At 45.7% G+C, this 51698-nt stretch carries 51 protein-coding genes and 1 pseudogene; 22 read left to right on the top strand and 30 right to left on the bottom strand.

All coding sequences use genetic code 11. The features are described from left to right. Positions 1-116: 116 nt before the first annotated feature. The 4 genes and pseudogenes from cobA (at position 117) to cysC (ending at position 4044) form a co-directional block, all read left to right on the top strand. Positions 117-998: a uroporphyrinogen-III C-methyltransferase gene (cobA, locus tag CAG60_RS08665; protein ID WP_161425536.1), complete on the top strand. Its 882-nt coding sequence runs from the start codon at positions 117-119 to the stop codon at positions 996-998. Between the two features lie 66 nt (positions 999-1064). Next, a pseudogene (cysD, locus tag CAG60_RS08670) lies at positions 1065-1976 on the top strand (sulfate adenylyltransferase subunit CysD); the annotation flags it as partial. Between the two features lie 17 nt (positions 1977-1993). After that, on the top strand, positions 1994-3424 hold the full coding sequence (gene cysN, locus CAG60_RS08675; RefSeq protein ID WP_161438748.1) for a sulfate adenylyltransferase subunit CysN: 1431 nt from the start codon (positions 1994-1996) through the stop codon (positions 3422-3424). Positions 3425-3426: 2 nt separating this feature from the next. Beyond that, entirely contained in the window at positions 3427-4044 is a 618-nt protein-coding gene (cysC, locus tag CAG60_RS08680) for an adenylyl-sulfate kinase (protein ID WP_161438749.1), read from the top strand. Between the two features lie 69 nt (positions 4045-4113). Here cysC and CAG60_RS08685 read toward each other — a convergent pair whose 3' ends face one another. The 9 genes from CAG60_RS08685 to msrA form a co-directional block, all read right to left on the bottom strand. Beyond that, positions 4114-5010 (bottom strand): TIGR03899 family protein, encoded by an 897-nt coding sequence (locus CAG60_RS08685; protein ID WP_154170030.1) that lies wholly within the window; start codon positions 5008-5010, stop codon positions 4114-4116. Between the two features lie 307 nt (positions 5011-5317). Further along, the gene (locus CAG60_RS08690; protein ID WP_158144649.1) at positions 5318-5818 is read right to left on the bottom strand and encodes a DUF3299 domain-containing protein; all 501 of its coding nucleotides are present in this window, start codon (positions 5816-5818) and stop codon (positions 5318-5320) included. Positions 5819-5831: 13 nt separating this feature from the next. After that, the gene (locus CAG60_RS08695; protein WP_161438750.1) at positions 5832-7091 is read right to left on the bottom strand and encodes an ABC transporter permease; all 1260 of its coding nucleotides are present in this window, start codon (positions 7089-7091) and stop codon (positions 5832-5834) included. Next, on the bottom strand, positions 7088-7804 hold the full coding sequence (locus CAG60_RS08700; RefSeq protein ID WP_158144650.1) for an ABC transporter ATP-binding protein: 717 nt from the start codon (positions 7802-7804) through the stop codon (positions 7088-7090). The genes CAG60_RS08695 and CAG60_RS08700 overlap by 4 nt, the downstream gene beginning before the upstream one ends. An 80-nt stretch (positions 7805-7884) precedes the next feature. After that, a complete protein-coding gene (zrgA, locus tag CAG60_RS08705) occupies positions 7885-8508 on the bottom strand; it encodes a zinc uptake protein ZrgA (protein ID WP_161438751.1) in 624 nt (207 codons plus the stop codon). Positions 8509-8567: 59 nt separating this feature from the next. After that, positions 8568-8861, bottom strand: coding sequence for a DUF2607 family protein (locus tag CAG60_RS08710; RefSeq protein ID WP_233268182.1), 294 nt, complete (start codon positions 8859-8861; stop codon positions 8568-8570). A gap of 66 nt (positions 8862-8927) precedes the next feature. Continuing rightward, a complete protein-coding gene (locus tag CAG60_RS08715) occupies positions 8928-9485 on the bottom strand; it encodes a YtfJ family protein (protein ID WP_161438752.1) in 558 nt (185 codons plus the stop codon). Continuing rightward, on the bottom strand, positions 9482-10159 hold the full coding sequence (locus CAG60_RS08720) for a hypothetical protein (protein ID WP_154170043.1): 678 nt from the start codon (positions 10157-10159) through the stop codon (positions 9482-9484). Before CAG60_RS08720 ends, CAG60_RS08715 begins: the two co-directional genes overlap by 4 nt. A gap of 95 nt (positions 10160-10254) precedes the next feature. Further along, on the bottom strand, positions 10255-10878 hold the full coding sequence (gene msrA, locus CAG60_RS08725; protein WP_161438753.1) for a peptide-methionine (S)-S-oxide reductase MsrA: 624 nt from the start codon (positions 10876-10878) through the stop codon (positions 10255-10257). Positions 10879-11173: 295 nt separating this feature from the next. Here msrA and tamA point away from each other — a divergent pair, with 295 nt between their 5' ends. Genes tamA through CAG60_RS08740 form a run of 3 tightly spaced genes read left to right on the top strand, consistent with a single transcriptional unit; the run spans position 11174 to position 17009 of the window. Continuing rightward, a complete protein-coding gene (tamA, locus tag CAG60_RS08730) occupies positions 11174-12892 on the top strand; it encodes an autotransporter assembly complex protein TamA (RefSeq protein WP_161438754.1) in 1719 nt (572 codons plus the stop codon). Continuing rightward, a complete protein-coding gene (tamB, locus tag CAG60_RS08735) occupies positions 12889-16650 on the top strand; it encodes an autotransporter assembly complex protein TamB (RefSeq protein ID WP_161438755.1) in 3762 nt (1253 codons plus the stop codon). The genes tamA and tamB overlap by 4 nt, the downstream gene beginning before the upstream one ends. An 11-nt stretch (positions 16651-16661) precedes the next feature. Beyond that, entirely contained in the window at positions 16662-17009 is a 348-nt protein-coding gene (locus tag CAG60_RS08740; protein WP_161438756.1) for a gamma-glutamylcyclotransferase family protein, read from the top strand. A gap of 80 nt (positions 17010-17089) precedes the next feature. On the opposite strand, the gene ppa is transcribed toward CAG60_RS08740, so the two are convergent. Together ppa and fbp are read right to left on the bottom strand one after the other, a co-directional pair. Then, positions 17090-17620, bottom strand: a complete 531-nt coding sequence (gene ppa, locus CAG60_RS08745) for an inorganic diphosphatase (RefSeq protein WP_004394570.1) — start codon at positions 17618-17620, stop codon at positions 17090-17092. Between the two features lie 254 nt (positions 17621-17874). Then, complete coding sequence (gene fbp / locus CAG60_RS08750) at positions 17875-18888, bottom strand: class 1 fructose-bisphosphatase (protein ID WP_004394571.1); 1014 nt, start codon at positions 18886-18888, stop codon at positions 17875-17877. A gap of 301 nt (positions 18889-19189) precedes the next feature. Between fbp and mpl the strand changes: the two genes are divergently transcribed. The 5 genes from mpl to thiQ all read left to right on the top strand — a co-directional run bounded on the left by mpl (position 19190) and on the right by thiQ (position 24783). Further along, complete coding sequence (gene mpl, locus CAG60_RS08755) at positions 19190-20551, top strand: UDP-N-acetylmuramate:L-alanyl-gamma-D-glutamyl-meso-diaminopimelate ligase (RefSeq protein WP_161438757.1); 1362 nt, start codon at positions 19190-19192, stop codon at positions 20549-20551. Between the two features lie 31 nt (positions 20552-20582). Then, complete coding sequence (locus CAG60_RS08760; RefSeq protein ID WP_161426703.1) at positions 20583-21203, top strand: flavin prenyltransferase UbiX; 621 nt, start codon at positions 20583-20585, stop codon at positions 21201-21203. A gap of 253 nt (positions 21204-21456) precedes the next feature. After that, positions 21457-22470 carry a thiamine ABC transporter substrate binding subunit gene (gene thiB / locus CAG60_RS08765; RefSeq protein ID WP_161438758.1) on the top strand — a complete coding sequence of 338 codons (1014 nt, stop codon included), beginning with the start codon at positions 21457-21459 and terminating at the stop codon, positions 22468-22470. 3 nt (positions 22471-22473) lie between these two features. Further along, positions 22474-24066, top strand: a complete 1593-nt coding sequence (gene thiP / locus CAG60_RS08770; protein ID WP_161438759.1) for a thiamine/thiamine pyrophosphate ABC transporter permease ThiP — start codon at positions 22474-22476, stop codon at positions 24064-24066. 3 nt (positions 24067-24069) lie between these two features. Further along, positions 24070-24783: a thiamine ABC transporter ATP-binding protein gene (thiQ, locus tag CAG60_RS08775; RefSeq protein ID WP_158144656.1), complete on the top strand. Its 714-nt coding sequence runs from the start codon at positions 24070-24072 to the stop codon at positions 24781-24783. Between the two features lie 113 nt (positions 24784-24896). Here thiQ and yjgA read toward each other — a convergent pair whose 3' ends face one another. Beyond that, entirely contained in the window at positions 24897-25424 is a 528-nt protein-coding gene (yjgA, locus tag CAG60_RS08780; RefSeq protein ID WP_161438760.1) for a ribosome biogenesis factor YjgA, read from the bottom strand. Between the two features lie 111 nt (positions 25425-25535). On the opposite strand from yjgA, the gene pmbA reads away from it, so the two are divergent. Beyond that, a complete protein-coding gene (gene pmbA, locus CAG60_RS08785) occupies positions 25536-26879 on the top strand; it encodes a metalloprotease PmbA (protein WP_161438761.1) in 1344 nt (447 codons plus the stop codon). A gap of 71 nt (positions 26880-26950) precedes the next feature. Here the strand turns inward: pmbA and mgtE are convergent, their stop codons facing one another. The 12 genes from mgtE to CAG60_RS08845 all read right to left on the bottom strand — a co-directional run bounded on the left by mgtE (position 26951) and on the right by CAG60_RS08845 (position 36215). Beyond that, on the bottom strand, positions 26951-28306 hold the full coding sequence (mgtE, locus tag CAG60_RS08790; RefSeq protein WP_004394579.1) for a magnesium transporter: 1356 nt from the start codon (positions 28304-28306) through the stop codon (positions 26951-26953). A gap of 158 nt (positions 28307-28464) precedes the next feature. Beyond that, positions 28465-28743: an HPr family phosphocarrier protein gene (locus tag CAG60_RS08795; RefSeq protein WP_154170059.1), complete on the bottom strand. Its 279-nt coding sequence runs from the start codon at positions 28741-28743 to the stop codon at positions 28465-28467. A gap of 6 nt (positions 28744-28749) precedes the next feature. Further along, positions 28750-29610, bottom strand: a complete 861-nt coding sequence (gene rapZ / locus CAG60_RS08800) for an RNase adapter RapZ (protein WP_161438762.1) — start codon at positions 29608-29610, stop codon at positions 28750-28752. An 8-nt stretch (positions 29611-29618) separates the two neighbouring features. Continuing rightward, complete coding sequence (ptsN, locus tag CAG60_RS08805; protein WP_004394582.1) at positions 29619-30071, bottom strand: PTS IIA-like nitrogen regulatory protein PtsN; 453 nt, start codon at positions 30069-30071, stop codon at positions 29619-29621. 1 nt (position 30072) lies between these two features. Continuing rightward, positions 30073-30360: a ribosome hibernation promoting factor gene (gene hpf, locus CAG60_RS08810; RefSeq protein WP_004394583.1), complete on the bottom strand. Its 288-nt coding sequence runs from the start codon at positions 30358-30360 to the stop codon at positions 30073-30075. Positions 30361-30383: 23 nt separating this feature from the next. After that, positions 30384-31838 carry an RNA polymerase factor sigma-54 gene (locus CAG60_RS08815; RefSeq protein ID WP_161438763.1) on the bottom strand — a complete coding sequence of 485 codons (1455 nt, stop codon included), beginning with the start codon at positions 31836-31838 and terminating at the stop codon, positions 30384-30386. Positions 31839-31937: 99 nt separating this feature from the next. Beyond that, on the bottom strand, positions 31938-32663 hold the full coding sequence (gene lptB / locus CAG60_RS08820; RefSeq protein ID WP_004394585.1) for an LPS export ABC transporter ATP-binding protein: 726 nt from the start codon (positions 32661-32663) through the stop codon (positions 31938-31940). Between the two features lie 2 nt (positions 32664-32665). After that, entirely contained in the window at positions 32666-33163 is a 498-nt protein-coding gene (lptA, locus tag CAG60_RS08825) for a lipopolysaccharide transport periplasmic protein LptA (RefSeq protein ID WP_040904005.1), read from the bottom strand. Next, positions 33144-33707 carry an LPS export ABC transporter periplasmic protein LptC gene (gene lptC / locus CAG60_RS08830; RefSeq protein ID WP_040904008.1) on the bottom strand — a complete coding sequence of 188 codons (564 nt, stop codon included), beginning with the start codon at positions 33705-33707 and terminating at the stop codon, positions 33144-33146. Before lptC ends, lptA begins: the two co-directional genes overlap by 20 nt. Further along, positions 33704-34261, bottom strand: coding sequence for a 3-deoxy-manno-octulosonate-8-phosphatase KdsC (kdsC, locus tag CAG60_RS08835; protein ID WP_161426696.1), 558 nt, complete (start codon positions 34259-34261; stop codon positions 33704-33706). Before kdsC ends, lptC begins: the two co-directional genes overlap by 4 nt. After that, the gene (locus CAG60_RS08840) at positions 34261-35235 is read right to left on the bottom strand and encodes a KpsF/GutQ family sugar-phosphate isomerase (protein ID WP_004394588.1); all 975 of its coding nucleotides are present in this window, start codon (positions 35233-35235) and stop codon (positions 34261-34263) included. The genes kdsC and CAG60_RS08840 overlap by 1 nt, the downstream gene beginning before the upstream one ends. Before the next feature lie 14 nt (positions 35236-35249). Continuing rightward, entirely contained in the window at positions 35250-36215 is a 966-nt protein-coding gene (locus CAG60_RS08845; RefSeq protein WP_154170067.1) for a calcium/sodium antiporter, read from the bottom strand. Between the two features lie 371 nt (positions 36216-36586). Here CAG60_RS08845 and mlaF point away from each other — a divergent pair, with 371 nt between their 5' ends. From mlaF to CAG60_RS08885, 8 genes are all read left to right on the top strand, one after another. Next, positions 36587-37390 (top strand): phospholipid ABC transporter ATP-binding protein MlaF, encoded by an 804-nt coding sequence (mlaF, locus tag CAG60_RS08850; RefSeq protein ID WP_161438764.1) that lies wholly within the window; start codon positions 36587-36589, stop codon positions 37388-37390. Beyond that, the gene (gene mlaE / locus CAG60_RS08855) at positions 37380-38171 is read left to right on the top strand and encodes a lipid asymmetry maintenance ABC transporter permease subunit MlaE (protein ID WP_154170069.1); all 792 of its coding nucleotides are present in this window, start codon (positions 37380-37382) and stop codon (positions 38169-38171) included. The genes mlaF and mlaE overlap by 11 nt, the downstream gene beginning before the upstream one ends. A 2-nt stretch (positions 38172-38173) precedes the next feature. After that, on the top strand, positions 38174-38662 hold the full coding sequence (gene mlaD / locus CAG60_RS08860; RefSeq protein WP_154170071.1) for an outer membrane lipid asymmetry maintenance protein MlaD: 489 nt from the start codon (positions 38174-38176) through the stop codon (positions 38660-38662). A 3-nt stretch (positions 38663-38665) separates the two neighbouring features. Next, positions 38666-39304: an MlaC/ttg2D family ABC transporter substrate-binding protein gene (locus tag CAG60_RS08865; protein WP_154170073.1), complete on the top strand. Its 639-nt coding sequence runs from the start codon at positions 38666-38668 to the stop codon at positions 39302-39304. Then, a complete protein-coding gene (locus tag CAG60_RS08870) occupies positions 39301-39627 on the top strand; it encodes an STAS domain-containing protein (protein ID WP_040904013.1) in 327 nt (108 codons plus the stop codon). The genes CAG60_RS08865 and CAG60_RS08870 overlap by 4 nt, the downstream gene beginning before the upstream one ends. Further along, positions 39620-39874: a BolA family iron metabolism protein IbaG gene (gene ibaG, locus CAG60_RS08875; RefSeq protein ID WP_004394594.1), complete on the top strand. Its 255-nt coding sequence runs from the start codon at positions 39620-39622 to the stop codon at positions 39872-39874. The genes CAG60_RS08870 and ibaG overlap by 8 nt, the downstream gene beginning before the upstream one ends. A 9-nt stretch (positions 39875-39883) precedes the next feature. Beyond that, entirely contained in the window at positions 39884-41149 is a 1266-nt protein-coding gene (murA, locus tag CAG60_RS08880) for a UDP-N-acetylglucosamine 1-carboxyvinyltransferase (RefSeq protein ID WP_154170075.1), read from the top strand. Between the two features lie 72 nt (positions 41150-41221). After that, the gene (locus tag CAG60_RS08885) at positions 41222-41959 is read left to right on the top strand and encodes a 1-acylglycerol-3-phosphate O-acyltransferase (RefSeq protein WP_161438765.1); all 738 of its coding nucleotides are present in this window, start codon (positions 41222-41224) and stop codon (positions 41957-41959) included. Between the two features lie 100 nt (positions 41960-42059). Here CAG60_RS08885 and CAG60_RS08890 read toward each other — a convergent pair whose 3' ends face one another. The 5 genes from CAG60_RS08890 to CAG60_RS08910 all read right to left on the bottom strand — a co-directional run bounded on the left by CAG60_RS08890 (position 42060) and on the right by CAG60_RS08910 (position 46756). After that, positions 42060-42449 carry a RidA family protein gene (locus CAG60_RS08890; RefSeq protein WP_004394597.1) on the bottom strand — a complete coding sequence of 130 codons (390 nt, stop codon included), beginning with the start codon at positions 42447-42449 and terminating at the stop codon, positions 42060-42062. A 141-nt stretch (positions 42450-42590) separates the two neighbouring features. Continuing rightward, positions 42591-43058 (bottom strand): aspartate carbamoyltransferase regulatory subunit, encoded by a 468-nt coding sequence (pyrI, locus tag CAG60_RS08895; protein ID WP_158138937.1) that lies wholly within the window; start codon positions 43056-43058, stop codon positions 42591-42593. 11 nt (positions 43059-43069) lie between these two features. Beyond that, positions 43070-43999, bottom strand: coding sequence for an aspartate carbamoyltransferase (gene pyrB, locus CAG60_RS08900; protein WP_161438766.1), 930 nt, complete (start codon positions 43997-43999; stop codon positions 43070-43072). A gap of 260 nt (positions 44000-44259) precedes the next feature. Next, the gene (gene argF / locus CAG60_RS08905) at positions 44260-45264 is read right to left on the bottom strand and encodes an ornithine carbamoyltransferase (RefSeq protein ID WP_158144662.1); all 1005 of its coding nucleotides are present in this window, start codon (positions 45262-45264) and stop codon (positions 44260-44262) included. Between the two features lie 115 nt (positions 45265-45379). Beyond that, the gene (locus CAG60_RS08910; protein ID WP_004394601.1) at positions 45380-46756 is read right to left on the bottom strand and encodes a PhoH family protein; all 1377 of its coding nucleotides are present in this window, start codon (positions 46754-46756) and stop codon (positions 45380-45382) included. 445 nt (positions 46757-47201) lie between these two features. Here CAG60_RS08910 and rapA point away from each other — a divergent pair, with 445 nt between their 5' ends. After that, on the top strand, positions 47202-50111 hold the full coding sequence (gene rapA / locus CAG60_RS08915; RefSeq protein WP_161438767.1) for an RNA polymerase-associated protein RapA: 2910 nt from the start codon (positions 47202-47204) through the stop codon (positions 50109-50111). Between the two features lie 102 nt (positions 50112-50213). Here rapA and CAG60_RS08920 read toward each other — a convergent pair whose 3' ends face one another. Next, positions 50214-51485 carry an NRAMP family divalent metal transporter gene (locus tag CAG60_RS08920; RefSeq protein ID WP_161438768.1) on the bottom strand — a complete coding sequence of 424 codons (1272 nt, stop codon included), beginning with the start codon at positions 51483-51485 and terminating at the stop codon, positions 50214-50216. Positions 51486-51698: the final 213 nt, after the last annotated feature.

Consider the following 51698-nt stretch of genomic DNA (forward strand, 5'->3'; position numbering starts at 1 on the left):
AGTCAGGTGAGTGACTGCTTATCAGCTTTTAGTATAAAAAATGAAATTTTAGAATTTCGAGTAATAACATCCACCGCTCATAATGACGTCATCAATTTGAGTTAAGGATGACAACGATGGCGGGTTTTCAACACGTTAAGACCACAAAGGTCAAACAGGCAACGCTGGTGGCATTGGATGGAGGGGCAACATCGAGCCCTTATACTCGCCTGTCTCGTAGTCAGTTGCGCGCCGGCGAAGTGGCGTTGGTTGGTGCCGGTCCTGGCGATCCTGAATTGCTGACAGTCAAAGCACTCAACTATCTACAACAAGCGGATGTTGTGCTCTATGACTATTTGGTCTCAGAAGACATTATGGCGCTGATCCCCAGCACAACCATTTTAGTTTGTGTGGGGAAACGGGCAGGTCATCATAGTGTTCCACAAGAAAAAACCAATCAACTGCTGGTCGATTTTGCCCAATTGGGTCATCGCGTGGTGAGGATCAAAGGCGGTGATCCTTTTATGTTTGGTCGTGGTGGTGAAGAGTTGGAAGTGTTGGCGGATGCTGGCATCGCATTTCAAGTGATCCCTGGCATTACTGCAGCAGCAGGAGCGACCGCGTACGCTGGTATTCCATTAACCCACCGTGATTATGCACAATCGGCTTTATTTATTACCGGACACTTAAAAAATGACACCATTGATGAGATGGAGTGGCCGACCTTAGCACGCGGTCATCAAACCTTAGTCATCTATATGGGATTGATGAATGCTACGATGATCACGCAACAACTCCTCCTACATGGACGTCAAGCCTCGACGCCGATTGCGATCATCGAGCGCGGTACTCAACAAGCCCAAAAAGTCTTTCGAGGCGTTTTGCAAGATTTACCCCAATTAGCGACTCAAGCGCAATCACCGGCCTTAATTGTGATTGGTGAGGTGGTCGCGTTAGCCGATAAATTGGCTTGGTTTGGCGAGCAAACTGAGCGTCCCACTCACTACCATTATGCCTAATTGATTATTTTACTCTTGCCATTTTCTTGTTCGAGACAATGACGAGGCAGCGAAAAGGAAACCGACAGAATGGATCCACAACGTTTAACCCATTTACAGCAGCTTGAGGCGGAGAGTATTCATATTCTTCGCGAGGTGGCGGCAGAATTTGCGAACCCAGTGATGATGTACTCGATAGGTAAAGACTCCTCCGTGATGTTGCATTTGGCTCGCAAAGCGTTTTATCCGGGAAAAATTCCTTTTCCTTTACTGCATGTGGATACGGATTGGAAATTTCGCGAGATGATCGAGTTTCGTGATGCGGCAGCTGAAAAGTATGGCTTTGAACTTTTGGTACATAAAAACCCAGAAGGATTGGCGATGGGGATTAATCCCTTTGTGCATGGTTCCTCAAAACACACCGATATCATGAAAACCCAAGGGTTGAAACAAGCTCTCAATCACTATGGGTTTGATGCCGCTTTTGGTGGTGCGCGTCGTGATGAAGAAAAATCTCGAGCCAAAGAGCGGGTCTATTCGTTTCGTGATCAAAACCATACGTGGGATCCGAAAAACCAACGTCCAGAGCTATGGAAAACCTATAACGGGCAAATTAATAAAGGGGAAAGTATTCGCGTATTCCCTTTATCGAATTGGACGGAATTGGATATTTGGCAATACATCTATCTAGAAAACATCGATATTGTGCCGCTGTATCTTGCTGATGTCCGCCCGGTCGTTGAGCGAAATGGCATGTTAATTATGGTCGATGATCAGCGGATGCCATTGCAACCGGGTGAAGAGGTTCAATACAAGCGAGTTCGGTTCAGAACCCTCGGCTGCTATCCCCTAACCGGAGCCGTAGAATCTGAAGCCGATACGTTGACCGGGATTATTGAAGAGATGTTGGTGGCAACGTCCAGTGAGCGACAGGGGCGGGCGATCGATCACGATCAGTCTGGATCGATGGAACTGAAAAAACGCCAGGGTTACTTCTAAGGATTTGAGGAAAGAAAATGAACAGTGCAGTGCATGCTCAACTTGCTGAGCTGGGTATTGAAGGATACCTCAGCCAACATCAACATAAATCATTATTACGCTTTCTAACCTGCGGCTCGGTTGATGATGGAAAAAGTACGTTAATTGGTCGTCTGTTGCATGATTCTAAGCAGATCTATGAAGATCAGCTCGCCGCGGTTCATTCGGACAGTCAGCGCGTGGGAACCACCGGAGAGCGGCCCGATCTTGCGCTATTGGTCGATGGTTTACAAGCCGAGCGTGAGCAAGGAATCACTATCGACGTTGCTTATCGCTATTTTTCCACTCAAAAACGCAAATTTATCATTGCCGATACCCCAGGGCATGAACAGTATACGCGTAATATGGCTACCGGGGCGTCGACCTGCGACTTAGCGATTATCTTGATTGATGCTCGTAAAGGGGTATTAGATCAAACCCGCCGACATTCGTTTATTGCCCATTTATTGGGGATCAAACACTTTATCGTCGCGATCAATAAGATGGATTTAGTGGATTATTCCCAAGCGCGATTTGAAGAAATTGCTCAGCAATACGCTGATTTTTCAAAGCATCTTGCCCAAGATATTGCTATTCAGTTGATTCCTATCTCTGCGCTAGAAGGTGACAATGTCGTCGAGAAAAGCCAATTTATGTCTTGGTATCAAGGTGAATCACTGCTCGAGCGACTAGAAAACGTGCAGATTAAGCCACCGAGTCTCAACGCAGATTTTCGTTTTCCCGTTCAGTATGTCAATCGTCCCCATTTAGATTTTCGTGGTTTTGCTGGTACGGTTGCCGCGGGCACAATTCATGTTGGTGATAAGGTCAAAGTGTTACCGTCTGGAAAAACCTCTGCGATTACGCGGATTGTTACTTTTGACGGAGACTTAAGCCATGCCAATGCTGGACAAGCGGTCACCTTGACGTTACAAGATGAGATCGATATCAGTCGTGGTGATCTGTTAGTGTTGGCCGATGCTGATGTTTCGTTAACCTCGCAACTCGTCGCGGATGTGGTATGGATGACAGAGCAGCCACTACAACTTGATCGTGAATACGACATTAAAATCGCAGGTAAGAAAACTCTGGGTCGAGTGACCAACATTGAGCATCAATACGATATTAATCAGCTAAGCACCTTCAATACTGAACAGCTACCACTGAATGGTATTGCCCGTTGTCAATGGCGCTTTACCCATCAACTGGCGGTGGATAACTATCAAGATTGTGCGGATACTGGCGGTTTTATTATTATTGATCGTTTGACTAACGTCACGGTCGGAGCGGGTTTGATTCGCGAGTCGCTGCAAGCCGTAGATTTACCAACCGCAACGGGATTGTCGGCTTTTGAGTTAGAATTTAATGCGTTGGTCCGAAAACATTTCCCTCATTGGGACGCGAAAGATCTCAGCCAGTTCAAGGGGTAATAATGCACACTATCGATAATGTCACTGAACCGACGATCGTTTGGCATGAGCATCATGTTGATAAAGCCCATCGAGCACGATTGAAACAACAGCGTCCAGCGGTATTGTGGTTCACTGGGCTATCTGGAGCTGGAAAGTCAACCATTGCGGGAGCTCTAGAACAACGCCTTGCTGAGCTTGGTTACCATACCTATTTATTGGATGGCGATAATGTGCGTCACGGATTGTGCGCAGATTTAGGTTTTTCAGAGCAAGATCGCCGGGAGAACATTCGCCGCATCGGTGAGCTTGCCAAGTTAATGGCCGATGCAGGATTGATTGTGTTAACGGCTTTTATCTCGCCGCATCGTGCTGAAAGGCAACGAGTTCGAGCATTAATGCCTGAAGGTGAATTTTTGGAAGTGTTTGTGAATACTCACTTAGCGGTGTGTGAGCAGCGTGATCCAAAAGGGTTGTATAAGAAAGCACGAGCGGGTGAACTGACTCAGTTTACTGGGATTGATTCGGTGTATGAAGCGCCGCTGGAGGCAGAGATTGATTTGCCCGCTGGTGAAGAGCCGGTCGAGGCATTGGTTGAGCGCTGCATTGTGGCGTTACAGCAACGAGGGATTATTCGTTAAAGCGATACCACTCACCCTTTGATCGTGAAAGCCATTCATCCCGATGAGTGGCTTTTTTATGTGTGCGATTTATACCGTGTGATGAATGGTACTGCTGGCGTCACTATGGACAATAAATTTTTGTCCTAATAGAGCGATCAGTTGATCATAGTAACCACTATTGGGTTTATTGCCTAATAGTCGGCAGAGTTCATTGCCGGTAGGAGTGAAGCGATAGTACAGCAAGTGCACCCCTTTGGCAGTGACGTTTAATGTGAGCTGTTTACCTTGGTAGCTTAGCGTTAGCGGCGGATCAAATTCAATTGCACCCGATTCTAATTCTGTGGCATGCAGTAAGCCAAGTTCGATTAATACCAGTAAGCTGGAGTAAGGTAATTGGTGACTACCAATATTTAATGTTGAGGTGATATTGCGTTTGCCTAAACTAAAAATACTGTTTTGTACTTTAAGACCAAACAGTAATTTTAAACTCGGATCGCTGCCGAAACTGCAACTCAAACCGGCGGCACGTTGTAAAATTTGCGCTTCTTTGGGAGTCATGTTTTGCAAAATACTCAGTGCTTTCATTGAAGTAAACCCTGGGTTGGTCACTTCACGTTTCAGAACTTGCGCCCACAGACGCTGCATTGATGAGTTATGAATATCTTGCGCCATATCGAAGAAACGGTATAGCCAGTCTTGGTCAGGGTCTCCCGCCGTTTCGTTATGACACGAGAGATGTGCAAGACGTACGATTTGCTCCAGATTTTTTTGTCGCTGCTCTTTTCTCTCTCGCTCACGTTTTAACGCTCTATCTAACGGCGTTTTTTGCGGCTTCTCATCCAGTAATAAGGCATCTAACCCATGTTGCTGAGCAATCGATGAGATACGACTCGCGCTATCTTTTAGATAACTGGATTTTTTCTCTGTATTGGAATGGGTTGTGGTTGGATGCTCAATCACAACCGAGGATTTCAGCTCAGCCATGGGTTACCAAATTTTACCATTGAATCATACTCTAAAATGTACCGTGGATTGGCTAAGGTAACCAGTGAAACTCTTGGTGATAGCGCACAAATTTGCGCTATCATAAATGATAATAACTTGTTAAAATTGTTATCAACAACTGTGAGGGCACACTGACGCAATGAAGTACGATAAAGAAAATCGCTGGTTTAAGCATCTATCGACCACTTTACTGTTTTTGATCTATTTGGGGTTATTAAGTTATTTAGCCAAATACATGATGTAACGAGTAAGGTGGTCTTTGAGTTAGCAATTATTTAACAAATGGTTACATGTCATCGTAATCTTCGATCGCGGTTCCTTCAATCAGATAGGCGGTTTCCGCCAGCTCAGCACTAACCACTTCGGTTTTCAATGTTCCTATCACATACACCACATCCCATAACTGTTGAATCGGAGCCCCTTGAGGGTACTTGACGTAAATGATCTGATTCGGTGGCGGTGGTGGGACATGAATACAGGCCCCAAAATAGGGAACCAGTAAAAACTCGGTGATGGAGTTTTCGTCTCCCTCAAGAGGAATGACAAACCCTGGGATTTTTACCTGACTGCCATTGAGCTCACTGCGTACACTGCCCACTTTGATTTGTTGGGCGGGTAGATCGAGGTTGTGATCGATCATTGGCATGCCCATCGCGTTAAATTGGTTGCGCTCATTTTCTGGAATGAGATCAATCCAGTCTAATTGCAGCGGTTCACCATTGGCGTAGACGTTAAAGCTTATCGCCGTAAGTAGTGGCACCAATAAGCTCAGTAACCATTTATACATCTTATTGTTTCTCCTAGAGTCGTATCGTCATACCATCACTGAGTGATTGACGGTAAGCACGCAGTGCAGGAATAAAGCCTATCATGGTGCCAGCCACTTGCACATAGCCCAGCAGTTGCCACTCATAATGAGTCAGGGCTTGGAGTTGCAGTTGAATACCATATTGACTCGCGACGATAGGGGAAGCGACAGCAAGAACAAGATATAAGCCGATTAAACCGGTGACAATGCCTAATAAGGTTAAAACACTCGCTTCGCTGATCAGTAAGGCAAAAATGTGTTTTGGTTGTGCCCCCATCGCACGTAAAATCGACATTTCACGACGACGTTCTTGCAGGCTAGTCAGTAAGCTACTTAGCATGCCGAGTAACCCGGCAATAACGACAAAAACCGACACCGTCATTAACGCTTGCTCTGCAACGGACATCATTCCCCACAGTTCATGCAGTGCTACACCGGGTAGAATGGCACTTAATGGTTCCGCTCGGTATTGGTTAATTTGTCTTTGTAGCGCAAAGGTCTGAATTTTTGAATGCAAACCGAGTAGCATCGCCGTGATTTGCTGCGGTTCAAATTCGCGCTGCTTTAACTCTTCTTTGCTCGGGGTATTGCCTAAATTAGCCCCAGACTCCCAGCCAACATGGATAGCTTCAATGGCTTCAAGAGAGACGTGGACGGTTTTATCTACCGGCGTGCCGGTTGGCGCTAAAATACCGACGACAGTAAAAGGCAGATTATCGTGCCGACTGAAGCCGACATCGCTGATGCCATGAGCGATAATGATCTCACTGCCTAAGTGATAACCGAGTTGTTTGGCGACGTCGGCACCGAGTACAGTCTCAAATAAGCCGGAAAACTCTCTGCCTTGAGAAAAAGTAAGTGGTTGCTTACTTCCATAGCGAAAGTGTTCAAAGTAGTTATGGTTGGTGCCCATGACACGAAAACCACGGTGCGAATCGCCCAGTGAAATCGGGATAGCCCATTTTACGGCGCGATGCTGGCTAAATTCTTGATAGCTTTTCCAATCAATATTATTGGTCGCATTGCCAATCCGAAATACCGAATAAAGCAGAAGATTCACTTGTCCTGAACGGCCTCCGACAATCAGATCGGTACCTGAAATGGTATTGGCAAAGCTGCTCTTAGCTTGAGTGCGTATGCGCTCAACCCCCATTAATAGAATGACGGAAATCGCCACAGTAAGAATAGTTAATACAGCGGTGCTTTTACGATTCAGTAAGCTTTTCCACGCTAACTTGGTGACTACGCTCATGCAACACCTCGTGCTTGATTAATAGTAGGTAAGTACACACTTCGTTCAAACAGTTTCTCTAAAGTTGGATCGTGGCTAACAAAAACCAGGGTTGTGCCGACACGATTGGCTTCATCTAATAACAGTTCGATAAAGGCACTGCGGTTATCGTAATCGAGTGCGGAGGTGGGCTCATCGGCAATCAGTAGTGGCGGATCGCCAATCAATGCCCTTGCCGCGGCGACGCGTTGTTGTTGACCGATACTTAATTCCGTCACCGGCTTATTAAGCAGTGTGTCACTGAGCTTCAGCTGAGCGAGTAACTGTTTGGCTCGCTCGCGAATATCTCCAGAGACGTTCGCGCGGCGATGAGCTGAAAATTGACAGGGTAGAATGACGTTATCAATCACTGACAAGTAAGGTAATAAGTTAAATTGTTGGAAAATATAACCAATATTGTCAGCGCGAAATTTATCTCGTTGGCGAGATTTGAGTTTAGCTAAGTCATGACCGAGTAAGTGGACATGGCCTTGAGTGGCGGTATTAATTCCGGTCAGTAAGCTTAGTAAGGTCGATTTACCACAACCACTTGGCCCCTTTACAAACAGATGTTGCTTGGCAAGCACGCTCAAAGCATCAATATGGAGGGTCGGTTGAGGATTATTTGGCCACTGAAATTGTACATCGATAAGGTCAATTACGGGAGTGGCGCTTGGCAGCGGTTGGCTGTTCATCACTTATCCTTATTTGATGGAAAATCGGGTAAGCCAGGCTTACCCGATTGGGGCGTGAACGCTTATATCGGTTGATGCATTTACAGTGACAGACGAGTTTGTTGCTTGGTCAGCTCAACGGCAGTTTGTGTACGCTCGGTGAGTAAATTGACCAGCATTTTTTCCGTGCTTGGGAACAAGGCGAACCATTCCGTGTTGATCTGAGTGAGCGCGCCAACATTTTCACATTGATAGTGATATTGCGCAGTAAATTCACCGTGTTGATGCTTGTGATCGTGATGCTTATGATGGTCATGGTCATGGTCATGGTCATGGTCATGCTCATCATGTCCGTGATCATGATGAGCATGATCGCTATGATCATGGTTATCTTTGTCGCCACTTAGGGTGTGGCTAACATGGGTTTCTTCCAATTGACATTTCGCTGCCGAGCTTAAGGTAAACAGTGATTCTGCTTGTCCTAAGATATCTAATGCGCGATTAAGTGCTTGAACTTGGGTTTCGTTGTGTGGTGCGTGCTCAAAACCCACCACATCTGCGCCCGGAGCAGTGATTTCAATCAGCAAATCCGTGCCATCTTGAGCGATGTTAAGCTCAACTTGTCCATGAACATGAGCATCGTGTTGACGAAATTCTTGATGGGCAAACGCGGCGGTTGATAATACGGCAGAAATACTTAAGGCAAGCAAAGGTTTAGTTAGCATAGTGTTGATTCCATAACATAGGGATAGTAAATATTGTGTTGGTTAATGTATTGAACGGTTCAACGTTTTGGTGGTGAACGTGCTACATAAGTAATGTAGTCGAGTACCAAACAAAATGGGCTAACGATGGCTGGTATAAAACCCTGTGCTGGCCAGATAGGGATGATCAGAGTGGCATGCTCAAGGCCATGTTTCATTACGGAAAACAGTTGGCAATGATGATCGGTATGTTGAGTTGGATGAATGTCTAATTGATGATTTATCACGGCGATATTGAGCCACAGCACCAACAATACGGCCAGTATACTGACAGTGTTGGTCGATAGACGTAAAGGCTGTGGTTTGACCATCATCTTATACCCAATACAACAAGAAGATTGTTATAGTATAACAATCTTCTTGTCTGGCAAGCCTTAAGGTTATTTTTCTAGCTGTTGTTGAATGAGCGACAGTAGGTTTTGAATAGCATCGTCATTTAAAGCCCCTTCTTGGACAAATTGCACGATACCCTGTTTATCGAGCACGATGATCGCTGATGAGCGGTTTTGTAACTGCCAACTTTGTGCCACGATACCCGCTTGGTCAAGGACAATCGACGACCAAGGGAAATCGGTTTTGCTGCTTTGAGCCGATGATTTTACAAACGAGCCCGTTCCCCATACCGCATCATTTTGATTAATGATCGTTGTAGTTTGGTATGCATCACGAGGAAACTCTGCTGCGGTGATTGCGGCCATGAGAGGGGCGTTCATTTCCTTGGCGGCGCTTCGACCAGCAATAGCTTGAATCACTCGAACCTTACCTGGGAGTTGAGTGCTACTCCATGGTACAAACTGAGTGTCTTTACCCTCCAATATCACTTCGCCATATTTTGCGACGTCGACGGCTGGCAGTGGCTGACCGAGTACTAGATTGTGTGCTGACGCAACGAGACTATGAGTGGTGATCAATAGAGTGAGTAGTATTTTTTTTATCATGGTAAGTCCGTTTTAGTAAATAAGTGGTTTAAGTTGATGGTGTATCGGTATGCAAGGACCGCATTGTGTTCTTGAAATTGGTAATTACTGTTATTGACGTAGGGACTAAAATTATAGAGCAAGAACGCATGTTTGCCTTTTTTGATCTCTAAATAAACCCCGACCGCCTGACCAAACTCACTAAGTTTGATGTTTTTTGTCTCGCCAAACTCGGGATGTAGGGGCTGAGTAATTTGATAATTACCACTCAGATTAAGATAACCTAGCCCAATACCAATCCCCGTTTTTACTTGCCATTTCTCTGGCTGGTGGCGATTAAAATGGTAAAAAAATAATGGCATCGCATACAGCGCATAGCCAGATATTTTGGTATCAAGATTGGTTAGCTGATTGTTTTGATGAAGCGTTTGTCGATTAACTTTGACGAGATTGCCATCCAGTTGAAATTGTACGCCCAACGAGCTTTGCTCTGAAAGATAATAGCCTTTTGATAAGAGAGAGACCGTTGGAGAAAGAGCGAGCTTATTATTCATTTGTGCAATGTTTTGATCGGACTCGTCGCGCACATCAATGTTGTTGGTGGTTAATTGTAGACCCAGATTGAGCTCAATAGCGCAAATTGGGAGGCTATAGCAAAGAGTAAAAATAACGCTCGTTCTTAAATAATTGATCATAACAGAATGCTCTTTCATCATTTAATGAGCCATTAATCAGCTCGCTTCGTTGATATTGCTGAAGCGAGCGTTATATTAGTGAGCTCGATTATTACTCACAAAAAGCACACCCCTGTGCCACCAAGGCCACAATATCCTTGCGGGTTTTTAGCGAGGTATTGCTGGTGAGAACTTTCCGCAAAATAATAAGCGCCAGCAGGAGTAATTTCGGTGGTGATCTCCGCTTTATGGTGTTCGCTTAGCAAAGCTTGATATTCTGCGCGGCTTTGCTCTGCTAGCGTTTGCTGTTCATCGGTGTAAGTGTAGATCACAGAACGATATTGAGTTCCTAAATCATTGCCTTGGCGCATACCTTGGGTTGGATCGTGATTTTCCCAGAAGGCTTGCAACAGTGTTCTCAAGGGTAACACCTTAGGATCGTAGATCACTCGGACGACTTCCGCATGGCCAGTTTTACCCGTACAAACTTCTTGATAGGTTGGGTTTGGAGTAAAGCCGCCAGCATAGCCGACAGAAGTAGAAACGACACCGTCTAAATGCCAAAATAAACGTTCCGCTCCCCAAAAACAGCCCATTCCAATCAGTAATTGCTCTTGTCCCGCGCTAGGTTTGCTGCTTAGGGGGGTATGATGGATAAAATGTTTGTCTTCAAACTCGATGGGAGTAGCACGGCCTGGTAAGGCTTGATCCGCTGAAATAAGCGAAGATTTGTTGAGCATAGCAATTCCTTATTAGTCATAGTCAATGGAACGTTGAGTGAAATTCTGTGTCTCACTGGTACAATTTTTATTCAACATCGGATGCGATTGATCCAGAGTATTGTTCTGGAATATCAGCATTGATGATGTGATGACGTTCGTTGTTCGTCTTACGTGCCGAGATCGCTTTATCGCCACATCTGCGTGTAATCTATTGGCGCGTGAGCGATTATCCTACAGACTTCTTATCCTATAGTCGGTATGATTTAAAGTCTATTAACCTGAATTGCGGTAAGGCGCTTAACCACTATTTAACATGAGATCACTCCCATTCTATGTACTATTCGCGACGTTATTCTTCTCCTGCACTGTGTTGGCGAAAGTCGATTTAACCATTCGAGGATTAAGCGGCGATCTAAAAGATAACGTCGATGCCTATCTGTCCTCAATATCGACCAGCGATTACTCGACCCAGTTACGTTTTCAGTCGCGCCTAGAACAAAGGATAACCGCTGCATTAAATGCGCTAGGTTATTATCACCCGACGTTTGTTTTTGAAGTCACGGAACTGGATCGAGCGATGACGGTGCATGTTTCTCCCGGAGAAGTGGTACGTTTGGCGGTGGTTGAGATCGTGATTGAGGGAGAAGCGCAGCAAGATGCGGATTTTGCTCGCGTGATTGAACGTAGTGGCTTAAAGGTTGGTGAGACACTGAATCATAGCCAATACGATAGCCTTAAATCCTCCTTGCGTAACTTAGCGCTCCAAAAGGGGTATTTCGATGGCGATTTTCAGTTAAGTCGTTTGGAAGTGGTTCCCGATCGGCATCAAGCATTTGTTCGTTTACACTTTGACAGTGGCATTCGTTATCATTTTGGCGCCACGTCGATCTCTGGGAGTCAAATTGAAGAGGTTCGTGTTCGTTCACTGCAACCGTTTAAACAAGGCGATCCTTATTTAGTCTCACAAGTTGGTCAATTTAACCTTAACCTAGCCAATACGGATTGGTTTTCATCGGTATTCGTCAAACCCGATTTGGAACAGTTAAATCCTGATCAGCGTGAATTACCTATGGTGGTTGCTTTAGCGCCAAAAGCGCGTAATCAACTAGAAACGGGTATTGGTTATTCAACCGATGTTGGCGTAAGAGGCTCATTAAAATGGAAGAAGCCGTGGTTAAATGAGTATGGCCACAGTTTTGATAGCAGTCTATCGATATCGGGTCCTGAACAGAGTATTACCGCCGGGTATAAAATTCCTCTCGAAAATGTGCTTCATGAGTATTACCGTATTCAATATGGGATGAAGCATGTCGATAATCGAGATACTGAAAGTCTAGAATCTAATCTCGTGCTAGAGCGTCATTGGTTGCTTGATAGTGGCTGGCATCGAACGGTGTTTTTGCGCTATCTGATTGAAAGTTATGAGCAGGGTTTACAAGATGATGGGGCGCAATTTTTAATGCCAGGCATTACTTATACCCGTACTCGTACACGGCTGAATCGCTCGTTATTAACTTGGGGCGATAAGCAAACCATCACCTTAGAATACGCCGATCCCTCAGTGATTTCGGAAACGCGAGCCACTCGAGTCCAAGCTGGTAGCTCTTGGGTCAGAAGCTTAGGTGAGCGTCATCGTGGTCTATTCAGAATTGACGGTAGTGCCAACTTTGCCGACGAGTTCGATAAGCTCCCCCCTTCGCTGCGTTTTTTTGCAGGTGGAGACAACAACCTACGTGGTTATAGTTATCAATCTATTTCGCCGCGGGATGCCAGTGGCTCGTTAACGGGGGCTAAATACATGGCCACCAGCTCATTAGAATATCAATATCGAATTGGTGGTAATTGGTGGGCTGCGCTGTTTGTCGATTATGGTGACGCCTTTAATGACACCCCTGATTGGAAAACGGGGACCGGATTTGGTTTGCGTTGGCTTTCACCCGTGGGGCCGCTGCGACTTGATTTTGCATGGGGATTAGATTCTGAACCCGGCGATCGATTCAAACTGCATTTTACGTTAGGGCCTGAATTATGATTAAGCGAGCGATGAAATGGACCGGTTGGTTATCCGCAAGCTTGGCTGGCATTGTCACGCTTTTGTTGCTGTTGTTTGCTGGGTTATTTTTTACCAACAGTGGCTTAAATGTCTTAGTCTGGGGTGCTCAAAAAGCGTTACCCGATTTCTCGGTTCAATCGACCCAAGGGGCTATTTTCCCCCGTTTCACTCTTTATGGTATTGAATATCAAGAGCCATCATCCGCTATTGATCTGCAGCTTGAGCAGTTAACGCTCGCGGTAAATGCGAACTGCTTACTCGAACCGATGATCTGTATTAATGAGGTGATTGTCTCGGGATTGCAGTTTAATTTGGAATCTATTGCCGATTCAACACATCAATCGGCAGAGACGGCATCAGCGCCAGTGACCGCGATTTCTACACCCGTGCCAATCAAATTGGGCAGATTAACCTTGAATAATATTCAGCTTAATCTGCTTGGTAATCAGATTGACTGGCAGCACTTTACGACCAGTGGCTCACTACAAGGCGATCGATTAACGATTGATCGCACGTTATGGCGAGGCGTACGCATTGCGTTGGCTGAAGAACAGACGGAGCCGTCGGCTGCGACGAGCGCTTCTTCATCCGATGCGCTGCCGATAAGCTTACCTGAGGTTATTATTCCATTACGAATCGAGCTGAGTCGCTTTGAATTGCGCGATTTTCTCCTCGAGCAAGCATCACCGATCGCCATTAATCACTTGGTGCTGCAAGCTCAAGCCTTTCAGTCTCAAATTGACGTAAAAAACATAACCCTTGATATGCCAGAGCTGGACGCCTCTCTAACGGGGCGGGCGACTTTGCGAGGTGATTATCCTCTGAATCTCACTTTTCAGTCATTGCTGAAGTTACCAGAAGCGAAGGGACAAACTTTACAATTAAAGGCCTCAGGCAGTATGGCCGATCTCGCTTTGGAGGCGCAACTTGCCGGACTGGCACAGGCCCAGTTGCAGGCGAAATTAAAACCGCTACAACCCGATATGCCTTTTGATATCAAGGTGCAGCAGCTAAAAGCACAGTGGCCGCTGGTCGGTGAAGGCGATTATGTTGTGCAAGCCCCTTTGCTTAACGCAAAGGGGAAGCTCAATGATTATCAGCTAGACATCGAAGCAACACTAGCAGGACTGGATCTCCCTGAGATGAGCTTGGCAGTTCAAGGACAGGGTTCATTGACCCAGATAGCCTTGCATTCACTGCTTTTGAAGACCCTAAATGGTGAGATTGAGGGCGAACTGCAAGCCAACTGGCAACCAAACATTGATTGGCAAGCCAAGCTCAACGTTAAGCAGATTAATCCCGGTTTGCAATGGCCTGAAGCACCAGGGATGATCAGCGGCCAGTTAATCACTTCTGGGAAATTGACTGAGCAAGGTGGTTTTGAGATTGCCTTGCCATTACTGGCTATTAATGGTGATTTTCGTGGCTATCCGTTGGATATTAAAGGGCAACTCAACGCCGCCGATCCGCAAGGTCAAGGGGAGTATCGCATCTCTACCTCTGGGTTAACGTTCGCGCACGGACCAAATCGATTGACCGCCAAAGGGCAATTAGACCAACAGTGGCAAATGGATATTGCTTTATCGTTAAAGGATTTAGCGAAAACAGTGCCGGATCTATCGGGGCAAGTAGCAGGTCACGTAACGTTACGTGGGCAACTGACAGAGCCAGATATTCAGCTGGATTTGCGCGCAGATCAGCTGGCTTGGTTAAACGAGGCAACGATTCGTGAATTATCGTTAGTCGGCCAGTTAACGCCGCTGCCTTTACCTCAAGCGGATTTACACCTCTCTGTTGCTGATATTCATTATCAAGATCAGACCATTGAGTCACTTTTGTTATCCTTGAGTGGTCAGCAAGAGCAGCACCATTTAACACTAGAGGTTAATTCGCCGATAGTTTCTAGCCAACTGGCAATCACAGGACGGCTTACTGAGTCGACCAATTGGCGTTGGGATGGTCAGCTTGAGCGCATGAACATCGAATCCATGCAAGGGCCATGGCAGTTAAATCATGCCACCGAGATCAGTGTTGATCTTGAGCAGTCACGAGTGAAGGTTGCTCCTCACTGCTGGTTACAAGCGGACGCATCACTGTGTCTTGAAGAAAGTGCCAGTTTGGGGGATAGCGGCGCGGTTCAAGTGGCATTAAAGGATTTCCAGTTTAGTCAAATTCAAGGATTACTGCCTCCGGAAACCCAGATAAAGGGAGGATTTTCTGGTCAATTGTCGGCTCAGTGGTCAGCACAGGCGGCACCACAAGTAAAACTTTCCGTTACCTTACCAGCCGGCGAAGTCGAGCAAAATTTGTCACAACCGATTATTTTTGGATGGGATGTGATGCAGTTTAATGCTGAATTAGCCAATAATTCCTTACAAGCGGAGTGGTCGCTGCAAGTGACAAATAATGGTCAGTTTTCAGGTCATGTACAGATCCCCGATGTCACTGCAGAAGAAAAACAGTGGCAGGCCGGACTAAAACTGACCCCCTTTCATCTTGATTTTCTACAGCCATTAGTCGGTGAGTTTAGTCAAGCGGATGCGACGATAACGGCTGATTTAAGTTTGCAAGGGGCCATGCTTCATCCTCAAGTGCTGGGTAATATTGAGTTGACGGGGCTACAGCTCAAAGGTGATATCTCTCCGGTTGATATGGATTCGGGCCAAGTTACGCTAGACTTTTCTGGTTACCAAGCGGCGCTGCATGCACAAATTGGTACGCCCGAGGGCTTACTGAATGTCACTGGTGACGCTGATTGGCACAACATGGCTGAGTGGCGAGTTAACAGTCGAGTGTTTGCCGATTCTCTGTTGGTGGATATGCCACCGATTGTAAAAATGAAGGTGATCCCTGATTTAACCTTAACCATGCAACCGGATGTGGCACAAGTCACCGGTTCTATCCATCTTCCTTGGGGACGGATTACGGTCGAAGAGCTACCTCCGAGCGCCATCGAAGTGTCTAAAGATCAAGTCATACTGAGTAAAGATTTACAGCCTTTAAGTGAGCAAAGCCGTTTACCACTGCGCATTGAAACGGATGTTGAGATCGTAATTGGTGACGATGTTCGTCTGAGTGCTTTTGGCTTAGAAGGCGGGCTACGAGGCCGATTGAATTTTACTCAGCGTGATCGTGGGCCATTGGTGATCGGTGAGATAAATATTTTGCAGGGTCAGTATCGCTCATTTGGTCAGGATTTACAGATCCAAGAAGGTAAAATTTTAATGAACGGTCCAATCGATCAGCCTTTTGTGTCGATTAAAGCGATTCGTAATCCCAATAATACCCAAGATGGTGTGATTGCCGGTATTCAAGTAACAGGACCCGCTGATGAGCCGATGATCACCATTTTCTCTGAGCCAGCGAAACCACAAGCCAATGCTTTATCTTATTTATTACGTGGACAAGATATTGATGGTGAAGCTGGCGGTAGTGCGATGACCATGACCCTAATTGGGCTAAGCCTAGCGCAAAGCGGTAAAGTGGTGGGTCGAATTGGCGAGGAGTTTGGCGTACAAGATCTGCAATTGGATACAGCAGGTTCGGGGGAGGATGCACAGGTTACCGTGAGTGGCTATATTTTACCTGGATTACAAGTAAAATATGCAGTAGGTGTCTTTAATGCACTAGAGCAATTTACTATTCGCTATCGTTTGATGAGGGATCTCTACTTAGAGGTTGTTAATTCAAAAGAGAGCAATACGTTTGATTTGCTCTATCGCTTCGAATTTAACTAAGGAGGGTTATATTGCTGTCTCTAGTGTTTGTCTATGGCACCTTACGACAAGGGCAAAGCCATCACGATTATTTAAGCGCAAGTAAGCTTTTGGGCTATTTTGAAACACCGCCAAGCTATGCGTTGCATGATATTGGTCCGTATCCGGGATTGATTGCTGGTCAGCAATCAATCAAAGGGGAAGTGTATCAAGTTGATGAGCGCACATTGGCAAAACTTGATGTATTAGAAGATGTCCCCGTTGAATATCGACGTGAAACGATTGATACTCCTTACGGTCTGGCTTGGATATACATTTATCAAGAGGCGTCGCGGCTTGATTCTGAAATTGAATCTGGCGATTGGTGCCAACGTATTTAAGCCGTGTTTTCTCAATGAAAAAAGCCAGCAATGCTGGCTTTTTGAGCTTATTCACCCTGACTTAATCAGGGGAAAGAGCCTTATTTTTGCTGTGCACGCTCGTAAGAAGAGAGGATTTCAGCACGCGCAGAAGCGGCATCTTCCCAACCTTCTACTTTTACCCATTTACCGCTTTCTAGCTCTTTATAACGCTCGAAGAAATGCGTGATCTGAGCTTTCAGTAGTGCTGGAATATCATTCACATCTTGAATGTGGTCGTACTCTTTAGACAGCTTAGAGTGTGGAACGGCGATGACTTTGGCATCTTCACCGGACTCATCACTCATCTTCAGAACACCCACTGGACGACAACGAATCACAGAACCCGGGATCAATGGGTAGGGTGTTGGAACCAATACATCAACTGGGTCACCATCAAGAGATAGTGTGTGGTTCACATAACCGTAGTTACATGGGTAGAACATAGGCGCAGACATAAAACGGTCAACGAATACAGCACCAGAATCTTTATCTACTTCGTATTTGATTGGATCTGCGTTCGCTGGGATCTCAATCACTACATAGATATCATCTGGCAGAGATTTTCCTGCTGGCACATTATTTAAGCTCATTACGGTTTCCTTTTGGTTAGCCGGATTTTAAAAAGTGTCGCTCATTATTATGCAAACTGCACGTCGGTGCAAAACCGACGTGCAGAAAAAGGCGAAGTTTACCTGTAAAAAGCCGGATACCCAAGTAGCAGTGCTCAACTCGATGGGCTTTTAGCTCCTGCTAACTTTAAGGATCAGCGCCATTGATTAGATTTGTTCTATGGTTATTCGATATTTATCGACAACGCTCAGTCAGTTGAGTCCCGTTCAGATGACTATTCATCTGGGTAGGTTTCAAGGAACTGAGAGACTTTTTCAACCATCTGTTTTGAACCGACAAAAAACGGCACACGCTGGTGTAACTCGGTAGGTTTGATATCAAGGATACGTTGTCTGCCATCTGTCGCTAAGCCCCCCGCTTGCTCAATCAATAGTGCCATCGGGTTGCATTCATACAGCAAACGCAGCTTACCGTTGGGGTGACTTTGAGTGCTTGGATAAAGATAGATGCCGCCTTTGAGTAAGTTGCGGTGAAAATCGGCGACTAATGAACCAATATAACGTGAGGTGTAAGGGCGGTTATCTTCCGGTACGCTCTCTTGACAGTATTTAATGTATTTTTTAACGCCGGTTGGAAAACGAATGTAGTTACCTTCGTTGATGGAGTAAATTTTGCCCTGCTCTGGGATGCGCATATTTTCATGAGAGAGACAAAATGAACCAATCGACGGGTCGTAAGTAAAGCCATTGACGCCATTGCCGGTGGTGTACACCAACATAGTCGAGGAGCCATAAATCACATAGCCAGCGGCTACTTGTTTATGGCCGGGCTGAAGGAAATCTTCTGCGGTTGGTGGTCCGCCAACGGGAGAGATGCGGCGATAAATCGAGAAAATGGTCCCCACTGAAACGTTGACATCAATATTCGATGAGCCATCGAGCGGATCCATTAACACGACATATTTCGCATTTTGGTTGAGTTCTTTATTGAAGGCGACCGCCTCATCTTCTTCTTCACTAGCCACACCGCAGACTTGATCGCGCGCTTCTAAAGCCGCTTTAAACTTATCGTTAGCGTAGACATCCAGTTTTTGTTGTTCTTCACCTTGAATATTATCGTTACCCGATGCGCCAGTAATATCGGCTAATCCAGCTTTGTTGATTTCTCGGTTAACGATTTTGGCGGCAAGACGAATGGACGCAAGTAGAGAGGAGAGTTCACCGCTTGCATGGGGGAAGTCGTGTTGTTTTTCAACAATAAACTCACCAAGGGTGCGCATCTTCGACATGTTATTTCCTTAACACTTATTGGTTCTGGGGGAGAAAGGTAACGCGAGAGAGTAGGATCATCGGCGTTGGTGTTCTTACTCCTTGAGAAGAAAGCAAATTTAGCTACCTTTTCAAGGTGTTTCGTTATAGCGGTGATTTTAAATCCTAGAACTTTTTACGAGTAATAAACTAACTGCCGAAGATCTCAATTTAGATGTCGACTTTCGAGAAATTACATTGTGGCGATTTGCGGTACTCGCTTTTATGGTATGAATCAGGATAATGGTCAGGCAGACAAACAGCACAAGTGAGATCAGGTTGATGCATATTCATATTTTAGGGATTTGTGGCACTTTTATGGGCGGATTGGCGATCCTCGCTCGTCAGTTAGGTCATCAAGTGACGGGGAGTGATGCCAATGTCTACCCACCAATGAGTACGATGCTATCATCACAAGGGATTGAAATTATTGAGGGTTTCAATCCTGATCAGCTAAACCCACGTCCTGATCTGGTGGTGATTGGTAACGCGATGAGTCGTGGCAATCCTTGTGTTGAGTATGTCTTAAACCATAATTTACGCTATACCTCTGGGCCGCAATGGTTACATGATTTCTTATTGCAAGATCGTTGGGTTCTGGCTGTGGCGGGAACGCATGGTAAAACGACCACCGCGAGCATGTTGACGTGGATTTTAGAACAGTGTGGCTATCAGCCCGGTTTTCTTGTCGGTGGCGTATTAGGCAACTTTGATCTCTCAGCTCGCTTGGGAGAAAGCATGTTTTTTGTGGTTGAAGCCGATGAATATGACAGTGCTTTTTTCGATAAGCGTTCTAAGTTTGTTCATTATCACCCAAGAACGTTGATCCTGAATAACTTAGAGTTTGATCATGCGGATATTTTTGATGATCTTGAAGCGATCAAGCGTCAGTTCCATCACTTAATCCGCACCTTACCGGGTAATGGACGAGTGTTTGCTCCCCAGCAAGACTCTGCTTTGGCGGATGTGTTGAGTCGAGGATGCTGGAGTGAACGAGAATTAATGGGTCAGCAGGGGCAATGGCAGGCTAAAAAGCACAACCCGCAAGGCTCACAATTTGCGGTCTATTTTCAAGATCAACGAGTGGGCGACGTCGAGTGGTCATTGATTGGTGATCACAATGTAAATAATGCCTTAATGGCGATTGCCGCCGCGCGACATGTGGGCGTTACGCCAGATTTGGCCTGTCAGGCATTAGCAAGCTTTATCAATACTAAGCGCCGTTTAGAGCAAAAAGGACAGGAAAATGGCGTTACTGTTTATGATGATTTTGCTCATCATCCGACGGCGATTGAACTAACTTTGTCTGGCTTACGTAACAAGGTCGGCAATGAGAAGATCATTGCCGTCGTCGAACCTCGCTCTGCAACCATGAAATTAGGTGTGCACAAAGGCACGCTGGCGGCATCACTCGCGCAAGCTGATTCAGTCTATTTTTTTCAGCCTAACGAATTAGCGTGGTCGGTTGATGAGGTGGCTCAGCAATGCTCCTCACCCGCTTATGTGAGCAATAATATCGACGACTTAGTTGAGAAAATTTGCGCAGCAGCCAAACCGGGCACGCACATTTTAGTGATGAGTAATGGTGGTTTTGGCGGCATACATAACAAGTTACTTGCCACGCTTAAAAAGCGCGCTCAGTAACACTTTAGGCATTAAATAAAAAGTGACCGACATGACAACACATAGCCAAGCCATTACCTTAGCCTGGACCGGAGCCTCTGGCGCACCCTATGGACTGCGTCTTTTAGAATGTTTACTCGCCAGTAATCATACCGTGTATTTGCTTATCTCATCGGCCGCCAGAGTGGTATTAGCGACGGAACATGGTTTGCAATTGTCTAGTCAACCCCAAGCGGCGCAGCAGCAGTTGGTTAAGCAGTTTAATTGCGATCCGAGTAAACTGATCGTCTGTGGCAAAGAAGAGTGGTTTTCCCCCGTGGCTTCAGGCTCTGCGGCACCGAAAAAAATGGTGGTTTGTCCTTGTTCAGCAGGCAGCGTTGCTGCTATCGCTCATGGCATGTCGGACAACTTGATTGAGCGCGCTGCAGATGTGGTGCTCAAAGAGCGAGGACAGTTACTGCTGGTGGTTCGCGAAACCCCGTTCTCTACCCTGCATTTAGAGAATATGCATAAATTATCGCAAATGGGCGTTACCATTATGCCGGCAGCGCCCGGTTTTTATCATCAGCCTAAATCGATCGATGATTTGGTTGATTTTATGGTAGCTCGAATTCTCGACCATCTAGGGATTGAACAGGGACTTGTGCCGCGCTGGGGTTATGATCAGCGTTAAGTAGCTTCTTTCATGTTTTAGCATTACAATCTTATTCACTCATCGGGGAGCCAACCATTCATCATCGAATGGCGCTGAGATCAAGCCATGCTTGGGACCCGCATTAGTCATCGTCTTGACCGTCAAGCGATACTGACTAAACACCTGAACCAGATAATACTGGCGTAGGAATTGAGCAGGAGATTCGACACAGACTCATGGACGCTGTCTCACTCTTTCTCAAGCCTGTGCCGCTCACCATGGAGCGCAAGCCTTGAAAAATCAATACTCTATCATCGCATTAACTAGCCTATTCTGTTCTTCCCTCGCGCTTGCCGCGCCACCCACGACAACCGATAAACCAACCTTGACGGTGTATACCTATAGTTCATTTATCGCGGATTGGGGGCCGGGTCCGGTGATTAAAAAAGCGTTTGAAGCCGAGTGCAACTGTCAACTGAACTTGGTTGGTTTGGATGACGGCGTATCGATTTTAAATCGCTTACGTCTTGAAGGTCGCCATACTAAAGCGGATGTTTTGTTGGGTTTGGATAACAACTTGATGACCGAAGCAGAACAAACAGGACTGTTAGCCCCTCATTCTGTCGATTTATCAGCACTGACTCTGCCGAATGGTTGGAGTAATGAGACCTTTATCCCTTACGATTATGGCTATTTTGCGTTTGTGTATAACCAGCAAACCTTAACTCATCCACCGCAGAGCCTGAGAGAACTGGTCGAACAGCGCGATGACTTGACGATTATTTATCAAGATCCGCGGACCTCAACTCCAGGTCAAGGGTTGCTACTATGGATGAAGTCGGTCTACGGTGATCAAGTCGCCACAGCATGGCAGCAACTGGCGAAAAAAACCGTCACGGTGACCAAAGGGTGGTCGGAAGCTTATTCAATGTTTTTAAAAGGGGAGGCCGATATGGTGCTCTCTTATACGACTTCTCCTGCTTACCATAAGATGGCTGAAAATGACCATCGTTATACCACGGCTAACTTTGCTGAAGGTCACTACATGCAGGTTGAAGTTGCGGCTAAGGTGAAAAGTAGTCCGAACCAAGCATTAGCTGCTCAATTTATGCAATTTATCGTCAGTGATGCCTTCCAATCGGCTATCCCAACCACCAACTGGATGTATCCTGTAACCAATGTAGCTTTGCCTGACGCCTTCTCTGAATTACAAAAACCCAGCCAATCATTGACCTTTAGTGCCAACGAAGTAGCGGCACAGCGTCGTCATTGGATTCGTGAGTGGCAACACGCATTGACTTTTTAATCGATGATCTTATCAACGACGCCTAAATTAGGTATAGGGGTCGCAGCATTAGTTGCGGCCCTAGTTATTAGTGCATTGGCCGCTTTGTTGTGGCAAGCCCCTTCTTTTGCGATTAGTCAATTATGGCATGACGCTTATTACCGTCATGTTACTTGGTTTAGTTTCTATCAAGCATTTTTTTCTACGTTACTGAGTGTGGGCTTTGCTATTCCAGTCGCTCACGCTTTAAGTCGTCGCCGCTTTAAAGGTAAAGAACTTCTCCTCAAGCTGTTTGCGATGACCTTGGTGTTGCCCGTTTTAGTCGGGGTATTTGGTTTACTCGCGATTTACGGCAATCAAGGATTAGTCGCCAAAATACTTGGCTACTGGCACATCCGTCTGCCTTTTTCGATTTATGGTTTAAACGGAATTTTATTGGCCCATGTGTTTTTTAATTTACCTTACGCAAGTCGATTATTGTTGCAAAGCTTAGTGGCTATTCCACTTGAGCAGCACAAGTTATGCGCCCATTTAGGCATGAGCAGTTGGCAAAAATTTAAATGGGTTGAGTGGCCAAGACTGCGCCAACAATTACCTCATGTCGCTAGCCTAGTATTCATGCTCTGTTTTACCAGCTTTGCTACGGTTATGGCATTAGGCGGAGGACCGAAAGCGACAACGATTGAGCTAGCGATTTATCAAGCGATTAAGTTTGATTTTGATTTGGCTACGGGGGCACTGTTAGCCATTTGGCAGATGTTATTGTGTGGATTGTTATACTTTTCGATGCAATGGTTTAGTCGTTGTTTGCCCGCAACTCAAGGGGGAAATTATCCTGTCCAAGTTTGGGGGGGGGACACTCGACTAAAACAACTCTGGGATGGAATGTGGATTGGTGTGGTGATCTTATTAGTCATTCCTCCTTTACTGATGGTGGTTTTAAGTGGTTTAAATAGCTACCTGTGGCAAGTGTTGAGTAGTCAGGAATTTTGGCTTGCCACCGCAGCCTCTTTTCAAGTGGCCAGTGTTACCGGTGCGATAGCGTTACTTGCAGGATGTGCGATTGTTATAACGAGTCGTCATTGGCGAATCAATCAACAACCTATTAAAGCCAATAGTATTGAATGGATTGGCACCATTATTCTGGTTACGCCCGGCTTAGTGATCAGTACCGGGTTATTTTTGTTGCTGCGTCAAATGGTCGATATCTTTAGCATGGCTTATTGGTTGGTGGTCGTCGTCAATAGTGTTATGGCGTTACCTTATGTGATTAAAACCTTATCGCAACCGATGTTGCATATTGCTCAGCAGTACCATTTATTGTGTGCCAGCCTTGGTTTAAGGGGTTGGCAGCGTTTGCGACTGATTGAGTGGCGAGCGCTGAAAAAGCCGTTTGCTCACGCTTTCATCATTAGTTTTTTAGTCTCCATGGGGGACCTGAGTGCGGTAGCGCTATTTGGTAGTCAGCAGTTTCGCACCCTCCCGCTGTACTTATACCAACTCATGGGTAGCTATCAGATGCAGGCCGCCGCGGTAGTGTCATTGGCTTTATTGGTCTTTAGCGTGGGTCTTTATTACGGCGTTGAACGGCTATTGCAGATTAAACAGAGAGAGTAAATCATGCTAAATATTGCAAAGCTTACTTATCAATATCAAGATGAGAGTTTCATGTTTGATTTAACGATCAAGCAAGGCAGTATCATGGCGTTGATGGGACCCAGTGGGGCAGGTAAGTCAACGTTGCTCAGTTTAATTGCCGGTTTTATCAACCCTCAAAGTGGTCAAGTTGAGGTTGAGGGGCATTCTGTGCTCGGTCAACCACCCCATCAGCGACCTTTTGCGATGTTGTTTCAAGACCACAATTTATTTCATCATCTCACCGTCTGGGAAAATATTGCACTCGGACTAAATCCAAGTCTTAAATTAACCGATAGCCAGCGACAACAAGTGGTTGAGGCCGCACGTCAAGTCGGGCTTGAAGCGTTACTAACGCGTTTGCCTGAGCAACTCTCCGGCGGCCAAAAACAACGGGTAGCCTTGGCGCGATGTTTTGTACAAGCTCATCCTATTTGGTTGTTGGATGAACCTTTCTCGGCTCTTGACCCGTTATTACGTGAAGAAATGTTGGAATTAGTTAAATCATTAGCTAAAGCGCGATCAGTGACGGTATTGATGGTCACGCATCATCTTAACGATACTCAAACCATTGCTAGTCACTTTGCGTTTTTAGCTCAAGGTCAAGTTCAGGTGACCGGCGAGATTGAGCAGTTGCACGAGCGCAACGCTCACCCATTATTTAGCGAGTTTGTTCGAGCAGGAAGTCATCGTAGCTAATGGTCACGATGACCGGTTGATCTGCTCGTTAACCTTTGCTCCGTTTTGCCCTCAATCCCTCCGTGAGTGAAGGTTATTGAAGGCGAACGTTTTTATTCCGACGGCTGAGAAGTTTAGCTATCTTGCCCATAAAGGGTTTTGATCATTTGATAAATTTCTCGCGCCGCTTTGGGCGGCTTTTGACCTTGTTTCTCTTTACTGGCTTGACGAGCCAATTGGCGTAAACGCTGTCTATCGGCTTCAGGATAGTGCGCCATCAAAGCTTCAATCGCGCTATCACCTTGTTCAACAATTTTATCCCGCCATTGCTCTATCTTATGTAAGATAGCGGTAGTTTGAGCGTGTTTATTGCGCAATTTATCCAAAGCGATTTGAATCGGCTCCGGATCAACGTGGCGCATCATTTTACCAATGTACTGTAATTGACGGCGACGTGCCTCGTTTTTAAAGCGTTGTGCATCTTTCACCGCTTCGGCTAACTCTTCCGGTAGCGGGACTTTTTGCAAGGCAGATGGTTTTAACTCCACCAACTCTTCACCGAGTTTTTGTAAGACAATCATGTCATTTTTCAGCTCAGTCTTACTGACTAAGATGATCTCTTCTTCCTCTTCCCAAGGGGCTTTCTGGTTTTTACGCGCCATAGTCTTCACTAATTAGTTATTTATCTCTGCTATTTTAGCAAGAATCGTGGGGAGAAAGCGAAATTCTTGTTATCCTAAGACGATAAAAGCTCAATTAGTTGTGGATGAGAGATGGATATTAGACAGCAAGTGATGATCCAACGTGCCGAACTTGAAGCGGCGGTAGCTAAAGCACTCGATATGGCCTCTGCTCAAGCGGATGCCGCCGAAGTAGCAATCAGCAAAAGTACCGGGTTAAGTGTTTCCACTCATATGTGTGAAGTGGAAAATGTTGAATTTAATAGCGATGGTGCCTTGGGAATTACCGTCTATCGAGGTCAACGTAAAGGCAGTGCATCAACCTCTGATTTGAGTGAGAAAGCCATTCATCAGACCGTATTAGCGGCTTTAGATATTGCTCACTATACCTCAGAAGATCCGTATGCTGGCCCAGCGCCCAAAGCGTTAATGGTTAAAGATATCCCAGATTTAGATTTGTTCCATCCTGATGAGCCAAACCCTGATCGCGCTGCTTCTATCGCGATTGCTGCAGAGCGTGAAGCTCTCAACTACAGCAGTAAAATCAAACAAAGCGATGGGGCGAGCTACGACAGTCATTACGGCGTCAAAGTTTATGGTAATAGCCACGGTTTATTAGCCAGTTATGCTTCGAGTCGTCACAGCATCAGTTGTAGCGTCATTGGTGAAGGCAAAAATGGCGAGATGGAGCGTGACTACAGCTATACGGTGGCACGTCATCGGGATGACTTATGGACACCCCAGCGTGTTGGTCAACAAGCGGCAGAGAAAACCATCCAACGTTTGGATGCTCGCCAACTGAAAACGGGTCAATATCCGGTGATGTTTGCTGCCGATGTCGCGACTGGCTTAATGGGCCATTTAGTGACGGCGATCAGTGGTGGCAGTCTGTATCGTAAATCCTCTTTTTTGTTGGATCATTTAGGTCAGCCAATTTTGCCTAGTTGGTTCACGATTAATGAGCGTCCACACTTATTGCGCGGCCTTGCTTCGACCCCTTTCGATAGTGAAGGGGTGGCGACGATTGACCGAGAGATCATCACCGATGGTGTTCTAGCAACATACTTATTAACCAGCTACGCCGCACGGAAGATGAACATGCAGCCAACAGGCCATGCCGGTGGGATCCATAACTGGTTTATTACCTCTACAGGACAAGACTTTGATCAATTACTCAAAACAATGGGCAGTGGTTTGTTGGTTACTGAGGTGATGGGGCAAGGTGTGAATACGGTGACTGGGGATTATTCTCGCGGCGCAGCAGGATTTTGGGTGGAAGATGGCCAAATTCAGTATCCCGTTTCTGGTGTGACCATTGCTGGTAACTTAAAAACCATGTTTAAGCAATTGCTGGCGGTCGGAACTGATGTCGAAACTCGTTCACAAATTCAAACGGGTTCGATGTTGATCGAATCAATGAAAGTTGCTGGCGAATAACGCTAACGGCTAGGCCACAAAGCGCTGAATACCATCAGCGCTTTGAGTCATCCGACATTAAAACGATGTCGCTAAATCAGTAGTGTCGCTAAACCCAAAAAAACCGATAAACCGACTACATCGGTCACGGTGGTTAATGCCATACCACCAGCTAATGCGGGATCGATATTCATTTTTTTGAGTAGGATAGGAATCGTCACACCCGCGACGCCCGCAATGAATAGGTTGGCCATCATGGCGGCAGAAATAATCCCACCCAACAGCCATTCTCCTTTCCATAACACGACGATGGCACCAATGATCAGCGCCCATAATATGCCATTAAAAAAGCCGATCGCGGCCTCTTTAAGCAACAGTTCGCGTTTATTACTATCACCAATGTGGCCAAGAGCCAATCCACGGATCACCAACGCTACGGTTTGATTACCGGCTACCCCCCCCATAGAGGGGACGATGGTCATTAATACCGCAATGGCAGCCATTTGCTCCAATGTTGCTTCAAACATATTCGACACCGAAGCCGCGGTCAGTGCCGCTAAGACGTTGGCACCCAGCCAAATACTGCGCTTACGAGTTGATTTTAACACGGGGGCAAAGGTATCTTCATCGTCGTTCATACCCGCCATACTCATCATTGAGTGCTCGGCATCTTCACGAATTACATCCACCACATCATCGATGGTAATTCGACCTACTAAATGTTGGTGCTCATCGACCACTGGAGCAGAGACCCAGTTACGTCGCTCAAACAGACTAGCGACATCCGAGTCTTTGGCATCGACCTTAATCGCTTCATCGGCATCTTCCATCACTTCACTGACTTGAATGTCAGGCTGAGTGGTGATGAGGGTGGCTAAGGGTAGGTAACCAATCAGTTTGCTCTCTTCGTCAATGACGTACAGTGAGTCTGTGGCATAGGGCAGTTGGCCTTTCATCCGTAAATAACGCAGCACAACATCAACATCAACGTCACCACGAATAGTGATGACGTCAGTATTCATCAGACCGCCAGCGGTATCTTCTGGATAAGACATTGCTGTTTCGACACGTTGACGCTCGGCGGCATCCATTTGTGCCAATACTTCACGAGAGACGTCATCTGGTAAGCTACGCAGTACATAAGCTAAATCGTCACTGTGCATCCCTTCGGTTGCTTCGATGAGCATCTCTGGGGCCATCTTCGAGACTAACGCATCTTTGACGTCTTCGTTGAGCTCTTCAAGGATCTCGCCGTAATCTTCAGGGTCGGTCAATTGCCACAAAACATCACGAGCTTTGCGGGGAGAGGCTTCTAACAGGTGGGCGATATCTTCCGGTTCCATGTCCTGCAGTTGCCTGCGCACATGAACAAAGCGACCATTTTCTAGCGCTTCGGTAATTTCTTGGAGGGTGTTATGGGCTTGGTCAAATTCAATCGGTTCGGCCATGCTTCCTCCTCACGGTTATTAAGTTTTTGACAATAGACAGAATAGTAACTTAATTTACGAATCAAGTAACCTGAAGATATTGGAGCGGTCAATGTCAATAGGATTAACAACGAATTAACATTCGACGGTAGGGATAGGTGAAGAAGATTCGATAACGCTTATTCGCTCTCATCAAATTTACTTTCAATCAGTTGGCATACCGCATCCAGAGCGGTGCTGGCATCGTCACCATCGGCACAAATAGAGATTCTCTGTCCTTGAGCCGATTCGAGCATCAGTAAGCCCATCACACTGTCGGCGGTGGCTTGCTTCTCATCTTCGCCTTTAATGGTAATCACAGCTTGAAAAGATTGAGCAAGCTCGACCAATTTAACGGCAGCTCGCGCATGTAGCCCCAGTTTATTTTGAATGAAGACTGTACGATGCTCGTGTGCCATAAGGGATTATCCTTGATGTTTCTCTAATGAATGATGGCGTATCTGGACTTGATGACCCAGTTGGGCGAAGTACTCACCGATCTGTTGAGTGAGATACACCGAGCGATGTTTGCCGCCTGTACAGCCAATCGCAATGGTTAAATAACTGCGATTGTTTTTTTCCAGTAGCGGTAACCAATATTCAAAAAAACGTTGAATATGCAGTTTTAATTCAATGACATCGCTGTGACTTTCAAGAAACGATTTGATCGGTGCATCCAGTCCAGTGAGAGGGCGTAAATCTGGCTCCCAGTGAGGGTTGGGTAAAAAACGCACATCAAATACGTAATCCGCGTCGCTTGGTATACCATATTTAAAGCCAAAGGATTGGAAGACCATCACTAAATCACGCCGTTCACGCCCTTCGACTCGCATACGTACAGTTTCGCTCAGCTCATGCAAAGATTGATTGCTGCTGTCTAGTAACAGATCCGCCTGCTCTTTTAATGGCGCTAATAGACACTTTTCCCGCTCGATGGCTTGAGCTAAGGTCGGTTTATCATCTTGTAATGATAAGGGATGAATGCGGCGTGTTTCACTGTAGCGTTTGAGCAGTGTCTCTTTACTGGCGTCCAGAAAGAGTACACTGACATCATTATTTTTTTTGAGTTGGTCTAAGACATCTTCCACCAAACTCGGTTCTTTCGGTAAGTTACGGATATCAATACTCACCGCGACATTTTGTTTGCTGTCTTGCACCGATTGTATGAAGGCATCTAATAAGCTAACGGGCAGGTTATCGACACAATAGTAACCTAAGTCTTCAAGGACTCGTAAGGCGACACTTTTCCCCGCGCCAGATTGACCACTCACTACAATTAAACGCATCACAAGACCTATTGAGGTTGATTGAGCATAATATCGTATAGCTCTTGGTCGCTTTCGGCGTGTCTGAGCTGTTTAAGAATTTGCTTGTCGTTGAGGCGTTCGGCCATGCAAGATAAGGTTTTCAAGTGTTCTTTACACTGCTCTTCTGGAACCAGTAAAGCAAACAAAAGATCAACCGGTCGGTTATCAATGGCATCAAACTCAATCGGTTCAGCACACTGAATCAATACGGCGACCGCCTTTTCACTGTCAGTCATTCGGGCATGGGGAATCGCAATACCATTGCCGATGCCAGTACTGCCCATTTTTTCACGACTGAGCATGCATTCAAACAGCTCAGTGGCATTTTGACCAGTATGTTGAGCGGCGATTTCACTGATGATTTCTAATGCTCGTTTCTTGCTAGAACATTGGACTGCACTTTTGGTGCAGTCCAATGAGAGTACTTCGCTTAATTGCATGTTAATGGCTACTTAGCTTTTCTTTATGCTTGTTGAGTTGACGAGAGAGTTTATCCACTAAACTGTCGATCGCGGCGTACATATTTTCATCGTCTGCCGTCGCGTGGATTTCTCCCTGGTTTACGTGGAGCGTAGCTTCGGCGATCTGGCGAAGTTTTTCAACCCGTAAAATCACTTGAGTGGTATTGATATGCTCGAAAAAGCGCTCAAGCTTTTGAAACTTCGAATGAACATAGTCTTGCATTGCATCGGTAAGATCAATGTGGTGGCCTTGGATATTGATTTGCATAGACATTCCTTCTCTGTTGGGCCTTATAACAGGCGTTTCCGCTGACTCGAGGGCGCAATCGCCAAGGATTCACGGTATTTTGCAATGGTCCGTCTTGCTACCTGAATCCCTTGATCAGCGAGTAGGGCTGCGATTTTGCTATCACTTAATGGTTTCGCTGGGTTTTCTGCCGCCACCAATTTTTTAATCAGGGCGCGAATCGCAGTCGATGAACACTCTCCGCCATTATCGGTACTGACATGACTTGAGAAAAAGTACTTTAATTCAAAAATACCCCGTGGGGTGTGCATGTATTTCTGGGTCGTCACTCGAGAAATGGTTGACTCATGCATTTCCACGATCTGTGCCACGTCATTTAACACCATCGGTTTCATGGCTTCCTCGCCATATTCGAAGAAATCGCGTTGATGTTCAACTATGCACTTGGCAACTTTGAGCAAGGTCTCGTTTCGGCTTTCTAGGCTCTTAATTAACCACTTTGCCTCTTGCAAATTCGACCGAATGTAGTTGCTGTCGGGATTATTACCGCGGGCAAGACTAGCGTATTGCTGATTGATCTTTAATTTCGGGACGCTATCGGGATTAATGCTGACTTGCCATTTACCTCGGTCTTTATAAACCGAGACATCGGGAACGACATATTCTGCTTGTTCTTGAGAGATTCGATTACCTGGACGAGGATCTAACTGTTGAATCAGTTGTAGCGCGTCACGTAAGACCTCTTCTTTGAGTTTGCTCTCTTTAACAATCAATTTAAAGTCACGATTACCCAACAGGTCGATGTAATCAGTGAGTAGCAGTTTGGCTTCGCTTAACCAAGGTGTCTCACTCGGATAGGTTGCCAATTGCAGTAATAAGCAATCTTGCAGATTGATCGACGCGACGCCAAGGGGATCAAACTGTTGGATACGTTTGCGAACCGCTTCTACTTCATCGAGTTCGATCTCTTGTTCTGCGAAGTTTTCTAAAATCTCACTCAGCGGGACAGTGAGGTAACCGTGATCGTCGATCGCGTCGATTAACGCTCGGGCGATGGTACGATCGGTATCACTAAAAGGGGTCAGATCCAGTTGCCACAATAAATAATCTTGTAGTGTTTCGGTAGTCTCTCCTTGATAAACCGGTAAGTCATCGTCGAAGGCTAACCCCGTACTGCCACTGTTAGCGCTGTAGACATCATCCCAAGTGGCGTCCATTTCTAGTTCGGCACTGATTTCTGATTTTTCGATTAATTGTGAACTGTCTTCTGGTTCGCTCGCCTCTGCACTGGGAGCTGGGTCTTCATTGCGCGCAGAGTTGTCGTTAGCGGAGAACTCTTCAATGGTCTCTTCAACATCCAGTAGCGGGTTAGAGATCAAAGCTTCTTGGATCTCTTGTTGTAGATCCAAGGTAGAGAGTTGCAGCAAACGGATGGCTTGCTGCAACTGGGGAGTCATGGCTAACTGTTGACCAAGCTTGAGCTGTAATGAAGGTTTCATTCAGTATTAACTACCTTGTCTAGGTGATGCCTTACTTGATGTTTATCCTGCGACGTTAATGCCTATCCTACTGATCATCGATAAGTAGTCGTACTGTAATCATAGACGGAATTGTTCACCAAGATAAACCTGTTTTACTTGTTCATTATTCAGGACTTCGTGTGGTGTACCTTCGGCAATCAAACGTCCTTGACTGACAATATAGGCTTTTTCACACACGTCGAGGGTTTCTCGTACGTTATGGTCGGTGATCAGCACACCCAGTCCACGATCGCGCAAGTGCTCAATGATTTTCTTAATATCAATGACTGAAATCGGATCGACGCCAGCAAATGGCTCATCGAGTAAGATAAATTTCGGATTGGCAGCCAATGCGCGGGCAATTTCTACTCGGCGGCGTTCTCCGCCTGACAGTGCCATGCCGGCACTATGACGAATATGTTGGATATGAAACTCTTCGAGAAGATCTTCAAGTTTATCTTGTCGCTCTTCATGGGTCATTTCTTCACGCGTTTGTAAGACCGCCATGATGTTATCCTCGACCGATAATTTTCGAAAAATCGAGGCTTCTTGCGGTAGATAACCAATGCCTAGTCGTGATCGGCTGTGCATCGGCAAAATGCTAATGTCTTTATCGTCGATCATGATCGAACCTTCATCGCGCGCAACCAAGCCAACAATCATATAGAATGAGGTGGTTTTACCAGCACCATTGGGGCCAAGTAAACCGACGATCTGCCCAGATTCAACTTGTAGGCTCACATCGGAGACAACTTTACGTTTTTTATAGCTTTTGGCTAAATGTTCTGCTTTGAGTATCGACATAATTAATCTTGCTGCACGGCTTGAGGTTGAAGAATGGTAGAGACGCGTTCCGATCCCTGTCCATCAGCAATCAGTTTTTGTGATGAGATCTGATAGCGAATTTGCTGACCCCGGATCTCGCTGTCATCTTGAGCTAACATCGCTTGACCAATCATCAGCAGTTCGTCGTCAGCCATTTTGTAATACAGCTGCTTTGCTTGACCGTGCAAGGTTTTTCCCTCATCGGTCAACTGGGAAAAGGTAGCAGGATTGCCATAACCTTCAATTTGTTCAATTTTGCCGTTTTCCGGATTACGAATCACGACCAGTCGTTCAGCATTGATATTAATACTGCCCTGAACCAGTTTAACATTAGAAATATAGGTCACTCGGTTGTTCTTCATATCCAACTGCAGGCTATCTGAGTTGATATGAATGGGCTGTTGGGTATCAGTAGACAGAGCCAATGTCGGTGCCGAAGCAAATAAACAAGCCAAAAGACTAAGGTGTGAAAGTTTCATATCTACCTTGTACATGGTTATAGAGAACCGCCGAATGGTCAGACAAATTACCCTTCATCGCCTGCCCGTGAGTTTCAAACTGTGGCCCGATCAACGTGACTTGGCTATCAGACCAAAAGTCACGATTATCGAGTTGAATGCTAAATTTACTGGTTGTGAGTCGTTCAAAGCCAGAATCCGCCAATAAATTATGGGCCACAACGTCATCATAAAGGATCAACACTTGCTGTTTAGTGAGAATTCCGCGTTTTGCCGTTAATTGCCACTCTTGGGTTGTTCCATCTCGATACACTTTAAGGACGGGATACTCAAACGTCGTGTTGCCACTTTCCGCATAAAAATCTAAGTGTTGTGAGATAATCTCATAATTCCGTACACCTTGTTGATTGTAGGTGACGTTGTTGAGATGTTTGCCGCTGAACATCGGCAGCTCAAAATTTGGGGTAACTTGAATCGCCGTCGATTGATCTTTATCCAGCAGATAATACCCCGACCAAGCAGCAACAAAAAATAAACAAAGATAAAGGATACGAGTCAAGCTCATATGCTCAGACCTTGATAGGTTTCCAGTTGATCTCGAGCTTGTAAAATAAGATCACAGACTTCACGTACCGCCCCATGTCCCCCTTTAATATGAGTGACATAATTGGCTTTTTGAACCAGCAAAGGGTGTCCATCAGCGACACATACTTTGAGTGCGACCTTGTCCATGACGGGCCAATCGATCAGATCATCGCCAATATAAGCGGTGTGTTCTGGGGCAATGGCCAGCTTTTGACAAATATCGTGATAAGCACTGAGCTTATCATCTTGGCCTTGGTAAACCAGTGAAATACCTAACGCTTTCATGCGATTTTCGACTATTTTTGACTGACGACCTGTAATGATCGCAATCTGAATTCCCGCTTTCATTAGAGACTTTACGCCATAGCCATCGCGGGTATGGAAGGTTTTTAGCTCTTCCCCCTGGTTACCCATGTAGACCAACCCGTCAGAGAACACACCGTCAACATCACAAATCAGCAGTTGGATCTGCTTAGCGATGGCGAATACGTTGGCATCCACTTGGCCATATAAAGTGGTGATTGGTTGAGTCATCACATCACTCCTGCTTTGAGTAGGTCGTGCATATTTAAAGCGCCAACCAACTTATGGTTATCGACCAGCATTAAGCCATTAATGCGTTTCTCTTGCATTAAGTTTAGCCCTTCTACCGCGAGTAGGTGGGGGGAAGCAACGGTTGGGTTTTGCGTCATGACTTGCTCGATAGTCGCGCTATGAATATCCACTCGTTTATCGAGAATTCGGCGCAGATCGCCATCAGTGAAAATACCCACTAAGCGATCATCGTCGCTGACGACGGCGGTCATGCCTAAGCCTTTTTGACTGATTTCTAGTAGTGCTTCTCTGATCAGTGCATTAGGCGAAACTTTAGGCAGCGCTTCTCCTTGATGCATGATATCCGATAGCTTAAGCAGTAATTTACGGCCAAGGGCGCCCCCAGGGTGTGACAAGGCAAAATCTTCAGCGGTAAACCCCCGTGCTTGCAGAAGTGCAACGGCTAATGCATCGCCCATGACTAACGTGGCTGTGGTGCTTGATGTCGGCGCTAAACCTAGCGGACAGGCTTCTTCAGGAACGGTGATTTGTAAATGGATATCGGCCAAGTTCGCCATGGTTGAACGGGGGTTACCAGTCATACTGATGATGCGATTATTGAGCCGTTTTAATACCGGAAATAGCGCTAGAATCTCAGAAGATTCACCAGAGTTAGAAATGGCAAGCACAATATCACCGCGTTCTATCATACCAAGATCGCCATGCGAGGCTTCGCCTGGGTGTACGAAAAAAGCCGAAGTGCCTGTACTGGCTAACGTCGCGGCAATTTTTTTACCAATATGCCCAGATTTACCGATCCCCATTACGGCAACTTTACCCTGTTTATTCGCGATAATCATTTCACACGCTTGAGTAAAATCAGCATTAAAGTACTGTTCTAATTGTTGTAATCCGGCAATTTCAGTGGCCAGTACTTGCTGAGCAACACGGCGGTAATCAAAGTTTTCAGACATTCCCATTCCCTACATTAAGCAGCCATATTCATCAATAAATACCCTTGATAAGCAATGAATATGATAAACAGTACAGCACCTTCGAGACGGTTAATACTGCGTGATTTACCAAGGGCCATGATCACTAGTAATAATGAGACCGCTAACATGACCCAAAAGTCACGGCCCATGACGCTATCGCTCAGTATCGATGGGTTTAAAATCCCAGGAATACCCATTACGGCAAGAATATTAAACACATTCGAGCCGATGATATTGCCGACGGCCATATCATCTTCACCTTTTAATACTCCAGCCAGCGAGGCAGCAAGTTCTGGTAAGCTGGTTCCGACGGCAATAATCGTCAGTCCGATAACCAAATCACTCATACCAAAATACTTGGCAATGATCACTGAGTTATCAACAAGCATGCTGGCCGCAAAAGGCAATAGTATTAGACCAATAACGACCCAGATGATGGCTTTTTTATTACTCACATCGCTTGGAATCTCTGATTCACATTCAGCCAATAAGGCATCACCATTTTGCTGCTCTTTACGACTAATGTGTAACATCGCTAAGATAAACACCGCAAAGAGAACAAACAGCAGAATACCTTCATAAAAGCCTAAATAGCTATTCCAGAGCAGAAGACCGGATAATAACGTCACGCCAACCATCAGTGGTAATTCGCGACGCAAGACCATTGAACTGATTGATAATGGTTTAATTAATGCCGTGATGCCGAGGATCAACGCAATATTGGCGATGTTCGAACCGAGTACGTTACCCACCGCGGTATCCGTTTTGCCATCTAAAGCGGCGGTAGCTGAAACCATCATTTCAGGGGCTGATGAGCCCATCGCTAAAATAGTCATCCCGATAACTAAGGGAGAAATACCGACGTTACGTGCGATGGCGGCAGCGCCAAAAACCAGCTTATCGGCACTCCAAACCAGTAGAATCAGGCCGACAATCAGTAATCCAGTGGCTTCGAGCATGGCGATTCCTAATCTCAATAAAAAATGAATGAGTAACCGCTAATTTTGACGTGTTGGTCACTAAAAGGGAAGTCGAAGATAACATTTATTGTGGCATTTTTATCAAGGGTTTTCATGCGTGATTGCGCTTAATTGAGAGAAATCGGACGCTTTACTTACACTTTGTTACCGATTTTTCCGGATAGTCAAAGGTTCGATGACGTTTTCATCACTCTTCTTATCGTCAGTGATGTAAGGTTATTAGAGGAAAATATCACTGGCCGGAGAGAGTGCTTGTCGAACGACTAATTGAACAGCGCTTTTAATTTAAGCCTAATCTGCTTATGATTGCGCATCATCTGGATGGAAAACCACAACAGCGAATCGAGAGTATGTCCGAAACTGATCTAGTGACCATCAATAAGTTAACCTTTTCCCGAGCCAATCGTCTCATCTTTGATCAGGTGAGTCTGCAGGTACCAAAAGGGAAAATCACCGCCATTATGGGGCCTTCTGGAATAGGCAAGACGACCTTGTTACGTTTGATTGGTGGTCAACTCCTGCCTGAAGCCGGTGACATTTGGTTTGATGGCGATAATATTCCCCATTTATCACGTAAACAGCTTTATCAAGCCCGTAAAAAAATGAGCATGCTTTTCCAATCAGGTGCTCTATTTACCGATCTTAATGTGTTTGATAATGTCGCCTTTCCACTTCGCGAACATACGAAATTAAACAAGGCGTTGATAAAAACACTAGTCCTTCTTAAGCTTGAAGCGGTGGGTTTACGCGGAGCTGCCCATTTAATGCCAAGCGAGCTGTCTGGTGGTATGGCACGTCGAGCCGCCTTAGCGCGAGCCATCGCGCTTGATCCGGAACTGATCATGTACGATGAACCGTTTGTTGGCCAAGATCCTATCACCATGGGAGTTCTGGTTGAGCTGATCCGTAACTTAAATCAAGCATTAGGTTTAACGTCGGTGGTGGTGTCTCATGATGTGCCTGAAGTGATGAGTATTGCTGATTGGGTTTATTTATTGGCGGATGGCAAGGTGATTGCTTTTGGTACGCCGCAAGAACTGGAAAATAACCCAGATCCACGCGTGCAACAATTTTTACGCGGTGAAGCGGATGGGCCTGTCCCTTTTCGTTTTCCTGCGCAGTCGATAGAGAAGGACTTGTTTGATGGCCAATAATTGGGAGCAAGCAATCAGTCGCTTTGGTCGGCGCTGTTTAGGCGTTGGCGAATCTTTTGGGCGAGCGAGCTTGATGCTGTTTGGGGCTCTGGTGGGAAGACCAAGACCGATCCAACATTTACCTCTGCTGATTAAACAATTGTACAGCGTTGGCGTACAGTCTCTGGCGATTATTATCGTCTCAGGCCTGTTTATTGGCATGGTTCTCAGCTTGCAAGGTTATGTAATCCTAGTTGATTTTGGGGCTGAAACCAGCTTAGGGCAAATGGTGGCCTTGTCGTTATTGCGTGAGCTTGGCCCTGTTGTCACGGCATTGCTGTTCGCGGGACGAGCCGGTTCGGCGTTGACGGCGGAAATTGGCTTAATGAAAGCTACCGAACAAATCTCCAGTTTAGAAATGATGGCCGTGGATCCGCTTAAGCGAATCATTGCCCCACGTTTGTGGGCTGGACTGATTTCTATGCCTTTACTGGCGATGATCTTTATGGCAGTAGGCATTTGGGGTGGGCATTTAGTCGGCGTTGATTGGAAAGGTATTGATCAAGGTAGTTTTTGGTCGGTAATGCAATCGTCGGTTGAATTAGGTAGAGATATTGGTAACAGCGTGATCAAATGTGTGGTCTTTGCGATCACAGTAACTTGGATCGCGCTGTTTAACGGTTATGACGCTATTCCTACTTCAGAAGGGATTAGCCGAGCGACAACACGTACCGTGGTACACTCGTCTTTGGCGGTGTTAGCACTGGATTTTGTTCTGACCGCATTGATGTTTGGGAATTAAACATGCAGCAAACACGAAAAGTAGAATTTTGGGTAGGGAGTTTTGTGCTAGCAGGAATTTGCGCAATTCTTATTATGATTTTTCACGTAGCTGACGTGAAAGGGTTAGGTTCAAACGATACTTACTCATTAACCGCTGAGTTCGATAATATCGGCAATTTGAAAGTTCGCTCACCAGTCAAAGTGGGTGGTGTAGTCGTGGGGCGCGTATCCGATATTCAGCTGGATCGTCATCGTTTATTGCCGGTTGTGACCATGGCAATCGATAGTCGATATGATCAGTTTTCTGAAAACTCCAGTGTGAAAATACTCACTTCAGGATTAATTGGTGAGCAATACATAGGTTTAGTGCCCGGATTTGTCTTTGATGATGAGCAAATGCTCAAAGATGGTGACCATATTGAAGACACCAAATCAGCGCTAGTATTGGAAGATTTAATCGGCCAAGTGCTGTATAGCGTAGGCAGTTCAGACAGTAAAAAACAGGAGTAAATCATGTTGAAACGGTATTGGGTTTTAGTACTAGGCCTGTTTTTTTCATTGGCAATTCAAGCCGAAGTGATTGATAAAACGCAGCCTTATCAGATGATGAAACAAGTGGCAGAAAAGTCATTTGCTCGTTTAAAAGCCGAACAACCTAAGATTCGCGACAATCCTGAGTATCTTAAAGTCATTGTTGAAGAAGAGCTTATGCCTTACATCAATGAGCAGTATGCAGCGTTGAAACTACTCGGCACACATTTACAAGGGGCTAATCGTGAAGAGGTTGGCCAGTTCATTACGGCGTTTCGCGCTTATATGGTGACAAGCTATGCACAAGCCTTAACCCAATATAACGATCAGCGCGTTGAGTTTGCTCCTGAAGTTCCAGTCCCAGAAGGGCGACGGATTACTGGCGTACAGGTGGAACTGATCGACCCACCAAGACCGAATGTGAAAATTGAGTTCCGTCTGCGTCAGGAGAGAAATGGAGAATGGAAAGGATTTGATATGATTGCAGAAGGGATCAGTTTGTTATCAAGTAAGCAATCTGAGTGGAGCGGTAAAATCCGTCAAGACGGGATCTTAGCGGTCGCGAAAGAGTTGCAACGCTTATCAGAGCAACCGATCCGTTTTGAGAGTGAGTCACAATGAGTGAGCAATGGCAAATGACCAATCCTGAACACGCCTTATTAAAAGGCGCGCTGGATAGAGAAACCGTTCCTAACTTGTGGCGTCATTTACAAACTTGGCAACCGACGGCTTTGCAATGCGAGATTTCTTTAGCAGAGGTACAACGTATCGATTCTGCGGGGATGGTAATGCTCATTCACTTAATAGAGCATGCAAAAACACAAAACTGTCATATAATGCTGAGTTTTGTGCCACAACAACTGCGCACATTATTTCAGTTGAGCAACATCGAAGCGATGATGGCTCAACATATTCAACCATTAGCAGGGGTGAATTGTGGATAGCACACAAGTACAACAATTATTACAACAAGCGCTCAACCTTGAAGAGCTACATGTCAAAGGTGAGGGTAGCCATTATGAAGTGATCGCGATTGATGCGAGCTTCGAGACGATGAGTCGAGTGAAAAAACAGCAACTGATTTATGCTCCATTAATGGCGTACATTCAGCGTAATGATATTCACGCGGTATCAATCAAAACGTTCACCCCACAAGAGTGGGCTCGCAATAAAAAGTTGATGTCGCTGTAAGGTTTTTTAATGGAAAAATTTCGAGTTATTGGGTCAGATAAGCCGCTGCAAGGTGAAGTGACCATTTCCGGTGCAAAAAATGCTGCACTGCCTATTTTATTTGCGTCCATTTTGGCCGAAGAACCAATTGAAGTCGCTAACGTCCCTCACTTACGTGACATTAATACCACGATGGAACTGCTCAAACGCTTAGGCGCAAAAGTGGAACGTAATGGTTCGGTTCATGTTGACGCTAGCCAAATTAACCAATATTGCGCGCCATACGATCTCGTAAAAACCATGCGTGCCTCTATTTGGGCATTGGGTCCACTGGTTGCGCGCTTTGGTCAAGGCCAAGTTTCGCTACCCGGTGGTTGTGCGATTGGTGCACGTCCCGTCGATTTGCATATTCATGGCCTCGAGCAATTGGGTGCGACGATTACGTTAGAAGACGGTTATGTCAAAGCGAGCGTTGATGGGCGCTTACAAGGTGCGCATATTGTTATGGACAAAGTCAGTGTCGGTGCCACGATTACCATCATGTGTGCCGCGACATTGGCAGAAGGTAAAACGGTATTAGATAACGCTGCTCGAGAGCCGGAAATTGTTGATACTGCTGCCTTTTTAAATAAACTCGGCGCTAAAATTACCGGTGCAGGTACAGACAGTATCACTATCGAGGGTGTTGAACGTCTTGGTGGTGGTCGTCATGCTGTGGTTGCTGATCGCATTGAAACGGGCACCTTTTTAGTTGCTGCGGCAGTCTCTCATGGCAAGATCCTCTGTCGCAATACCAAAGCCAGTTTACTGGAAGCGGTACTCGCTAAATTAGAAGAAGCTGGCGCAGAAATTGAAACTGGCGATGATTGGATAAGTTTGGACATGACTGGGCGAGAGCTGAAAGCCGTGTCAATTCGCACCGCTCCCCATCCTGGTTTTCCGACTGATATGCAAGCCCAATTTACTCTCCTGAATATGATGGCCAAAGGTGGCGGTAAAATTACCGAAACCATCTTTGAAAACCGTTTTATGCACGTACCTGAATTGATGCGTATGGGAGCCAAAGCCGAAGTTGAGGGGAACACGGTGATTTGTGGTGATGTCGAATCATTGAGTGGAGCTCAAGTGATGGCAACGGATCTACGAGCTTCCGCGAGCTTAGTGATCGCGGGTTGTATTGCTAAAGGTGAAACCATCGTTGATCGGATTTATCATATCGATCGTGGCTATGAACGCATCGAAGATAAATTGTCGGCGTTAGGGGCTCATATCGAACGTGTCAGTGAGCCAAACTAACGGGCTCAAGGGTTAATGAGCCGAAATTTTAGGATTTCGGCTTTTTTATTTAAGCTCCATTGGAGAATCTGCATGATTGCTGTCTTGCGTCTTTTGGCATTAGCTCTATTTGCTGTTGTGATGTTTGTTTTTGGATGTGGCTATTGTTTGCTCAGTCCGCGCAATCCAAAACACGTTTTCACCTTTGGCCGTCTGTTTGCCAAAATGTCTCGGGTATTTGGTATTACTTTAGAGCTGCGTATTCCTGAGGATGCTTATCATCGTGGTCAGGCGATTTATATTGCTAACCATCAAAATACTTGGGATCTTTTTACCGTCTCTGCGGCGGTGACGCCCAAAGTGGTCACGGTAGGTAAAAAAAGCCTATTATGGACGCCGTTGTTTGGTCAGTTGTATTGGCTAACCGGCAATATTTTGATTGATCGCAGTAATAAGGCCAAAGCCAAAGGCACGATTGATCAAGTGGTGGATAGTATGAATAACAGTGACGTTTCGGTCTGGATGTTCCCTGAAGGAACGCGTTCCCGTGGCCGGGGGTTACTGCCTTTTAAAGCGGGTGCTTTTCATGCTGCGATAGGTGCGAAAGTGCCGATTATTCCGATTGTCTGTAGTTCTACTAATCATTTACGTTTAAATCGTTGGAATAATGGTCATGTGATTGTCGAAATGCTGTCGCCCGTTAGTACGGAAGGGTTAACTCGAGAACAAGTCCGTGAATTATCTAAGCAGTGTCACCATGATATGCAAATCAAATTGGCTGAGCTTGATGCCGAAGTGGCGCGATTAGATGCTCAACCAGCTCGTGGATAATTGCCTTTTATAGAATCACTGAGCCGTTGAAGTCTCGCTAATACATCAGAGAAAAGAAAAAAGGTTGCTTATCAAGCAACCTTTTTTATCGCGAGAACGCTTATCGACGAACAGCGATCGCTTCAATTTCAATCCCAACATCTTTCGGTAAACGAGCCACCTCAACGCAAGAACGTGCAGGGTAATTGGCGACGTTATGATCATCAAAAAACTGGCCATAAACCTGATTTACGGTCGCAAAATCATTGAGATCTTTGACGAACACGGTCATTTTAACGATATCACCTACCGTTAATCCTGCCGATTCAACCACCGCTTTAACGTTATCTAAAGATTGTTTTGCTTGAGCAGCGATATCAGCAGGGACTTCTCCTGTTACTGGGTTTACAGGGATTTGGCCTGAAGTCAACACCATGTTACCTAAATCAATTCCCTGAATATAAGGACCGATTGCCGCTGGAGCCGATTCGGTATGCAGAACTTTAGTCATGCGAGTTATTCCATAATCTTGATTAAAAATGAGTTTTTAGTGTGCCTCTAAACCTAGTAGAGGTAAAGAGGCAATCGGCAGAACCTTGGCGGTTTGCACTTCGTTTATGGATGTTACGTCGTTAGTACGAATGAACTCTGTTTAGGCTTCGCGTTCGGTGACCACTTCGCGTGAAAAGACTTTCTCACAGTATTTACATTTAAGACGAATTTCATTGGCTTTCTCAAAAATGCGGAAGCTACTCTCAACGGGTTCATTGTGTGAGATACAGTTGCTGTTTGGGCAAGCAAAAACGTTATTGATCTTTTCTGGCAGCGTTAAGGCTAATTTTTTAACGACTTGATAATCTTCTATTTGGTTAACCGTTGCATGGGGGGCATAAAGTGCGAGTTTATTGGCTTGATCTTCGTTGATAAAGACATTCTCTATCTTCAGGAGATCTTTATGGCCAAGTGCAGAAGAGGGAAGATTGAGTCCGATAGTGACGCGTTGGTGAGAGTTGTGCATATCAAATAAACGCAAGACTTTGATCCCAACCTTGGCTGGGATGTGATCAATAACCGTCCCGTTTTTAATCGCTTCAACTTGCAGTTTAGTCTCTTTATTCATGTTCGGCTCCATTACAGTGACTCATTTAACACAAGGGCGAGCAGTGCTTCACGGGCATAGACCCCATTCTCGGCTTGTTGAAAGAAGTAGGCGTGCGAGGTTTTATCGACATCCGTTGTGATTTCATCAACCCGTGGCAACGGATGGAGGACTTTCATGTTTGAGCGAGCGTCTTGCAGCATCGTCGCCGTTAACACGAAGGCGGATTTAATATGCGCGTATTCTGATTCATCGAAACGTTCTTTTTGGACTCGTGTCATGTATAAAATGTCGAGTTCAGGGATCACGCTTTCCATATCGCTATGTAGGCTGTATTGCAGCCCGGCATCATCAAGTTCTTCACAAATGTAATCGGGCATTGCCAGTGCTTCTGGAGCGACAAAGAAGAAGCGGTTGTTGTCAAATTTCGCCAATGCTTGAGTTAAAGAGTGAACAGTACGGCCATATTTCAAATCACCGACAAAGGCGATGTTTAAGTTATTTAAACGGCCTTGAGTTTCAAAAATGGAGAATAAGTCGAGCAGGGTTTGTGTCGGATGTTGATTCGAACCATCACCAGCATTAATCACCGGTATGCCATTGGAAAATTCAGAAGCAAGACGAGCGGCTCCCTCTTGAGGATGACGCATAACAAATGCATCAACGTAAGAGGCTATTACCTGAACTGAATCGGCTAAGGTTTCGCCTTTTTTAGCCAGTGACGTATTACCACCATTATCAAAACCAATCACGCTGCCACCGATACGTTGTACCGCCGTTTCAAAAGAGAGTCGCGTTCGAGTTGAGGGTTCGAAAAAACAACTGGCAATAACCTTATCTTTAATCAGAGTCGGTTTCGGTTCTGCTTTTAGCTGACCTGCGGTGTGGACAATCAATTCCAGTTCTGCTCGTGATAGCTCAGAAATGGAGATGATGTGCTTTTGGTAAAGCGAATTGGTCATAATGTCTTCCCTTGCTTGGTGTTTCGGCCATAAAAAAGCCCCCCGATCTGGGAGGCTATTTATTATCAATAAAGGGTAACAACGCATTGACTAGTAAGCAAAATTGCTCACCGCAATGAAGCATAGAAACATGGTTGATATCGTTTCTGTTCACAAGCCACCCCTTAGACAAATTGCTGGGCATTATACGCCGAACTTTTCTCAAGGCAAGCGTTTGCTTAGTGAGTTTTTCGTTTGCTTATTAACCATTAAATGCATGGTTATCCACCTAAGGTGGCGACCATTACGGCTTTGATGGTATGGAGTCGGTTTTCCGCTTGATCAAACACGATCGCGTGTTCGGACTCAAACACTTCTTCAGTAACCTCTAAGCCTTGCATACCATATTTTTCGGCTACTTGTTTACCAACGGTGGTTTGATCATTATGAAAGGCGGGTAAGCAGTGCATGAATTTAACGCGAGGATTCCCCGTGGCACGAATAGCCGCCATATTAACTTGATAAGGCGTCATGATCGCCACGCGTTCGTCCCACGCTTCGGGTTCTTCTCCCATTGAGACCCAAACATCGGTGTAGAGGAAATCGCAGCCTTTGACGCCTTCTGCGACATCTTCGGTCAAGGTAATACTTGCCCCTGTTTGTTGGGCAATACTTTGACAAATATCGACTAATTGACGATCTGGCCAGAAAGCTTTAGGAGCGACTAAGCGAATATCCATGCCCATTTTTGCCGCGCCGACCATGAGTGAATTACCCATGTTATTGCGCGCATCACCAAGATAAGCAAAGCGGATTTGATCTAGAGCTTTACCATGAGAAAACTCTTGCATGGTTAGGAAATCAGCCAGAATTTGCGTTGGATGAAACTCATCAGTCAGGCCATTCCATACTGGAACTCCAGCATATTGGCCAAGTTCTTCGACGATCGATTGACCATAACCGCGATATTGGATGCCATCGTACATACGGCCCAATACTCGTGCGGTATCTTTCATCGATTCTTTATGGCCAATTTGTGAGCCGGAAGGGCCAATATAGGTGACTTGAGCGCCTTGATCAAAGGCGGCAACTTCAAAAGCGCAGCGGGTACGTGTGGAGGCTTTCTCAAAAATAAGCGCGATGTTTTTGCCCAGCAAGGTTTTTTGCTCGGTGCCTGCGTATTTGGCTCGCTTTAAGTCCGCCGCTAGACTCAACAAAAATTGAATTTCTTGGGGAGTGAAGTCAAGTAATTTTAAAAAATTACGCTGACGCAAATTAAAAGCCATATCGAGTCCTTAACCATAAAAAAGAATAGGACCAGTTAAACATATAGATGCTATAAAAGTGAATAATTATTTTATGTTGAGCGGTGAGTTATGTGAAATAACTCACCGCATTGGATTACAAGTTTTCTTCCGCAAATTCGGCTAAGCGGCTGCGGACGACACCATTGAGATGGATGTTGGCACTGCCTTCGAAGTTTTTGAAACGCTCAACCATATAGGTAAGCCCTGAGGTTACTGGTGTGAGGTAGTGGGAATCAATTTGTGCCAAGTTACCTGAACAGACAATTTTGGTTCCTTCTCCACAACGAGTAATGATGGTTTTAATTTGTGATGCGGTTAAGTTTTGGCACTCATCCAATAAGACAAAGGCATTTTGTATTGAGCGGCCACGCATAAAGTTGATCGACTTAAATTGAATATTGGCTTTATCACAGATGTATTTGAGCGAGCCCTCGGTACAGTGATCGTGCTTGTGCAGCGCTTCTAAAGTATCGGTGATGGCGGCTAACCACGGCATCATTTTCTCTTCTTCACTACCCGGTAAAAAGCCAATCGACTCACCAATATCGGGTGTGTTGCGAGTAACAATGATTTTATCGAACATTTTGCGTTCGATGGTTTGGTCTAAGGCTGCGGCCATAGCCAGTAACGTTTTACCACTACCGGCCGCGCCAGTGAGAATGACTAGATCAATCTCAGGATCGAGCAAGGCATCTAATGCCATGGCTTGATAAATGTTTTTTGGCATAATGTCCCAGACTTTGCGGTGCATGAGCCGTTCACGTCCAAGATCACGTAGGGTTATTGAGTCATCGCTGAGGGTTTCGACTCGAGCGGTGAAGTCACTTTCTTCATCCAATACATATTGATTAATGTAGGTGGGTTCGAAGGGTTTGCGATCCAATTTATGGAAAGTTTTGCCTCCCAAAGTATAACTGTCCACACTATCGACATTATCCCAAAAATTACCGGGACGGGTCTGAAAGCCTTTTGTGAGGTATTGTACATCGTCAATTAATTGGTCAGTTCGGTAATCTTCAACAAAGCGTACTCCCGCTCCCTTCGCACGTAAACGCATGTTGATGTCTTTGGTGATTAATACCACCGAACGCGGTGCGCGCTTATTTTGTAGGTGCAATACGGCATTCAAGATCCGATTGTCTCCCTCCTTGTCGGTAAACGCTTTAACCGTTTCATGCACTTCGTAATCGGCCAAAATGGCAATCGTTCCTTTATTGCCACCTGAATTTTTTAAGGGGATACCTTCAGAGATCTCATCCGGTGTTGCATCGTGGAAAATGTTTTCCAAGGCACGGATGGCAACTCGTGCGTCTCGGGCCACATCGCGTTTGCTGTCTTTAATTCTGTCGAGTTCTTCGAGGACGGTCATCGGGATGACGACGTCGTGTTCTTGGAAGGAGTAAATTGCAAGAGGTTCATGCAATAGTATGTTGGTGTCTAGGACAAACAGTTTCCGGTCAGTATCGCCCATAAGCGTCTCCTTGCTATGTGATAGCGGGTATAATGAAGGTCTGCATTCTTGTGCTTACGATCGATTCTACGCTGTCGCCAGGTTGTCGATCACTGCGGATAGAAGGCAAACTGGTATGGATACTCTCTGTTTGAACAAGCATATCGTATGCCAACAAACCTTACGTCGATGTAAGGTGATACTGGTTTAGTATCGTTTGGCAACCTGCTGGTCTTTTTCAGTATAGCAACCTATTGAATTAGCATTGCCATTAAAATGTGACACTTTGATGTCAGCCAACCACTCAAGAAAAAAAGCGTGGAATGGGCGTGACCTGTATCACGCCATCAAGTAAGATTAGCGACCTTTTTCTGCACCATAACGGTTGGACAAGTAGACTTTTTCTTGACGCCGGTGCAGTCACGGTAACGGATAATGTTTAATCCCAATAGATGAGGTAGTCTTGATGACTTTTGCTTTAGGGCAACGCTGGATAAGTGATACAGAAAGTGATTTAGGGTTGGGTACAGTGGTCGCGATGGACGCTCGTACAGTGACGTTAATGTTTGCCGCATCCGAAGAGAACCGAGTGTATGCGCGTCATGATGCGCCAGTCACACGAGTGGCTTTTAATGTCGGTGATACGGTTGATAGTCAAGAAGGTTGGTCACTCAATGTTGAACAAGTGGTGGAAGATCAGGGCGTACTCACCTATTTAGGGACTCGTGAAGATACTCAACAAGCAGGCATTGCATTGCGAGAGATTTTTCTGAGTAACCAAATCCGCTTCAATAAGCCACAAGATAAGTTGTTTGCTGGGCAAATTGATCGGATGGATAACTTTGTGTTGCGTTATCGTGCGCTGACCAATCAATACCAGCAGCATAAAAGCCCAATGCGCGGCCTATGTGGTATGCGTGCGGGGTTAATTCCTCATCAATTATACATTGCCCATGAAGTGGGTCGCCGTTATGCCCCTCGTGTCTTGTTAGCCGATGAAGTGGGTCTAGGTAAAACCATTGAAGCGGGGATGATCATTCATCAGCAAGTGTTGGCTGGACGCGCAGAGCGGATTTTAATTGTGGTGCCTGAAACATTGCAGCATCAGTGGCTGGTAGAAATGCTGCGCCGCTTTAACTTGCACTTTTCGGTATTTGATGAAGAGCGCTGTGTTGAGGCCTATGCCGAAGCGGATAATCCGTTTGAAACCCAGCAATATGTTTTATGTTCATTAGATTTCTTACGTAAAAGCCGGCAACGTTTTGAACAAGCGCTCGAAGCGGAATGGGATCTGTTAGTGGTTGATGAGGCGCACCATTTACAATGGAGCCAAGATAAACCGAGTCGTGAATATCAAGTCATCGAAGGATTAGCAGAACGCACACCCGCGGTATTATTGTTAACCGCGACACCAGAGCAATTGGGACGCGAAAGTCATTTTGCTCGTTTACGCTTGTTGGATGCGGATCGTTTTTATGACTATGACGCATTTGTTAAAGAAGAAGAGCAATATGCGCCTGTCGCTGATGCCGTGAGCGCGCTGTTATCTGGTCTTGTATTGACTGATACCGCAAAAAATCAAATCGCAGAATTATTATCTGAGCAGGACGTCGAGCCCTTACTGCGGGTACTAGACAGTCAAGCTGACGAACAGGAAAAAGCCGCTGCCCGTGATGAGTTGATCAGCAATCTTATGGATCGCCACGGTACAGGACGCGTTCTATTTAGAAATACGCGCGCTGCGATTAAAGGCTTCCCTAAGCGGAACGTGCATTTATTGCCGATGGAGATTCCAGCGCAGTACAGTACTTCAATGCGCGTCGCGGGGATGATTGGTGGTAAGCTGAGTCCACAAGCGCGAGCGATGAAAATGCTCTATCCAGAAGAAATCTTCCAAGAGTTTGAAGGCGATGATGCGAGCTGGTGGCAGTTTGATTCACGAGTCAATTGGTTGATTGATAAGGTTAAAGCCAAACGTAGCGAAAAGATTTTAGTCATTGCATCTCGCTCAAGTACCGCGTTGCAATTAGAGCAAGCTCTTCGTGAGCGAGAAGGGATCCGCGCGACGGTGTTCCATGAAGGAATGTCGATCATTGATCGCGATAAAGCGGCGGCTTATTTTGCTCAAGAAGAGGGCGGAGCTCAGGTACTGATTTGTAGTGAAATTGGCTCTGAAGGACGTAACTTCCAGTTTGCTCACCAACTGGTTATGTTTGATCTGCCGTTTAACCCTGATTTGCTTGAGCAGCGGATTGGTCGCTTAGATCGTATTGGTCAAGAAAATGACATCGATATTTATGTACCTTATTTGCAAGGGACGTCACAAGGGATTCTGGCTCGCTGGTTTAATGAAGGATTGAATGCTTTTGCCGAAACGTGTCCAACTGGGCGTGCGGTTTACGATCAATTCTCCGAAGCTTTGATCGCAATGCTAGCCACGGCAGACAGCAGTGAATTGGAGAGCGTGATCGACGCTTCAGCTAAGCTTAATCAAACCCTAAAAAGCCAATTGGAACAAGGGCGTGACCGTTTATTGGAAATGCACTCGAATGGTGGAGAAAAAGCGTTGCAGATCGCTCAGTCGATTGCAGAAACCGATGGCGATACCAATCTGGTTTCTTTCGCATTAAGTTTGTTTGATGCCGTTGGGTTAAATCAAGATGACCGTGGTGACAATGCTTTAGTGGTTACGCCTTCTGAACATATGATGGTTTCGAGTTATCCCGGTTTGCCTTATGAAGGGGCGACGATTACTTTTGACCGTAATACAGCGCTCTCTCGTGAAGATATGCACTTTATCAGTTGGGAGCACCCGATGATTCAAGGTGGGATTGATCTTCTAATGAGTGAAGGGGTTGGCGTTTGTGCGGTATCACTGTTGAAAAATAAAGCGCTGCCAGTGGGGACGATTCTATTAGAGATGGTCTATCTGGTGGATGCTCAAGCGCCTAAGAGCAGCGGTATCAGCCGTTTCTTACCCGCAACACCAATCCGTATTCTGATCGATGGCCGCGGCAATGATTTATCGGCGCAAGTTGATTTTGAAAGCTTTAATCGCCAGTTAAGCCCGGTGAATCGTCATTTAGCCAGTAAATTGGTGGCTTCTGTGCAGGCTGAAATACATCGTTTAATCGTCGCCAGCGATCCTGCGGTTAGCGCGAAAGTAGAGGCAATTCGTGAGCAGGCCAAGCAGGAGATGGAGCATAACTTGCACGCAGAGTTGGCGCGTTTATTGGCACTAAAAGCGGTTAACCCGAATATCCGTGATGAAGAGATCAGCGCATTAGAGCAGCAGATGAGCGCATTAAGTGGGTATATTTCTCAAGCGCAATATCAACTTGATTCACTGCGTTTGATTGTGGTTTCACATAACTAACGTTATATCTCGTACGCTTTAATGTTAAAAGGCTTTGTCAAATGACAAAGCCTTTTTTGATCCGTTCGAATCGGATTTGAAATAGAGCACCCGCTTTTACGATTAGATTAGCCATTTCCACCAAATAAACAGCGCTAAGAAACCGAATAGATAAATCAATCCGACGATCGATAACGCTCGCGTTTTTTTACCGAGCGCTAATTCGGCTGGTAAAGGGGTCTTAGTGACTAAGATGTAATTAAGTAGGGCAAAAAATGGCGTGGTCATAAACGCCATTACCATGGCAAAGTTGAGCATCGGCATCAAGGCAAACGCCCAAAAGACAATGATGGCTAACGCCAGCGCTGAAACGATAAATAGCCATGTTTGAAACAAACGAGGCGAAGCGTGAGTTTTATGTTGCAGTAAACGCTGTGCTTCGGCAATTACACGTGAATAGCCATCAATTACGGTAATCGTGCTGCCAAAAATACAGAAAAAGGCGATAACAGCAATCAAATAGCGCGACCATTCACCAATGGTGGAAGCGTACAAACCAACCAGTTGATGAGAAAATCCAATCCCTGATTGTGCCAGTTCAACCCCTGTACCGTGTAGCACCAAACTGCCCAGGGCAAGAAACACGATAGCGAGGACGGCAGTACCAATGTAGCCGACATTAAAATCAAACAGTGCTGACTGTGCAGTCACATTTTGTTGGCGGCGCTGACTTTTTAGCCACATTGAGGTTAAGCTCGAAATTTCAATCGGTGCCGGCATCCAGCCCATCGTCACGACGATAAAACCGATCGCAGCGAATGTCCAAGGTGAGGGCGTTTCGCTGACCACGGTTAATGGGGCAGGCCCAGTTGCGGCAATAAAGACCGCAGTGAGAGTCGCTAGGGTGAGCACTGCCATGATGGTTTTGGAGAGAACATCCAAAGCTTTGTAGTGCCCTGCGATCAAAATAATTAAACAAGTTACTAAAATGAAGCCGCTAAGTACGCTGGTCGCTATTTCAAATGGGATGAAGTAACCCAGTAAACTGGCACTGAATAACAGTAACGCAGCCGTATTAACTATTGCGGAGAAAATACTTAATAGAGTGAATCCCCACAGGTAGGTTTTTCCTAGCTTAGCGTAACCTTCAACGAGGCTTTCTCCGGTTCCCATGGTGTATTGAACACCAGCTTTAAAGAAAGGGTATTTGAATAAATTCACCAGTAAAATCAATGCCGCTAATTGCCAGCCATAAATTGCGCCAGCTTGAGTGGAAGCGACAAGATGGGAGCCTCCTACTGCCGCTGCGGCCATCATGATCCCCGGGCCAAGTGAGCGAACTAATTGTTTTAACGTGAGTTTTTCGGTGTTTGAATAAGGGACACTGTTTTCCATTCTCGATCCTTTTTCTACCTTTGACTTGCGTTTGCGGTCACTTGGTTTTAGGCCATGATTCAGCAATCTTCAGTGCCAGAGGTATGATTGATAGTTGTGTTTGATTTATTGTTATGGTCACTATCCCCTTCCTACTTGAAGCTACAGCGGTGTTGGCTACGTTGGTTCACACCGATCGCATCGTCTGCCTATGCTCATGGGGATGAACTCACT

Origin of the sequence: Vibrio sp. V33_P6A3T137 (genome assembly GCF_009904835.1) — a bacterium.
Classification (GTDB): domain Bacteria; phylum Pseudomonadota; class Gammaproteobacteria; order Enterobacterales; family Vibrionaceae; genus Vibrio; species Vibrio metschnikovii.

Coding starts and splice junctions, on each gene's coding strand:
- cobA (WP_161425536.1), top strand. CDS start 117: ATGGCGGGTTTTCAACACGTTAAGACCACAAAGGTCAAACAGGCAACG.
- cysN (WP_161438748.1), top strand. CDS start 1,994: ATGAACAGTGCAGTGCATGCTCAACTTGCTGAGCTGGGTATTGAAGGA.
- cysC (WP_161438749.1), top strand. CDS start 3,427: ATGCACACTATCGATAATGTCACTGAACCGACGATCGTTTGGCATGAG.
- CAG60_RS08685 (WP_154170030.1), bottom strand. CDS start 5,010: ATGGCTGAGCTGAAATCCTCGGTTGTGATTGAGCATCCAACCACAACC.
- CAG60_RS08690 (WP_158144649.1), bottom strand. CDS start 5,818: ATGTATAAATGGTTACTGAGCTTATTGGTGCCACTACTTACGGCGATA.
- CAG60_RS08695 (WP_161438750.1), bottom strand. CDS start 7,091: ATGAGCGTAGTCACCAAGTTAGCGTGGAAAAGCTTACTGAATCGTAAA.
- CAG60_RS08700 (WP_158144650.1), bottom strand. CDS start 7,804: ATGAACAGCCAACCGCTGCCAAGCGCCACTCCCGTAATTGACCTTATC.
- zrgA (WP_161438751.1), bottom strand. CDS start 8,508: ATGCTAACTAAACCTTTGCTTGCCTTAAGTATTTCTGCCGTATTATCA.
- CAG60_RS08710 (WP_233268182.1), bottom strand. CDS start 8,861: ATGATGGTCAAACCACAGCCTTTACGTCTATCGACCAACACTGTCAGT.
- CAG60_RS08715 (WP_161438752.1), bottom strand. CDS start 9,485: ATGATAAAAAAAATACTACTCACTCTATTGATCACCACTCATAGTCTC.
- CAG60_RS08720 (WP_154170043.1), bottom strand. CDS start 10,159: ATGATCAATTATTTAAGAACGAGCGTTATTTTTACTCTTTGCTATAGC.
- msrA (WP_161438753.1), bottom strand. CDS start 10,878: ATGCTCAACAAATCTTCGCTTATTTCAGCGGATCAAGCCTTACCAGGC.
- tamA (WP_161438754.1), top strand. CDS start 11,174: ATGAGATCACTCCCATTCTATGTACTATTCGCGACGTTATTCTTCTCC.
- tamB (WP_161438755.1), top strand. CDS start 12,889: ATGATTAAGCGAGCGATGAAATGGACCGGTTGGTTATCCGCAAGCTTG.
- ppa (WP_004394570.1), bottom strand. CDS start 17,620: ATGAGCTTAAATAATGTGCCAGCAGGAAAATCTCTGCCAGATGATATC.
- fbp (WP_004394571.1), bottom strand. CDS start 18,888: ATGTCGAAGATGCGCACCCTTGGTGAGTTTATTGTTGAAAAACAACAC.
- mpl (WP_161438757.1), top strand. CDS start 19,190: ATGCATATTCATATTTTAGGGATTTGTGGCACTTTTATGGGCGGATTG.
- CAG60_RS08760 (WP_161426703.1), top strand. CDS start 20,583: ATGACAACACATAGCCAAGCCATTACCTTAGCCTGGACCGGAGCCTCT.
- thiP (WP_161438759.1), top strand. CDS start 22,474: ATGATCTTATCAACGACGCCTAAATTAGGTATAGGGGTCGCAGCATTA.
- thiQ (WP_158144656.1), top strand. CDS start 24,070: ATGCTAAATATTGCAAAGCTTACTTATCAATATCAAGATGAGAGTTTC.
- yjgA (WP_161438760.1), bottom strand. CDS start 25,424: ATGGCGCGTAAAAACCAGAAAGCCCCTTGGGAAGAGGAAGAAGAGATC.
- pmbA (WP_161438761.1), top strand. CDS start 25,536: ATGGATATTAGACAGCAAGTGATGATCCAACGTGCCGAACTTGAAGCG.
- mgtE (WP_004394579.1), bottom strand. CDS start 28,306: ATGGCCGAACCGATTGAATTTGACCAAGCCCATAACACCCTCCAAGAA.
- CAG60_RS08795 (WP_154170059.1), bottom strand. CDS start 28,743: ATGGCACACGAGCATCGTACAGTCTTCATTCAAAATAAACTGGGGCTA.
- rapZ (WP_161438762.1), bottom strand. CDS start 29,610: ATGCGTTTAATTGTAGTGAGTGGTCAATCTGGCGCGGGGAAAAGTGTC.
- ptsN (WP_004394582.1), bottom strand. CDS start 30,071: ATGCAATTAAGCGAAGTACTCTCATTGGACTGCACCAAAAGTGCAGTC.
- hpf (WP_004394583.1), bottom strand. CDS start 30,360: ATGCAAATCAATATCCAAGGCCACCACATTGATCTTACCGATGCAATG.
- CAG60_RS08815 (WP_161438763.1), bottom strand. CDS start 31,838: ATGAAACCTTCATTACAGCTCAAGCTTGGTCAACAGTTAGCCATGACT.
- lptB (WP_004394585.1), bottom strand. CDS start 32,663: ATGTCGATACTCAAAGCAGAACATTTAGCCAAAAGCTATAAAAAACGT.
- lptA (WP_040904005.1), bottom strand. CDS start 33,163: ATGAAACTTTCACACCTTAGTCTTTTGGCTTGTTTATTTGCTTCGGCA.
- lptC (WP_040904008.1), bottom strand. CDS start 33,707: ATGAGCTTGACTCGTATCCTTTATCTTTGTTTATTTTTTGTTGCTGCT.
- kdsC (WP_161426696.1), bottom strand. CDS start 34,261: ATGACTCAACCAATCACCACTTTATATGGCCAAGTGGATGCCAACGTA.
- CAG60_RS08840 (WP_004394588.1), bottom strand. CDS start 35,235: ATGTCTGAAAACTTTGATTACCGCCGTGTTGCTCAGCAAGTACTGGCC.
- CAG60_RS08845 (WP_154170067.1), bottom strand. CDS start 36,215: ATGCTCGAAGCCACTGGATTACTGATTGTCGGCCTGATTCTACTGGTT.
- mlaF (WP_161438764.1), top strand. CDS start 36,587: ATGTCCGAAACTGATCTAGTGACCATCAATAAGTTAACCTTTTCCCGA.
- mlaE (WP_154170069.1), top strand. CDS start 37,380: ATGGCCAATAATTGGGAGCAAGCAATCAGTCGCTTTGGTCGGCGCTGT.
- mlaD (WP_154170071.1), top strand. CDS start 38,174: ATGCAGCAAACACGAAAAGTAGAATTTTGGGTAGGGAGTTTTGTGCTA.
- CAG60_RS08865 (WP_154170073.1), top strand. CDS start 38,666: ATGTTGAAACGGTATTGGGTTTTAGTACTAGGCCTGTTTTTTTCATTG.
- CAG60_RS08870 (WP_040904013.1), top strand. CDS start 39,301: ATGAGTGAGCAATGGCAAATGACCAATCCTGAACACGCCTTATTAAAA.
- murA (WP_154170075.1), top strand. CDS start 39,884: ATGGAAAAATTTCGAGTTATTGGGTCAGATAAGCCGCTGCAAGGTGAA.
- CAG60_RS08885 (WP_161438765.1), top strand. CDS start 41,222: ATGATTGCTGTCTTGCGTCTTTTGGCATTAGCTCTATTTGCTGTTGTG.
- CAG60_RS08890 (WP_004394597.1), bottom strand. CDS start 42,449: ATGACTAAAGTTCTGCATACCGAATCGGCTCCAGCGGCAATCGGTCCT.
- pyrI (WP_158138937.1), bottom strand. CDS start 43,058: ATGAATAAAGAGACTAAACTGCAAGTTGAAGCGATTAAAAACGGGACG.
- pyrB (WP_161438766.1), bottom strand. CDS start 43,999: ATGACCAATTCGCTTTACCAAAAGCACATCATCTCCATTTCTGAGCTA.
- argF (WP_158144662.1), bottom strand. CDS start 45,264: ATGGCTTTTAATTTGCGTCAGCGTAATTTTTTAAAATTACTTGACTTC.
- CAG60_RS08910 (WP_004394601.1), bottom strand. CDS start 46,756: ATGGGCGATACTGACCGGAAACTGTTTGTCCTAGACACCAACATACTA.
- rapA (WP_161438767.1), top strand. CDS start 47,202: ATGACTTTTGCTTTAGGGCAACGCTGGATAAGTGATACAGAAAGTGAT.
- CAG60_RS08920 (WP_161438768.1), bottom strand. CDS start 51,485: ATGGAAAACAGTGTCCCTTATTCAAACACCGAAAAACTCACGTTAAAA.